The sequence below is a fragment of the Dorea sp. AM10-31 genome (genome assembly GCF_003435815.1).
Lineage (GTDB): Bacteria > Bacillota > Clostridia > Lachnospirales > Lachnospiraceae > Dorea_D > Dorea_D hominis.
In genome coordinates this window covers 461,372-519,042 of the sequence record NZ_QTUV01000002.1, presented here as the reverse complement: position 1 = coordinate 519,042, position 57,671 = coordinate 461,372, and the positions used below count along the sequence as shown (strand labels likewise).

48 protein-coding genes, 4 tRNA genes and 1 riboswitch (2 of these 53 running past the window's edge) are annotated in these 57,671 nt (G+C 41.7%); of the genes, 47 read left to right on the top strand and 5 right to left on the bottom strand.

Annotated elements, in window-relative coordinates:
* The 15 genes from DW125_RS05625 to DW125_RS05555 all read left to right on the top strand — a co-directional run.
* Positions 1-484 carry the 3' portion of a TIGR01906 family membrane protein gene (locus tag DW125_RS05625; RefSeq protein WP_117537350.1) on the top strand. 290 nt of this gene lie to the left of the window's left edge, so only the last 484 of its 774 coding nucleotides appear in the window; its start codon lies beyond the left edge, outside the window; it ends in the stop codon at positions 482-484.
* A gap of 160 nt (positions 485-644) precedes the next feature.
* On the top strand, positions 645-4,412 hold the full coding sequence (locus DW125_RS05620; protein ID WP_117537349.1) for a phosphoribosylformylglycinamidine synthase: 3,768 nt from the start codon (positions 645-647) through the stop codon (positions 4,410-4,412).
* 265 nt (positions 4,413-4,677) lie between these two features.
* On the top strand, positions 4,678-6,012 hold the full coding sequence (gdhA, locus tag DW125_RS05615) for an NADP-specific glutamate dehydrogenase (protein ID WP_021861366.1): 1,335 nt from the start codon (positions 4,678-4,680) through the stop codon (positions 6,010-6,012).
* 281 nt (positions 6,013-6,293) lie between these two features.
* The gene (locus DW125_RS14000) at positions 6,294-6,908 is read left to right on the top strand and encodes a PBECR4 domain-containing protein (protein WP_021861365.1); all 615 of its coding nucleotides are present in this window, start codon (positions 6,294-6,296) and stop codon (positions 6,906-6,908) included.
* A gap of 46 nt (positions 6,909-6,954) precedes the next feature.
* The gene (locus DW125_RS05605; RefSeq protein ID WP_117537348.1) at positions 6,955-7,533 is read left to right on the top strand and encodes an RNA polymerase sigma factor; all 579 of its coding nucleotides are present in this window, start codon (positions 6,955-6,957) and stop codon (positions 7,531-7,533) included.
* Positions 7,511-8,299 carry a DUF4367 domain-containing protein gene (locus DW125_RS05600; protein WP_158549891.1) on the top strand — a complete coding sequence of 263 codons (789 nt, stop codon included), beginning with the start codon at positions 7,511-7,513 and terminating at the stop codon, positions 8,297-8,299. Before DW125_RS05605 ends, DW125_RS05600 begins: the two co-directional genes overlap by 23 nt.
* Positions 8,300-8,364: 65 nt before the next feature.
* Positions 8,365-8,778, top strand: a complete 414-nt coding sequence (locus tag DW125_RS05595) for a hypothetical protein (RefSeq protein ID WP_117537346.1) — start codon at positions 8,365-8,367, stop codon at positions 8,776-8,778.
* A 15-nt stretch (positions 8,779-8,793) separates the two neighbouring features.
* A complete protein-coding gene (locus tag DW125_RS05590; protein ID WP_117537345.1) occupies positions 8,794-15,912 on the top strand; it encodes a DNRLRE domain-containing protein in 7,119 nt (2,372 codons plus the stop codon).
* Between the two features lie 15 nt (positions 15,913-15,927).
* Positions 15,928-17,235 carry a hypothetical protein gene (locus tag DW125_RS05585; protein WP_117537344.1) on the top strand — a complete coding sequence of 436 codons (1,308 nt, stop codon included), beginning with the start codon at positions 15,928-15,930 and terminating at the stop codon, positions 17,233-17,235.
* Positions 17,236-17,417: 182 nt separating this feature from the next.
* On the top strand, positions 17,418-17,987 hold the full coding sequence (locus tag DW125_RS05580; RefSeq protein WP_117537343.1) for a hypothetical protein: 570 nt from the start codon (positions 17,418-17,420) through the stop codon (positions 17,985-17,987).
* Complete coding sequence (locus tag DW125_RS05575) at positions 17,987-18,379, top strand: (deoxy)nucleoside triphosphate pyrophosphohydrolase (protein ID WP_242992896.1); 393 nt, start codon at positions 17,987-17,989, stop codon at positions 18,377-18,379. The genes DW125_RS05580 and DW125_RS05575 overlap by 1 nt, the downstream gene beginning before the upstream one ends.
* Positions 18,376-19,131 (top strand): phospholipase D-like domain-containing protein, encoded by a 756-nt coding sequence (locus DW125_RS05570; protein WP_117537341.1) that lies wholly within the window; start codon positions 18,376-18,378, stop codon positions 19,129-19,131. The genes DW125_RS05575 and DW125_RS05570 overlap by 4 nt, the downstream gene beginning before the upstream one ends.
* A gap of 468 nt (positions 19,132-19,599) precedes the next feature.
* Positions 19,600-19,875, top strand: a complete 276-nt coding sequence (locus DW125_RS05565) for a hypothetical protein (protein WP_147323693.1) — start codon at positions 19,600-19,602, stop codon at positions 19,873-19,875.
* A gap of 140 nt (positions 19,876-20,015) precedes the next feature.
* Positions 20,016-20,231 carry an ankyrin repeat domain-containing protein gene (locus DW125_RS05560; protein WP_158549890.1) on the top strand — a complete coding sequence of 72 codons (216 nt, stop codon included), beginning with the start codon at positions 20,016-20,018 and terminating at the stop codon, positions 20,229-20,231.
* Positions 20,232-20,269: 38 nt separating this feature from the next.
* On the top strand, positions 20,270-20,602 hold the full coding sequence (locus DW125_RS05555) for a hypothetical protein (protein WP_117537338.1): 333 nt from the start codon (positions 20,270-20,272) through the stop codon (positions 20,600-20,602).
* 348 nt (positions 20,603-20,950) lie between these two features.
* On the opposite strand, the gene DW125_RS05550 is transcribed toward DW125_RS05555, so the two are convergent.
* From DW125_RS05550 to DW125_RS05540, 3 genes are all read right to left on the bottom strand, one after another.
* Positions 20,951-21,024, bottom strand: a tRNA-Met gene (locus DW125_RS05550).
* 73 nt (positions 21,025-21,097) lie between these two features.
* Positions 21,098-21,171 (bottom strand) — tRNA-Met (locus tag DW125_RS05545).
* A gap of 23 nt (positions 21,172-21,194) precedes the next feature.
* Positions 21,195-21,267 (bottom strand) — tRNA-Val (locus DW125_RS05540).
* Positions 21,268-21,473: 206 nt separating this feature from the next.
* On the opposite strand from DW125_RS05540, the gene DW125_RS05535 reads away from it, so the two are divergent.
* The 3 genes from DW125_RS05535 (at position 21,474) to DW125_RS05525 (ending at position 23,536) form a co-directional block, all read left to right on the top strand.
* Positions 21,474-21,860: a hypothetical protein gene (locus DW125_RS05535; protein ID WP_117537337.1), complete on the top strand. Its 387-nt coding sequence runs from the start codon at positions 21,474-21,476 to the stop codon at positions 21,858-21,860.
* 30 nt (positions 21,861-21,890) lie between these two features.
* Complete coding sequence (gene ispF, locus DW125_RS05530; protein WP_021860731.1) at positions 21,891-22,439, top strand: 2-C-methyl-D-erythritol 2,4-cyclodiphosphate synthase; 549 nt, start codon at positions 21,891-21,893, stop codon at positions 22,437-22,439.
* Between the two features lie 86 nt (positions 22,440-22,525).
* Positions 22,526-23,536 (top strand): GNAT family N-acetyltransferase, encoded by a 1,011-nt coding sequence (locus tag DW125_RS05525; RefSeq protein WP_117537336.1) that lies wholly within the window; start codon positions 22,526-22,528, stop codon positions 23,534-23,536.
* Positions 23,537-23,565: 29 nt separating this feature from the next.
* On the opposite strand, the gene DW125_RS05520 is transcribed toward DW125_RS05525, so the two are convergent.
* Positions 23,566-24,654, bottom strand: a complete 1,089-nt coding sequence (locus DW125_RS05520; RefSeq protein ID WP_117537335.1) for a pyridoxal phosphate-dependent aminotransferase — start codon at positions 24,652-24,654, stop codon at positions 23,566-23,568.
* Positions 24,655-24,782: 128 nt separating this feature from the next.
* Here DW125_RS05520 and DW125_RS05515 point away from each other — a divergent pair, with 128 nt between their 5' ends.
* The 23 genes from DW125_RS05515 (at position 24,783) to DW125_RS05410 (ending at position 51,887) form a co-directional block, all read left to right on the top strand.
* Entirely contained in the window at positions 24,783-28,073 is a 3,291-nt protein-coding gene (locus DW125_RS05515) for a DUF5717 family protein (RefSeq protein WP_117537334.1), read from the top strand.
* Between the two features lie 18 nt (positions 28,074-28,091).
* Positions 28,092-29,375, top strand: coding sequence for a DUF5716 family protein (locus DW125_RS05510; protein ID WP_021860727.1), 1,284 nt, complete (start codon positions 28,092-28,094; stop codon positions 29,373-29,375).
* Positions 29,350-30,120 (top strand): hypothetical protein, encoded by a 771-nt coding sequence (locus DW125_RS05505; RefSeq protein ID WP_117537333.1) that lies wholly within the window; start codon positions 29,350-29,352, stop codon positions 30,118-30,120. Before DW125_RS05510 ends, DW125_RS05505 begins: the two co-directional genes overlap by 26 nt.
* Positions 30,121-30,233: 113 nt before the next feature.
* Positions 30,234-31,055 carry an amino acid ABC transporter substrate-binding protein gene (locus DW125_RS05500; protein ID WP_117537332.1) on the top strand — a complete coding sequence of 274 codons (822 nt, stop codon included), beginning with the start codon at positions 30,234-30,236 and terminating at the stop codon, positions 31,053-31,055.
* A 75-nt stretch (positions 31,056-31,130) separates the two neighbouring features.
* A complete protein-coding gene (locus tag DW125_RS05495) occupies positions 31,131-31,781 on the top strand; it encodes an amino acid ABC transporter permease (RefSeq protein ID WP_117537331.1) in 651 nt (216 codons plus the stop codon).
* Between the two features lie 11 nt (positions 31,782-31,792).
* Positions 31,793-32,479: an amino acid ABC transporter ATP-binding protein gene (locus tag DW125_RS05490; RefSeq protein WP_117537330.1), complete on the top strand. Its 687-nt coding sequence runs from the start codon at positions 31,793-31,795 to the stop codon at positions 32,477-32,479.
* A gap of 81 nt (positions 32,480-32,560) precedes the next feature.
* Positions 32,561-33,988, top strand: a complete 1,428-nt coding sequence (gene purF, locus DW125_RS05485; protein WP_021860722.1) for an amidophosphoribosyltransferase — start codon at positions 32,561-32,563, stop codon at positions 33,986-33,988.
* 47 nt (positions 33,989-34,035) lie between these two features.
* The gene (purB, locus tag DW125_RS05480) at positions 34,036-35,469 is read left to right on the top strand and encodes an adenylosuccinate lyase (RefSeq protein WP_021860721.1); all 1,434 of its coding nucleotides are present in this window, start codon (positions 34,036-34,038) and stop codon (positions 35,467-35,469) included.
* Between the two features lie 317 nt (positions 35,470-35,786).
* Positions 35,787-37,151 carry an alanine/glycine:cation symporter family protein gene (locus DW125_RS05475; RefSeq protein ID WP_021860720.1) on the top strand — a complete coding sequence of 455 codons (1,365 nt, stop codon included), beginning with the start codon at positions 35,787-35,789 and terminating at the stop codon, positions 37,149-37,151.
* A gap of 262 nt (positions 37,152-37,413) precedes the next feature.
* A riboswitch (glycine riboswitch) is annotated at positions 37,414-37,526 on the top strand.
* A 188-nt stretch (positions 37,527-37,714) separates the two neighbouring features.
* Positions 37,715-38,101, top strand: a complete 387-nt coding sequence (locus tag DW125_RS05470) for a GrdX family protein (RefSeq protein WP_021860719.1) — start codon at positions 37,715-37,717, stop codon at positions 38,099-38,101.
* Positions 38,102-38,168: 67 nt separating this feature from the next.
* Positions 38,169-39,449 carry a glycine/sarcosine/betaine reductase component B subunit gene (locus DW125_RS05465; protein ID WP_021860718.1) on the top strand — a complete coding sequence of 427 codons (1,281 nt, stop codon included), beginning with the start codon at positions 38,169-38,171 and terminating at the stop codon, positions 39,447-39,449.
* A 20-nt stretch (positions 39,450-39,469) separates the two neighbouring features.
* The gene (gene grdB, locus DW125_RS05460; RefSeq protein ID WP_117537329.1) at positions 39,470-40,780 is read left to right on the top strand and encodes a glycine reductase complex selenoprotein B; all 1,311 of its coding nucleotides are present in this window, start codon (positions 39,470-39,472) and stop codon (positions 40,778-40,780) included.
* A gap of 40 nt (positions 40,781-40,820) precedes the next feature.
* Positions 40,821-41,765, top strand: coding sequence for a thioredoxin-disulfide reductase (gene trxB / locus DW125_RS05455; RefSeq protein ID WP_021860715.1), 945 nt, complete (start codon positions 40,821-40,823; stop codon positions 41,763-41,765).
* Between the two features lie 48 nt (positions 41,766-41,813).
* A complete protein-coding gene (gene trxA / locus DW125_RS05450; RefSeq protein WP_021860714.1) occupies positions 41,814-42,131 on the top strand; it encodes a thioredoxin TrxA in 318 nt (105 codons plus the stop codon).
* A 77-nt stretch (positions 42,132-42,208) separates the two neighbouring features.
* The gene (gene grdA, locus DW125_RS05445) at positions 42,209-42,679 is read left to right on the top strand and encodes a glycine/sarcosine/betaine reductase complex selenoprotein A (protein ID WP_117537328.1); all 471 of its coding nucleotides are present in this window, start codon (positions 42,209-42,211) and stop codon (positions 42,677-42,679) included.
* 133 nt (positions 42,680-42,812) lie between these two features.
* Positions 42,813-44,351 carry a glycine/sarcosine/betaine reductase complex component C subunit beta gene (grdC, locus tag DW125_RS05440; RefSeq protein ID WP_021860711.1) on the top strand — a complete coding sequence of 513 codons (1,539 nt, stop codon included), beginning with the start codon at positions 42,813-42,815 and terminating at the stop codon, positions 44,349-44,351.
* A gap of 14 nt (positions 44,352-44,365) precedes the next feature.
* Complete coding sequence (gene grdD / locus DW125_RS05435; RefSeq protein ID WP_021860710.1) at positions 44,366-45,520, top strand: glycine/sarcosine/betaine reductase complex component C subunit alpha; 1,155 nt, start codon at positions 44,366-44,368, stop codon at positions 45,518-45,520.
* A 130-nt stretch (positions 45,521-45,650) separates the two neighbouring features.
* Entirely contained in the window at positions 45,651-45,797 is a 147-nt protein-coding gene (locus DW125_RS13995; RefSeq protein ID WP_158549889.1) for a hypothetical protein, read from the top strand.
* An 18-nt stretch (positions 45,798-45,815) separates the two neighbouring features.
* Positions 45,816-46,796 (top strand): InlB B-repeat-containing protein, encoded by a 981-nt coding sequence (locus DW125_RS05430; protein WP_117537327.1) that lies wholly within the window; start codon positions 45,816-45,818, stop codon positions 46,794-46,796.
* A gap of 54 nt (positions 46,797-46,850) precedes the next feature.
* A complete protein-coding gene (locus DW125_RS05425) occupies positions 46,851-48,080 on the top strand; it encodes a GNAT family N-acetyltransferase (RefSeq protein WP_021860708.1) in 1,230 nt (409 codons plus the stop codon).
* Entirely contained in the window at positions 48,077-48,562 is a 486-nt protein-coding gene (locus tag DW125_RS05420) for a threonine/serine exporter family protein (protein ID WP_021860707.1), read from the top strand. The genes DW125_RS05425 and DW125_RS05420 overlap by 4 nt, the downstream gene beginning before the upstream one ends.
* Positions 48,563-48,585: 23 nt before the next feature.
* Entirely contained in the window at positions 48,586-50,046 is a 1,461-nt protein-coding gene (gene gltX / locus DW125_RS05415; RefSeq protein ID WP_021860706.1) for a glutamate--tRNA ligase, read from the top strand.
* 8 nt (positions 50,047-50,054) lie between these two features.
* Entirely contained in the window at positions 50,055-51,887 is a 1,833-nt protein-coding gene (locus DW125_RS05410; RefSeq protein ID WP_021860705.1) for an ATP-dependent helicase, read from the top strand.
* On the opposite strand, the gene DW125_RS05405 is transcribed toward DW125_RS05410, so the two are convergent.
* Positions 51,882-52,181 (bottom strand): DUF1292 domain-containing protein, encoded by a 300-nt coding sequence (locus tag DW125_RS05405; protein WP_021860704.1) that lies wholly within the window; start codon positions 52,179-52,181, stop codon positions 51,882-51,884. The genes DW125_RS05410 and DW125_RS05405 overlap by 6 nt on opposite strands.
* Positions 52,182-52,309: 128 nt before the next feature.
* Between DW125_RS05405 and DW125_RS05400 the strand changes: the two genes are divergently transcribed.
* The 6 genes from DW125_RS05400 to dnaG all read left to right on the top strand — a co-directional run.
* Positions 52,310-53,311 (top strand): sugar ABC transporter substrate-binding protein, encoded by a 1,002-nt coding sequence (locus DW125_RS05400; protein ID WP_021860703.1) that lies wholly within the window; start codon positions 52,310-52,312, stop codon positions 53,309-53,311.
* 29 nt (positions 53,312-53,340) lie between these two features.
* Positions 53,341-54,993, top strand: a complete 1,653-nt coding sequence (locus DW125_RS05395; RefSeq protein ID WP_021860702.1) for an alpha-amylase family glycosyl hydrolase — start codon at positions 53,341-53,343, stop codon at positions 54,991-54,993.
* 107 nt (positions 54,994-55,100) lie between these two features.
* Positions 55,101-55,655 (top strand): DUF5662 family protein, encoded by a 555-nt coding sequence (locus DW125_RS05390; RefSeq protein ID WP_021860701.1) that lies wholly within the window; start codon positions 55,101-55,103, stop codon positions 55,653-55,655.
* A 136-nt stretch (positions 55,656-55,791) separates the two neighbouring features.
* A tRNA-Leu gene (locus DW125_RS05385) sits at positions 55,792-55,876 on the top strand.
* Positions 55,877-56,083: 207 nt separating this feature from the next.
* The gene (locus DW125_RS05380; RefSeq protein ID WP_021860700.1) at positions 56,084-57,091 is read left to right on the top strand and encodes a deoxyguanosinetriphosphate triphosphohydrolase; all 1,008 of its coding nucleotides are present in this window, start codon (positions 56,084-56,086) and stop codon (positions 57,089-57,091) included.
* Between the two features lie 72 nt (positions 57,092-57,163).
* On the top strand, positions 57,164-57,671 hold the beginning of the coding sequence (gene dnaG / locus DW125_RS05375) for a DNA primase (RefSeq protein ID WP_021860699.1). 1,262 nt of this gene lie beyond the right edge of the window; the window shows 508 of its 1,770 coding nt (coding positions 1-508); the start codon lies at positions 57,164-57,166; its stop codon lies beyond the right edge, outside the window.

Below are 57,671 nucleotides of genomic sequence, written 5' to 3'. Positions count from 1 at the left end.
GGAACATATGGCAGATGTACAGGTACTCTTTCATAAAGGAAGAATCGTACGGAGATTTGCCACAGCAGTAGCAGCGTTTTTGCTTGCAGTATTATATGTATGTAAGAAATATCTGAAAATAAAAGATCGGCAGACAGCAGGGGTACAGGCAAAACAGTGGCGGTTGCGTACAATCCTTTTTCGAGGATATACGACAGCACTTGGAATCTTTGTGGCAATCGTAGCAGTAATCGCCGCCGCATGTGTCAGAGATTTCTCGGCGACATTTACCTTATTTCACGAATTGATTTTTACAAATAAACTGTGGCTGTTTGATGCGGGGACGGATTATATGATCCGGATGCTGCCGGAAGGGTTCTTCTCGGACATGGCATTTCGGATCCTGCTTACATTTGGCGTGGCTGTGATCATATTGTGGGCTATGCTATTTATATGGAACTGTATGTGCAACCGGAAAAGGTCGTATATGGCTAAGAACAGATAAGTTGTAAAATAAGATATAGCCACACATATTACATAGATTATAAGATAGATTAATAAGATATACTAATAAAAATATTTATGTATATTAATTTTATTAATAAAATAAAATGTGTTACAATGTAACTAATGACTAGTAAAAGAGTACAAATGGAGGAAATTGTATGAGTAGTGTAAGACGAGTTTACGTGGAGAAAAAGCCTGAATTTGCAGTACAGGCAAAGGATCTTAAGCATGAGATCAAGAATTATCTTGGAATCCGTGATATCAAAGAAGTCCGGATTCTGATTCGTTATGACGTGGAGAATATTTCCGATGATACATTTGAAAAAGCATGCAATGGTATCTTTTCCGAACCACCGGTAGATATCTTATATCATAATGCATTCCCGGAGACAGAGAATGCAAAAGTATTTTCCGTAGAGTTCCTGCCGGGACAGTTCGACCAGAGAGCAGACTCTGCAGTACAGTGTATCCAGTTTATCAAAGAGGATGAGCAGCCGGTGATCAAGACAGCGACAACTTACGTAATTGTTGGCGCCGAGGGCGCGATCTCCGAGGAAGAGTTCGAGGCAGTAAAAGCACACTGCATCAACCCGGTAGATTCCAGAGAAGCACAGGAGCAGATTCCGGAGACACTCGTTACAAAATTCGAAGAGCCGGCAGATGTGAAGATCTTTGACGGATTCAAAGATATGGCAGAAGCCGAACTGAAAGAATTATATGCGTCCCTTGGACTTGCCATGACATTCAAGGATTTCCAGCATATTCAGAATTATTTCAAAAAGGAAGAGGACAGAGATCCATCCATGACAGAGATCCGTGTTCTGGACACCTATTGGTCCGATCACTGCCGTCATACAACATTCTCTACCGAGCTTACAGATGTGAAGTTCGAGGACGGAGACTATAAGGCACCACTGGAAGAGACATACAGACAGTATCTTGCAGACCACAGTGAGATTTTCAAAGGCAGAGAAGATAAATTCGTATGCCTGATGGATCTTGCGCTGATGGCAATGCGTAAACTGAAAAAAGAAGGCAAGCTTGAAGATCAGGAAGAATCTGACGAGATCAACGCATGCAGTATCGTAGTACCGATCAAAGTGGACGGTGTAGAAGAAGAGTGGCTCGTAAACTTTAAAAACGAGACACACAACCACCCGACAGAGATCGAGCCATTCGGTGGAGCTGCGACCTGCCTTGGAGGAGCTATCCGTGATCCACTGTCAGGACGTACTTATGTATATCAGGCAATGCGTGTAACCGGAGCAGCAGATCCGACCGTATCTGTCAAAGATACGATGAAAGGAAAGCTGCCGCAGAAGAAACTGGTTCGTGAAGCAGCACATGGATACAGCTCTTACGGAAACCAGATCGGACTTGCAACCGGAGCAGTCAAAGAGATCTATCATCCGAACTACGTTGCAAAACGTATGGAGATCGGAGCCGTTCTCGGAGCAGCACCGAGACGTGCCGTTATCCGTGAAACATCTGATCCGGGAGATATCATCATTCTCCTCGGCGGACGTACCGGACGTGACGGATGCGGTGGAGCAACCGGATCATCCAAAGTACATACCGAAGAGTCCATCGAGACATGCGGTGCAGAAGTACAGAAAGGTAACGCACCGACAGAGCGTAAGATCCAGCGTATGTTCCGCAGAGAAGAAGTAAGTAAATTAATCAAGAAATGTAACGACTTCGGTGCAGGTGGTGTATCCGTTGCCATCGGAGAACTTGCAGACGGACTGCAGATCGATCTGGATAAAGTGCCGAAGAAATATGCCGGACTTGACGGAACAGAGATCGCTATTTCCGAGTCCCAGGAGCGTATGGCTGTTGTCGTAGATCCAAAAGATGTCGATACATTTATGAACTATGCAGCAGAAGAAAACTTAGAGGCAACAAAGGTAGCTGTAGTAACAGAAGAGCCGAGACTGGTACTTTCCTGGAGAGGAAAAGAGATCGTCAACTTATCCCGTGCCTTCCTTGATACAAACGGAGCGCATCAGGAGACAACGGTTACTGTAGAGATCCCAAGCCGCAAAGATACGATTCTTACAAGAGAAGAAGTAAAAGATGTCAAAGCAAAATGGTTAGAGACATTAAAAGACCTGAACGTATGCTCACAGAAAGGTCTTGTAGAGATGTTCGACGGTTCTATCGGAGCAGCTTCCGTATTCATGCCGCACGGTGGAAAATACCAGCTGACAGAGACACAGGCAATGGTTGCAAAACTTCCGGTACTGACAGGAGACTGCGATACCGTTACGATGATGAGTTACGGATTTGATCCATATCTGTCTACATGGAGCCCATACCACGGAGCTATTTACGCAGTGACAGAGTCTGTTGCGAAGATTGTGGCAGCAGGTGGAGATTACAGCAAGATCCGTTTCACATTCCAGGAGTATTTCCGCAGAATGACAGAAGATCCGACCAGATGGAGTCAGCCGTTCGCAGCACTGCTCGGTGCTTACAATGCACAGCTCGGATTCGGACTTCCATCTATCGGAGGAAAAGACAGTATGTCCGGAACATTTGAAGATATCGATGTACCGCCGACACTGGTTTCCTTCGCAGTAGATGTGGCAACAGAAAAAGACATCATCACACCGGAATTAAAAGCAGCAGGAAATAAACTCGTATGGATGCAGATTCCGACAGATGAATACGACGTACCGGAATATGCAAAAGTAATGGATGCTTACGGTAAATTCACAGACGACATCAGAAGCGGCAAGATCGTATCTGCTTACGCATTAGACAGACACGGAATCGTATCCGCAGTCAGCAAGATGGCATTCGGTAACCGTATGGGTGTTACCATCTGCGACAGCGTAGATGCAAAAGACCTGTTTGCACCGGCATTTGGTGATATTATCGCAGAAGTACCGGCAGATAAAGTAGACACACTGACAATCCCGTACACGGTGATCGGTGAAGTAAATGCAGATGCTGTATTCGCATACAAAGAGGTGAAACTGACAGAAGCAGATGCAGAAGCAGCATGGAAAGAGCCACTGGAGAAAGTATTCCCAACCAACTCCGGAGCAGAAGGACAGGAAGAAGCAGTGAAGAGTGATGTATACAAAGCATCCGATATCCACATCTGCACACACAAGATTGCACAGCCGACTGTATTTATCCCGGTATTCCCTGGAACAAACTGCGAGTTTGACAGCGCGAAAGCATTTGAGCGTGCAGGAGCGAAGACGATTGTCAAAGTCTTCCGCAACCAGAATGCAGCCGACATCGTAGATTCTGTAGATGTATTTGAAAAAGCAATCGCACAGTCCCAGATCATCATGTTCCCGGGTGGATTCAGTGCAGGAGATGAGCCGGACGGTTCCGCTAAATTCTTCGCAACTGCTTTCCAGAATGCGAAGATGAAAGAAGCAGTAGAGAAGCTGTTAAATGAAAGAGACGGACTGGTACTCGGTGTGTGCAATGGATTCCAGGCACTTGTCAAACTGGGACTGGTTCCGAACGGAGCAGTTACCGGACAGAATACAGATGCACCGACACTGACTTACAATACGATCGGACGTCATATCTCCAAGATGGTGTATACAAAAGTTGTATCCAACAAATCCCCATGGCTTGCACAGGCAGAGCTTGGAGGTGTATACACGAACCCGGCATCCCACGGAGAGGGACGATTCGTAGCAAATGAAGAGTGGCTTAAGAAACTCTTTGCAAACGGACAGGTAGCAACACAGTACTGTGATCCGGAAGGAAATGTTACGATGAATGAAGAATGGAATGTCAACGGTTCTTACTGCGCGATCGAAGGTATCACAAGTCCGGACGGACGTGTATTCGGTAAGATGGCACATTCCGAGAGACGTGACAGAAGTGTAGCTATGAATATTTACGGAGAACAGGATCTGAAGATCTTCGAATCCGGTGTTGCATACTTTAAATAAAAGTGAAACTTAGAGCGCAATCTGTTTCACTAAAAGCGAAAAAGAATCAACTAAAATGAAATAAAATCAATATTTTTGCAAGTAGTACAAATAAATGTTGCAAAAAACTGCAAAATTTGTAAAAAAAATACTTGCCATATGCACTCTTTTCCTTTACAATGATAAAGGACAAAGACGTCAGAGAAAAACGGGTGGATTTGTCCATCCGTTTTCTTTTTAAAAGGATGTTTTTTTGAGACAGAAAGATTTAGGAGGTAACAAGGTTATGTCATATGTTGATGAAGTACTGGAAAGAGTAGTAGCTAAGAACCCTGCTGAACCAGAATTCCACCAGGCAGTAAAAGAAGTATTAGAATCATTGAGAGTGGTAGTTGAGGCGAATGAAGAGAAGTTCAGAAAAGACGCCTTACTGGAGAGACTTGTAGAACCAGAGAGACAGTTTAAGTTCCGCGTACCGTGGGTAGACGACAAAGGACAGGTACAGGTGAATACAGGATACCGTGTACAGTTCAACAGTGCAATCGGACCATACAAAGGAGGCTTACGTCTTCACCCATCTGTAAATCTTGGAATCATCAAGTTCCTCGGATTTGAGCAGATCTTCAAGAACTCCCTAACAGGACTCCCGATCGGCGGAGGTAAAGGTGGTTCTGATTTCGATCCGAAGGGCAAATCAGACAGAGAAGTTATGGCATTCTGCCAGAGCTTTATGACAGAACTTTGCAAATATATTGGAGCAGACACAGATGTTCCTGCCGGAGATATCGGAACAGGAGCAAGAGAGATCGGTTACATGTTCGGACAGTACAAGAGAATCCGCGGACTGTATGAAGGCGTTCTTACAGGTAAGGGATTAAGCTATGGCGGATCTTTAGCAAGAACAGAAGCTACAGGATATGGTCTTCTTTATTTAACAGAAGAACTTCTGAAGATTAACGGAAAAGACTTAAAGGGAATGACAGCAGCAGTATCCGGATCCGGTAACGTAGCAATCTACGCAACAGAGAAAGCACAGCAGCTTGGAGCAAAAGTTGTAACAGTCAGCGATTCTACAGGATGGGTATACGATCCGGAAGGAATCGATGTAGCTGCATTAAAAGAGATCAAAGAAGTAAACCGTGCAAGACTGACAGAGTATAAGAAATATCGTCCGAACTCAGAATATCATGAAGGACGCGGCGTGTGGTCAGTAAAAGTTGACCTGGCTCTTCCTTGCGCAACACAGAACGAATTACATCTGGAAGATGCAAAACAGTTAGTAGCTAACGGATGCGTAGCTGTATGCGAAGGTGCGAACATGCCTACTACATACGAAGCAACACAGTATCTGCAGGAGAACGGAGTGATCTTCGCACCTGGTAAAGCTGCCAACGCCGGTGGAGTTGCAACATCTGCATTGGAGATGTCACAGAACAGCGAGAGATTAAGCTGGACATTTGAAGAAGTAGATGCCAAATTAAAAGACATCATGGTAAATATCTGCCATAACATGGACGAAGCTGCAAAACGTTACGGAATGGAAGGTAACTATGTAGCAGGCGCTAACATCGCAGGATTTGAGAAGGTTGTAGACGCTATGACCGCTCAGGGAATCGTGTAAGAGAAAAAAGTTTAAAATTAGTCATATACTTGACATTAAAATTATTGATTCGTATAATAATATTGTAAAGACAGATGCGTCTGTCTGGGTGAGCTGACACCTTAAAAATCTGACATTTTAGCCAGTTCGTTGGCTGGCAGGTTGGAGAGCAACAGAAAAACTCTACAGTTAAACCGCACATAGTGGGGCGGAACGTTGGCAGACAACAGTAAAATCAGCAATATCAGAATTAGAAAAGGTTGTCCGAGAGGGCAACCTTTTTTGTATAGTGGGGAATACAAATGAAAAAATATGATAAAAAATCAGCAATAAAAATTATTGTACATGCAGCAAAAGAATATGAAGAAAAATTGAATAATAAGCACTTTTTGATTGTTTATCAGAAAAAATCACTTACTAAAACAGTAGAAATCGGTTTTCGTGATATGAACTTTTTACATTTAACAGGAGTAAAGACTAAGTTATCTGCACAACAATTTTATGCGGCATGTTTGGAGTCTAAATTAGCAGAAAGAGATTTTGAAATTGATAATAAAGGGAAGGTGCAACAGAAATTAATGGTATTACCATGTCTTTCTAAGCTTATGTCTCATCATTGTCTAGTTGGAGAATTTATTAATAGTGGGGTATATATTCGGGCAGATTATTTTGTTGGTGATACAAAAGCGATATTAAGTGTTGGTTTTCGTAATGGAAATCGTGTGGATTATCCAGTAACATTATACAATGAAGATGTAAAACGATTGTCTAACCCAACAAATAAAGTTCTTGCAATTTTTTCAAAAAGCTATAAAGAGAAATGTTATAATAAATGTACATACCTTTCAAAAGGGCAAGAGATTGGTAAGTTGAAGTTAGAAGAAGATATAAGAAAAAGAATTGAAATTGTAAGATAGCGACATTGCATGCAAGCGGTATGATCACGAGGGGGAAGAGAAGCGCATGCTACAAGTATACTTAAACCTGCTTGATACGCAGGAAGACAAAGAAAAATTTGAACAATTATATGCTCTGTACAGCAAAAAGATGTACAAAGTTGCATATCAGATCCTGCACAACAGACACGACGCAGAAGACGCAGTACACGACAGTATTATTGCTATCATAGATAATTTAGAAAAAATTAAGAAAATAAACTGTCACGAAACATGGAGTTACATTGTTACTATAGTTAAGAGCAGAGCATTTAACATCTATCAAAGAAAAGGAAAACGTTCTGAACGGGAAGCCCGGGAGCAGGACTACAGGAATTATCCATGTGAACAGCAGGAAAGTCCGGAAGACGCATATCTTTATAAAGATGTAACGACCATATTGCAGGAGCTGATTCTGGAACTGCCTTATCCAAAGCGGCAGATCCTTTATCTACACTATTATATGGATATGACGTTCGTAGAGATAGCAAAGATCGTGGAGTTATCCGAAGAAAATGTGCGCCAGATCGCTGCCCGTTCCAGACAAAAACTGGAAAAACAATTGCGCGAAAGGGGAATCACAGATGGAAATGAACAGAATCAGTGACGAACTGTTACGAGAAGCAGTGAAGCAGGCATGCGAGCGGGAAGGTGCTTATTATGAAGAATTTACAAAAGATGCGAAGCATCATTTCTCAATTCGTCATCAGATACGCATGCGGCGATTATACAGGAAGATGAAGAGAAAAAAGGCAGAAGAACCTGTGGACAGATATAGGGTATATACATATCCAATAACGGAAACGGATAATCGGAGGCAATTCGTATCAACACGCGTACCACGTCTTCGCCCGAGGTTATTTTTGATAGTCGTTCTTCTGATGGTCGGTATGAGTATGACAGTATTTGCAATAGAGCCGATTCGTGAAGGTATCTACCAACTGATTGAAAAATGTTTTTCGGATCATACAGACATCAGCTTTGAGAAAGTGCAAAGCGAGATCAAGGGACAGGAAGAAGAAATCAAAGAATTTAAGCCACAGAAGCTGGAGTATGTGCCGGAGGGGTATGTGTTGGAGAATGAGGAGACGGATGAAACATTTTTAATGTATTCGGCTGATTATGTAAATGAAGAGGATTATTCACTTTTCTATGAACAGACAGCAATACAATTTTTTAATCCAACTATTTCATCAAATGGAGAAAGAATGGAAAAAATAGATGTAAAGAATAAACAAGGATATTGGATTAAGGATACGGGAGGCTGGAATCATCTGATATATGTTAACGATGGATATGTATATTATCTTTCTGGACATGAAAATATTGATAATCTCATAAGTATTTTAGAAAAAAATAAAAAAATTAAATAAAAAGTGTCACGAAGTACCTCTTTCGATTGTTACTTATAGTAAAAGCAGAAAGGAGGTACTTTTTTATGTACCAAAGAATGAAAATGTTACTCGGAGGATTAATTTTGAGCACGGGATTGGTGGTGGCTACGCCAGTGTCCTATGCAGCAGAAACGCAAGTGAATGGAAAGGAGGATATAGAGCTTGCGTATGTAAATGTATCGAAATGCGATTGTAATTTATCGATATCGGGAAAAGAAGCTACATGTAAAAGCAGTGTAAACAGTAAAAGTTCACAATCTATTAAAGTTACAATGAAATTACAAAAGTATTTATCTGGGGAATGGAAGACATTAAAAGAATGGACTGGTTCAACAACTGGTAAAACATATAGCTTGAGTAAAAACTACACAATTGCAACTGGAACATATCGTGTAAGGACAACTTTCAAAGTTGGAAATGAAACAGTTACTAAAAACAGTAGTTCTGTAAAAAGATAAAGAGGTAAAAAGCTTATGAAAAAAAGCAAAAAGCGAAAAGAAAAATATTATTCAAATTGGAAACGAATCACAGCAACTACATTAATAGCGGCACTATCCGTCACCTCCGTATCACTGGAATCACTGGCTGCTGAACCGGCACAGACAGCGGAGAATCCGTCACAGACCGAAGCAGCTTCCGGTGCGGATGACAGTGTAGAACGCCCAAAAGAATTAAAAGGTGTGACAGAAGAGGATGCTGTGAAGAAAGAGAATACCGAGACTTCCACCACGTTCCAGATCGGGAATGGTAAGAAAGTATCCGTATTCTATCAGGAACCGGTGCGGTATAAAGATGAGTCGGGGAAGCTCATTGATTATGACCCGTCACTGGTAAAAGTGGACAGTGCGAAGAGTGAGAACAAGGAAAGTCTGAAGGGCTATGCATACGAGAACGAAGAAGGGGATGCCAAACAGTACTTTCCGGAGAAGCTGTCGGATACGACGCCACTTTTGATGGAAAAGGACGGCTACAGTGTTGCGCTCAGTCCGGACATGAAAAGCAAAGCTGTTGAAGTAGAGAAGGAGGACTTCACGAACGGATATGAAGAGACGGAAGAAGTTCCGCTGACAGCAGCTTATGACACCTCGGAACCGGTCACTTATGCATATACTTCCGGTGAGTCCGGGATCAAGGAAGAGATTCGGCTTGCCAAGTGTCCGAAAGAAAATACGTTTTCTTATACATTGAAATTAAAAGGCTTGAAGCTTAGAAAAAATCCGGTGGATGAAGGGCTGACTCTCTACGATAAAGAAAGCGACGAGATTGTTGGTTCGGTCGGTGCTCCGAATATGAACGATGCCATTGGGAAGGCATACAGCGAAGAACTGACAACCAAAGTAGAGGAAGCAGGGGAAGACACCTATTGTGTAACAGTGACCGCAGACTGGTCTTATCTGAAAGACAAAGACCGTCAGTATCCGGTTGTGATCGATCCGACGATCAAGTGGACAGGCAACACGGATCTTGGGGACGTGTATATCTTAAGCGGTTCTACCTATAAAGATTACAACTTTTACACCAGTGGTGTAACGGTGATGAATGCAGGAAAAGCATCCAAAGGAATCTACCGGACCTACCTTGCTTTCAAAGATATGAAATCCAAGATCAAAGGCAACTATGTAGACAGTGCCATCTTGACAATGTATGAGACCGGGAACAGTACGAAAGGGCAGACGGTACAGGCATACCGGGTAAAAGAAGCATGGGAGCGTTCCAAGGTGACCTGGAACAAACGTCCGGGATACAATACTTTATACAGCACGGTGAAGACAACTGGAAAAGCAAAGACCGCCAGAACGTTAGATTTGACTTCTTTTGCCAGAGGGCTTGCCAATGATTCGATTGTCAATTACGGCGTGATGTTAAAAGGCGCGGATGAGACCGGAAAGTATGCGGAGTTTGTAGGTTCCAGAAACAGCACGACCAGTCTCCGCCCGAAAATGGTTGTTACTTATTATGATAAACCGACCAAGGCAACTTCCGTATCCGTAACACCGTCTTATGTAAAACCGGGAACAGCGATCAAAGCAAACTGGGCAGGGATCACGTCCAAAGGATTATCCTATGTCCAGTACAAGATTGTAACATTGAATCCAACAACTCTGGAAGATGTCAGTGAATTAGTTCCGTATTCTTCCAGTACCAAACTGGGAACCAGCGGAAGCGGCTCGGCAACGATCGCAGCGAGTACCGGCTGGAAAGAAGGCAGCTATAAGATCGGTATCCGTGGTGTAGACAAAGGAAACCTTGCAGGACCTGGAGCAGGTGCAAGATTTGTGATCGATGGAACGGCGCCGACAATGAATAAAATAGTACTGACACCGGCGACAACAAAAGAAGAACCGACCGATGTGCAGAATCCGACGATCCAGTGGTCAGGTGTATCTGATGCAAACCTCAAACAGATGGAATACAAGATCGACGATGGCGCATGGAAGAAGCTGGGAACCGGAACCAGTGGAAGTGTGGAACTTCCGGCAGGCACGATCACCGGAAATGGACAGCATAAGATCGCTGTCCGTGCAGTGGACAAAGCAGGCAATGTCAAAGAAGAAGTGCTGGACTATTATTATAAAGATAATACAGCCGGATTTGACGGTTATCTTCCGAAAGACGGAACCCTCACCCTGCGGAAAGACTATGGCAAGAACCTGATCTCCTGGGAGACCGATAAAGTGTTAAATGACACGGTGTATTACCGGATCTACAGAGGAACAGAAAAGGGCTTTACACCGGATGAAGAAAACATGGTCTGTAAGAAAGTGTTCAAAGGTTACTGGATCGATCTGGAAAGTGCAAAGGATGAGAAATGGTATTATAAAGTAGAAGCTGTCCGTGCAGATTCCTCCGGTGAGATCGAAGAGCAGGAACTGATTGATACTGTCTTAAGCGGAACAGGAACCGCGCCGGAAGAGTTTGAAAAACATACCGGAAGCCAGGACTATCTGGGATACCAGAGTTTCCAGACACCGACCGGAAACGGAACCGTGGAAGACCAGAGCGGAAATCTTACTTACAGTCAGGAAGATGCAACACTTCCGGCAAGTCAGTTGACATTTGAAATGGCGAGAACTTATAACAGCCAGTCGCTTCTTACTGGAATGTTAGGAACCGGATGGAGTGATACCCTGCATAAAGAACTGATTAAAGGTGAAGATGGCACGATGTACTATCTGGACAGTGACGGAAGCATCTATCATTTCGAGAAGAGTGGGGATACTTATGTCTGTAAAGAAACGAAAGATCTGACATTGAATGATGGAAGTGTAAAAACACCTTCCGGTGATACCGCAGCCAGTGTAAAGAGTACCCAGATTGGGGAGATGAGTTACTCTTATAAAGAAACAATCGCAGAAGAAAATATCGTAAAGAACCGCAAACATGCCTATACGATCAAAGACAAGAAGGGCGTCCTCTACCGTTTCAATAAAGAAGGACAACTGGTAGCGGCGCTTGATCCGGATGGCACGTTCCTTCTCTATGAGTATTCTGCAGATGGAAGACTGAAACGGGTATCTTCGGATGCGTTAAAGACAATGGAACTGAGTTACCAGAAAGATTCCGGACTTCTGGAAGAGATCACACTTCCAGACGGAACAAAACTCTGCTATACTTACAGTAATGGAAGATTAACGGAAATGAGCCATTGCGGTAAGGATGGCAAAGCACTGGTTTCTTATGCTTATGGCTATGACAGCGATCACCTGAATAGTGTGACGGATGGCAAGGTGCAGAAATATACGATCACTTATAATGGTGAAAAAGTATCCGCAGTAACTTACCCGAACGGAGAGAAAGAAAACTGGGGATATGCAGGTGGAAAGACAACCATAACAAAGAAAGCTTCTGACGGGACAGAAGTCCGCACGAACAGCCGGGAGTATGACACAAAGAGCGGAAAAGTCACAAAAGAGACCGAAGCCGATGGAAGCGTAACAACGTATACTTATGGCTATGCAAAGAATCCATATCTTGTGACAAAGACAACGAAGCAGATGGGATACGAAGAACTGAACAACGGAAAAGTCGAGTGGAAGACGAAAGAGTCTGCTACTGAGACCAACTATGATGAACAGGAAAATATCATCAGTGAGATGGAAGAAGACGGAACGAAAACAGAGTACACCTATGACACGACCAGTGAGTGGACAGAAGACCAGCCGAAGACAGAAGTTGTGACCAAAGGGGAAACCGTCATCAGCAAGGAAAGTTATACCTACAATAAGACCGGAAACCTGAAGAAAGAAGAGGAAAGTGGCGATCCTTCCAATAAGAGCATAACAGAGAATACTTACGATGGAGATGGAAATGTCTTAGAATCCACAACTACAGTAGCCGGGATTGAGACCTCCAAAACGACCTCCAAGTACGACCTTTCCGGAAATGCAACGGAATCTGCAACCACCAGTGGAGACGTAGAAAGCCAGGAAAAGAATACTTACGACGTCATGGGGCGCGTGACAAAGAAGGCAGATCCGGATACCGGAGAAGTAACCGAATATACCTATGATGAACTGGGAAGACAGATCAAGTCTGTCAGCACTCTGAATGGAAAAAGCCAGACGACGATATCCTCTTATGATGCCAACGGAACGGTTGTTTCCGAGACTGGAACCGATGGAGTAAAGACAGATTATGTATATGATTCCCTGAACCGTGTGGTAAAGAGAACGGTTACAAAGGGTACATCCCTTACTTACACTACAGCCTATTCTTATGGGGATGTTACGGTACAGGATGGCAGAGGAACCAGAACGGTTAAGAACGCATCGATCCAGAAGGAAAGCTATCCAAGTGGAACAACAGCATCCGAGACGTATACCGATGCTTCCGGTAATGTGGTAAGAGAGAAAGCAAACGGTCTGTATACGGATTACACTTATGATGCCTCCGGCAATCAGGTCGTTGCATATGAGAATGGAACCGGTGCGGACGCAGCAGAAGGAAAAGTGACACTTGCACTCTATGATGAAGAGGGCAGAAACTTTGCAACCATCGTGAATCCGGGTGTATCCGGGGAAGCCTATCAGGTCAGTGAGGACAGTCTGGTTACCAAACAGTCTTATGACACAAAAGGAAATGTCGCAAAAGAAACCGATGCTATGGGAACAGCAACCGCATATTCCTATGATGCTTCTGACCGTGTGACAGAAGTGACACAGAACGCAGGCAAAGATGGCGCTGTTGTAACCAAAGCCTCCTATGAAACGGACACAGAGAACCAGAAGAATAAGACAACCGTTACCGATGCAGGCGGAAGAAAGAGTATCGAAGTCACGGATGCGGCAGGTCTCATAAAGAGCAGTCAGGATCAGGGCGAGAAGGAAGACGAAAGCATTGCAACCGCTTACAGCTATGACAGCCGTGGAAACCAGACAAAGGTTACTTATGAAAATGGAGACTACCGGGAAGATACTTATGATGCAAGAAATCTGAAGACCGTATCGAAATACTATCAGGCAGACGGAACCCAGACATTGCAGACAAACTATCAGTATGACGACCAGTACCGTCTTACAAAGATGACGGATGCGAAGAAGTCTGGCAGTGAGAGGAAAGCATACCGCTATACATATACCGGTTATGATGGATTTGGAAGAACTGCTTGGACAGCAGAAGTCTCACAGGAAGCAGAGCCGACTGATGCACAGATCGCAAAACACAAGATCTCTTACAGCTATGATACGGAAGATAAGATCACGGAAGTTACTTATGCGCTGGCAGAAGACGGAAGAGTGGAAAGCCTGCACTATGCGTATGACAAGAACCAGTATCTGATCGCTATCAAAGCAAAGATCAAAGGCAGTGACGAGGAAAAACTGATCCGCAAATACCGCTATAACGAACGAGGAAAACTGTTTACGATCGTTGACTTTACTGATTATAGAGATAAGAACGAAAGCTATGTGGCAAGGTTCTATGAGTATGATGCATTGGACCGTGTATCTTCTATGACCTATAAGAGTGGATCGACTGTTCTGGAAGCCTATACTTATTCTTACGATAAGAATAACAACATCGTGAAGAAGACCGAGAAGAACAGTACCGCCAAAGAGGAAAAAGACCATACCGATAAGACGACAGAATACACGTACAATGCACTGAGAAGACTGGTGAAGAGTGTTGCGACTGACCATAAGAAGAATGAGGAAAAGACCACCACGACTTACAGCTACGATTCCGCAGGAAACCGTACAAAGAAAGTCAAAGGTGAAGAAGAGACGGCGTATACCTACAATGGTCTGAACCAGCTCCTAAAGGCAAAGACAACCAAAGGCGATACCGTAAAGAATGACATTTCTTATGAGTACGATGTCAACGGAAACCAGATCAAAGAGACCGATAAAGAGACAGGAGATAGCGTAGAGAATACTTATGATGTAGAAAACCGCTTAAGTACGGCAACTGTAACGAAGAAGAAGAGCGGTACATCCGGCGACGAGACGGTCAGCCTGACACAGGAAAACCTGTACAATGGAGACGGACAGCGCATCCAGAAGAAGGAAGCCGGAGAAGTCACAAACTACTTCTACGAAGACGGCATGGTATCCTATACAACCGGAGCAGACACCGGAGAGAAACGGATCCAGAACCTGTCCGGACTGGAAGACAACGTGATCTATGCAGAACAGAAAGTAACCGGAAAAGACGGAACAGCATCCGCTTACCAGGACTTCCTGTATACGAAAGATATCCAGGGCAGCACTTCCAGCATCCTGAACAAGGATACAAAAGGCGAACTTTCCTACGAGTATGATGACTTCGGAGAGACCAGTATCCACGGAAGCAGTGCTTTAAAAAATGAAATCTGCTACACAGGCGGCATCTACGATGAAAACACCGGACTCTATTACCTGAATGCAAGATACTACGATCCGGAGAATGGAAGATTCCTGACAGAAGATACCTACCGGGGAGAAGTAAATGATCCAGACACCTTACATCTGTATGCATACTGCAAGAATAATCCGATCAATTATGTAGATCCGAGTGGACATAAGTGGTTGGGATTTTCTGAAATAAGAAAAAAATCTATAGATGGGGATGGAAAAGCGATTGCTGCTATAACAAATTATAGGGGGAATTGCCGAGCAGATAAAGGAAAAAAATATAAAGCTAATACAAAGGGATATATAAATTACCAACCAAAATTGGGACATGTAAAATTTAGATCTACAAATGTTAAAAGAAATGGATGCGGTATTATTGCAGTACATAATACATTAATTACAAAAAATAAGGCTCAAAACTTTTTGAAATTAGTGACAGAATTTGATTACTATATGATATCATTGGGAATTTTGGGAATTAGGGACAGTACTGTTAATGCAGGACTAAAGCACTATATATCAACAAAAAAATGTGGTACAGTTAAAAAATTTGATAAAGCACTAAAAAAAGGAAAAACCGGGGTTATATTATATAAACATCCGACAGATTCGCATTATGTGTCTATTGAAAGAATTAATAGTAAAAAAATTGTTGCTTATAATGTGTTTAGTAATCAATATCAAACAGTACCAGCTAAAAGTACTGAAGATTTCTTAAAGAAAAATGGGTTTAAATATAAAAATGGATTTGCAGCAACATAAACTAGGTGGTGTCTTATGAATTATGAAAGAATGATATTATTTTTTATAGGTGTTTTATATATTATCTTAAGCATATTTGCATTGATACGCTATATAAAGAAAAAAGGAAAAGAAAATTGGAAAATTTGGGCAGTATTCTTTGTGACTAATATTATTGCAATTAATTTAATTGTAAAAAGTCTGTCTGGCTTTACGATGACACAAATCAGTGAAAAAGCAGTTTCAGGAGAACTAGGTATAGAAGTAGATATTCTGGAAAATGAAGGTACGGAGTTAGCGGCATTTGATGGAAAGAATCATTATTATCGTGAAGGTAAAAAGATATTTTCTCTGGAAGATAAGAAACACATTGTGACTGTGCCAAATGAGTGCCGTAATTTTTCCGTGTCTGAAAAATATGTATACTGCGCAGTAGCCGACGGAGTGCTGCAATATGACAAAGCGGGAAAACTTCTTCAGAAAAGGAAAATCAGTCAGGGTATATCGGAGATATGGCTTTATACAGGACAGAAGAATCTGTATTGCTATGTGAAAGATTTAAAAGGAATACGGTATGTGTATAGTTTTGATCTGGACGATGTGGCAAGACCGGGCAAAATGTCTTCGGAAATTTTAGATCAGACAACAGACTATTCGGCAGATGGGAATAAGATGTTAGAAGAATACCGGGCAGTGGAATTACCGGATTTATGGCTTATTGTTGACCGGTCGGACAGCAAAGTGCAATGGATGGACAAAGAGAAAGCGTTGAACATAACCGGTAAAATCGCTGGAGTTGCATTTGTAGACAAACATGAAAAACGGCTTGTATTAACAGAGAATATGGTAGTTAATTATGATGGCAAAGATTTATATGTCCGTGATGATTTGCTGAAAATATCCGGAGAAAACAAATGGAAAGATTATGCAAATTGTATTACGGACAAGTACAGCATCGTGTCGGCAGATGTAAAGAAAAATACTGCCCTTGTGAGATTTATATCTTATGGAGATGATGGACGTGGCGTGAACCGAACAGGTTCTTTAGCAGAATTTGAAGGCAGTGGATTTGCCGGGATTGATTTATCAACAGGAAAGATTTCACATAAAGTAATCAAAGACAAAGAGCAGGTGCTTGCAGTATCAGATAACTATTATTCGACATTTTGCAAAGGAACTGTAAAACGTTATCAGGTGAAAGATGATAAATGTATCAAAGAAAGCAAAGTGAACGGCTATAAGCGGAATGAAGAATATACGGTACAGACTTGTGGAAATATTGTCTTTGTGTTTGTGCGGCAGCAAAATGGAGATATGAAGCTGTTAGATGCGATAGAGATTTGATTTACAGAACTGTACGATAGTTAAAGAGAAACAGCAGGGCAATTTCTGAATATATGAAACAGAATTTCCCTGCTGTTTCTAAAAACTTTAATATTATATGTCACGAAAGGGAACTATTGTTTGTTACTGCATATGTGGGATTAATTATTCGGACGTGGTTGGATGAGAAATGATACCAGACAATGGGAAGACTGATGAAGAGTGTTGTGACTGACCATAAGAAGAATGAGGAAAAGACCACCACGACTTACAGCTACGATTCCGCAGGAAACCGCACAAAGAAAGTCAAAGGTGAAGAGGAGACAGCGTACACCTACAATGGTCTGAACCAGCTCTTAAGGGTAAAAACAACGAAAGGCGATACCGTAAAGAATGACATTTCTTATGAGTATGACGTCAATGGAAACCAGATCAAAGAGACCGATAAGGAGACGGGAGACAGCGTAGAGAATACTTATGATGTAGAAAACCGCTTAAGTACTGCAACTGTAACGAAGAAGAGCGGTACATCCGGCAACGAGACGGTCAGCCTGACACAGGAAAACCTGTACAATGGAGACGGACAGCGCATCCAGAAGAAAGAAGCCGGAGAAGTGACGAACTACTTCTACGAGGACGGCATGGTATCCTACACAACCGGAGCAGACACCGGAGAGAAGCTGATTCAGAACCTGTCCGGGCTGGAAGACAATGTGATCTATGCAGAACGGAAAGTAACCGGAACAGCATCCGCTTACCAGGACTTAGAGTAGTGGCAGCAGTTATCTGTGATTCCATACAGGAAAAGAGTAAGATATTTGCTACAGCTAGAGGATATGGGGAGTTCAAAGGACAACGGGAATTTCCTGGTGGAAAGATAGAAGAAGGAGAAACGCCAGAGCAGGCGCTCAAACGTGAAATAAGGGAAGAATTAGATACAGATATCGAAGTGTATGATTTGATAGACACCATTGAATACGATTATCCGAACTTCCATCTTTCTATGGATTGTTTTTGGTGTGAGACAATAACCGGAGAGCTGGTACTGAAGGAAGCAGAAGCTGCTAAGTGGTTAAGGAAAGATGAGCTGGATTCAGTTCAATGGTTGCCAGCAGATTTGGCGTTGATTGAAAAAATAGGTATGAGAATGGAGGAAGGTGAATGACAGAAAAACAGTATAAAAAATTACTGATAGATACAATTCAGATAGAGGACAATGAAGATAAAGATAAAATTATCGAGTTGTTAAAAATTTCGACGATTTCTTTTCAGGAAGAATATGAGTTTACATATCATCTTCCGGATCACAGAAAAGAGCACATAATTATTAGTATTATTCCTGAAAAATTGCAAGAAATAAAAAAATATAAGGATTATATTGATAGTAAATGTAGAGAGATTTATCCGCCGAATGACGATTATGAGTATTGGGGCATCTTTTTTCGACCAGGTATTTTGAATACGGAATATGAAGATGTGAGCCAAGAAATTTTGTTTGAAGATATACAAAAAAGAATTGTAGAAGAAATTAGGGATGCAAAATTTTTGATCTGGATAGTGATGGCTTGGTTTACGAATCCGGTAATATACCACGAATTGCTAAAAAAGAAGCAGAAGGGGCTGGATATAAAAATTATTATTGATGATAACGAGGTAAATGATAGTGCTCCATTTAAATTGGAAGATGACTTTGAAACATATCGTGTGGATATAGAATCCAGATATAAAAATATTATGCATAGAAAGTTCTGTGTAATTGATTTGGATGTAGCAATGCATGGAACGTTTAATTTTACAAACGCAGCAAATTATAATAAAGAAAATTGGGACATAGATCATAATAGAGATACCGCGAGAAAATTTGCAGAGGAGTTTGTGAAAATGAGGAAAATAGCAAATTCAAAATTGGATTTTTAAGATAGATACCCCTTTGAAATTGAACTAGGAGTAAAATAATAGTTGAACACTTATGTGCGAAAGTGGTGCTACGCAGCATAAATACTGAATTTTATATTTTACTTTTGCCAAAAAGATAGGGTAATACCCCACAGAATACCAAATGCGGTATAGTTGCGCACATTTAATGCAGAATATAGTGTTTCTGCGGGGGATGAATTATAGTAAGGCAATGTTTACCGCTATATTTATAGTAAGCAGTTTTTGGGAGGAAGATACAGATATGAAAAAAGAATGTATAAATAACGCACGATGGTTTCTGATTTTTGATAAAATATTTGAAATTATTTGTTGTTTTTTGTTATAGTAACACTTTATGTGTCAATGAATTATATAACCGACATTACACTGGAAGAACAAATCTTCTTGTATGTTTTTATTGCAGCAGTGCTAAGTGTCATAGTGTGTGTTGGACGAATGCATGCGCGTATGATTTATCAAATTAAAATTGAGGATAATGAAATAATATGCTATTGCGGTTGCAAGACAAAAGGAAGAAAATTTGAAAAAGATAATTTAGAGAGTATGGTAGAGACATCGGATAAATACATATTAAAATTTTGCAATGGGAAAAAATTATGGGCAAATAAAAAATATTTCCGACCGGTAATAATAAAAGATAACAAAAGCCATAAAGGTATTTATCCAACAGATTTTGCAGGAGTGAAAGTTGAAAATAAAAAAACAAGGGGAATTATAAAATAAAATTCTTCTATTTCGACCAAAATTAAGAAATTCTTTCGGATTTTTTAAGCTTTTCTGTAACAAAACAAGAGCAACAAACGTTATTATATATATAACATCATTTTATGCAAAGTGGGGAAAGATATGCAAAAGAGAAGAATATGAAAGTGTTGACAGAGATTTCGCCGGATGATGATGCCGAGTCAGCAGTAAAACATACCGTTCTGCATGTGGCGGCAGAGTGCACAAGCGAAGATATTGCAAAGTATCTGGTGAAGCACGGAGCGGATGTGAACAAGAAGGACGGTGATGGGAATACGGCATATGACATTGCGAAGAAAAATCAGTTTTTTTCAGATGTTGATTTTTTGAAGTAGGGTGTTTGGGGTGAACACAAAGGAAGTTGAATGAAGTAATGAAAGGAAAAAAGAAATGGATATGTATAATAGTTGGAATAATATTTATATTCTATTTGATTTTAATTATATTTTTTAATATTTTTCCTATTTATTTAAATTCTGCGGTTATGAAAAGTGATTATGCAGAATCAGTGAGTGATGATAAAGTGTGGAAAATATATTTAATTCCAGATTCATTAGGATTTGTGCGAGGCTACATAATTCCAAAAGAAAATCATATGCCAAAAGAGATTACAGTTTTAACAAAAGAATATGGTTCATTTGATAAAGCAACTACAAAAATGTATATAGCTGATGATTTAGAAACGCCAGCAGAAAAAATATATTAAAAGGGAAAAAAGTATATGATTTTATAGAAGCGGAAAGCGGTGCGGAAGAAAAAACGGAAATACCTATTATCATCAAATGGACCAATAAATCAAATCAGCTAATAGAATCAAAAGCTACTATCAAATATGATAAGTGGAATGCATATGGATGGTTTACAACACTTAAAGTGAAACTGGGCCTGGACGTGTTTTAGTGTATTAGTATAATGCAAATGAGACAGCAGGGTAATTTCTGAATATATGAAACTCATGATCCGAAAGAAGCAGACTAGAATAAAAAGATAAATAAATGGAATATATTCCGGATATGAATTGAAAAAAGACTTGCAATTGCAAGTCTTTTTAAAGTAGCGGGAACTGGATTTGAACCAGCGACACCACGGGTATGAACCGTGTGCTCTAGCCAACTGAGCTATCCCGCCATGAAAATATTGCCCGTAAGTACTGTTAATATTACGGATGTAAAAAGACTTGCAAGAACAAGTCTTTTTAAAATAGCGGGAACTGGATTTGAACCAGCGACACCACGGGTATGAACCGTGTGCTCTAGCCAACTGAGCTATCCCGCCATAAAGAAATATTTTTATAAGTATGGGACCAATAGGGCTCGAACCTATGACCCTCTGCTTGTAAGGCAGATGCTCTCCCAGCTGAGCTATGATCCCATATTTACCCGGTTCTCTCAAACCGACTTCGTTATTATACAATCAAAAGTGAGGAAATGTCAACACTTTTTTTGCAAAAAATTGTAAGTATGTGATATAATATGCTCAGATGTGCGAAAAACAGCCGATTTATGCGAATTATAAGAAGTTTTATAGAAGTTATAAAATCGGCAGACACTAATAAAACACAGGCAGGAGGACATGAAATGACAAAAGGTCGCGTATTTTTTCGAATTATTGTAGGGGGATATCTTGGATATCTGGGAATTGATCTGATAAAGAAGACGATGACAAACAGGCCAGAGAATGCAACGCTTTATCTGGTACTGGGTGTGGCATTTGCGGTACTTGGAATCGTATGGTGTGCGAAGGCAGTCGTGATGGCAGTGAAGCATGAGTATGTGGAAAATGACGGAGAAGAGCTGGACCGCGAGGAATTATTAGAGAGCGATGTGGATGAAGACGGTAAACTGAACCGGGACAAGTTGTTAGGCAATACAGATACACAGAAGAGTGATGAACCGGTGGAAGCAGATCACAGTGAAGCCAAAAAACAGGAAGAGAATACAGATCACAATAATGTTACAGAATAAGAAATATATTCTGGGAAAGGAAATAACAGTATGAGAGTTGGAATGGGATATGATGTTCATAAACTGACAGAGAACCGCAAACTGATTCTTGGAGGAGTAGAGATCCCTTATGAGAAGGGGCTTCTGGGACATTCGGATGCGGATGTGCTGCTGCATGCGATTATGGATGCACTTCTGGGAGCGGCAGCTCTTGGTGATATCGGAAAACATTTCCCGGATACAGATCCGGCATATAAAGGAGCGTCCAGTATTGAACTCCTGAAACATGTTGGAAAGCTGATCGACGAGAAATTATATGTCATCGGTAACATTGATGCAACCATTATTGCGCAGAGACCGAAGATGGCACCTCATATTGAGCAGATGCGTAAAAATGTGGCAGAAGCACTTCACATTGATGTAGATCAGGTAAATATTAAAGCAACTACAGAAGAAGGACTTGGATTTACCGGAACAGGTGAAGGAATCTCCTCACAGGCTATCGCATCACTGGATACGATTGCTAATTACAGTTACCAGGTCGGTCCGCAGACTGGCGGCTGCGCAGGATGTGGTGGCTGCCCGAATGTGGGAAAGTAAAGGCGGGCAGGAACAAGATGCAAGTATTATAGTTGAGTTGGGAAATTACTATATTATTATATGAAATATAAAGGACTGGAAGAAGAATGGAGATTCGTAAGTTAAGTCAGGAAGAGCATAACAAAGTGCGTCCATTGTATGAGGAAGTATTTACGGAGGACAGCAAAGGATTTGTGGATTATTATTTTTCAGAAAAAACGAGAGATAATGATATATATGTAGTGGAAGAAGATGGTGAGATCTGCGCAATGCTGCATCTGAATCCATATACGTTAATGGTAAATGGTGTGGAAAAACAGGCGCATTACATCGTTGCAGTAGCGACAAGAAAAGAGTATCGCGGACGTGGGTTTATGGCGGCGCTGTTAAGGAGGGCACTTCAGGATATGTATGCATCAGGAGAGAATTTTACATTCCTGATGCCGGCAGCAGAAGCAATCTATACACCACATGATTTCCGGACGGTTTATGAACAGAAACGCAGAGTATATAATTTAGCGGATGCGGCGAAGAAAGAAGCGGCAGGCATTTGTATTCGCCCGCTTACGGAAGAAGATTGCGATACACTTGCCGAGTGGGCAAATGAAAAGCTTGCGGCAGATAAAGATGTATATGTGAAACGTGACGGCGCATACTACCTAAGGTTAATGCGGGAATGTGACAGTGACGGTGGAAAACTGATGCTGTTTCAGAATGAAACGGGGATTGAGGATTGCAGGATCTGGTTCCCGGATGAGGATGAAGATGAGACCCCGAAGATTATGACAAGGATTGTTGATGTACGCCGGATGTTGATGTCGCTCAGATTGCAGGAACTGTTATGCGTATGTTTTACAGTAACCGATTCTGCCATTGAAGAGAATAACCGCACACTGGTGCTCACCGGAACAGAGATTTCCGGGGCAATGCTGATGGATGGCAAACCGGAAAATTCCGAAGGGGAGATCCCGATTGCGGCACTTACAAGCTTTGTATTTGGTGCAAAGACAGTGGAAGAACTTTGTGAGGAAGATGGCGTCCATATGACCGAAAGAATGAAAGAGGAAATGAAAAAAATCATCCCTCTTTCCCAAATATACTTAAATGAAGTTGTATAATGCTTAACCGGAAAATAAAAGAAAAGTACTTAAATCTGGTTTAATATATCAAGAAGACGTCGGTTATCGGCAGGATTCATGATACAGAAACGGAAAAATTCACCGGCTAATGATTCAAAAGAGGAGCAATCCCGGATCATGAGCCGGTTTTTGATTGCTTTTTCAAATACATCAAAGGAAGTAACGCCCTCTTTCAAAATCTCAACAAGAATAAAGTTTGCATAGGCTTTGTATGGTTTGAAGTTCGGATTTTTCTTGAGTTCATCAAACATGTATGTGCGTTCGGAACAGATCAGTTCGCGGGTTTTCTTATAATAATCAGTATCGGAAAACATGCGCTCACCGGCATATGCGGCAATACTGTTCAGACTCCATGGATTCTGGTAGAGAAGCAGATCTTTTAAGAAAGCCTCATTGCTTGTCATACCATATCCGAAACGAAGCCCCGGGGCGGCATAGAATTTGGAGACGCCGCGGATGATCATGAAATTATCGTATTTTGGAATAAGACTGACTGCGCTGACTGCTTCAATATCCGGTGCAAATTCTACATAAGTTTCATCGATCATAACAAAGATTCCGTATTCCCGGCAGGCTGCGAGGATACGTTCCATCTCACTTGTTGTGAGCGCAGAAGAAGTCGGGTTATTCGGATTGCAGATGATCGCAAGCTGATAGTCTGTTTTTAACGTCGTTATAAAGTCATCAATATCTAATTGGAAATCCTGTTCCTTTTTCAGATTATAAAAATCCATGGAACCACCATTTAAAGATAATTCTCTGGCATATTCAGAATAAGTAGGTCCAAGTACCAGTGCCTTTTTCGGGGTGCGTGTGGAAATAAGAAGTGAGATCAGCTCTGTCGATCCGTTTCCTATAACAATATGATCGGCAGATACACCGGTGTATTTGCTGATTGCTTTTTTCAGAGATCTATAATCACGGTCCGGGTAACGTGTGATCACATCCAGATGCGAAGCCAGATCTTTCTTTAACTGCTCGGACAATCCAAGCGGGTTTACATTTGCACCGAAAGAGACGATTTCTTCTTTCGGAATATGATAATAGGCTTCGATCTGCTCCAGATCGCTTCCGTGAAATTCAGGTTTTTTATCCATATCTATGTTCCTTTCCGGGGTTATCCTTAGATTTTATTCTTACAGCATTGCAATTACCAAACAAACAATGCTATAATTCATTATAGTATGTTTTTTACAAAAAGCAACGAAAGATGCAGGTGTAAGTCTTGAAAAATAAGATACAAAGATTTTCTAAAGGAGACTTCAGCGTAGAACAGCCGGAAGTTGTGTTCGAAGAGACGAATCTGGTCATGATTATCGGCGAGGGAGAAGTATATAGAGGGAGTTTCTTAATAAAAAGTAATAATGACAGAAAGATACGGGGAATATTATATCCGTCTTCTTTTCGTATCCATTTTAAAGATCAGGGATTTGACGGAGTCACATCTAGGATTGAATTTACTTATGATGGGAAGGGATTAAAACCGGGACATGTAGAACGCGGTAAGATCACGGTCGTATGTTCCGGAGGTGAATATGAGCTTGCTTTTACAGCGATCATCGAAAAGCCATATGTTATGACAACTTATGGTAAAGTACAGAGTACAGATGATTTCAGGAAGCTTGCGATCAAGGATTTCTCGGAAGCAGGAAGACTGTTCCGCTCCAGAGAATTTTACGAGATTGTCAAATATGAGAATGAGCGGACGTTTTATCTCTATGATAATATGCGAAAATGGTCGCTCGGCGAACAGGCAATGGAAGAGTTCCTTGTCGGTATTAAGCAGAAGGAATGTATTTTCCTGACGCTGCAGGGAGAAGGAATGCTCTTTGAAGATATCAAAGAACCGAATAAAGGAACGATTACGATCGTAAAGAACACATGGGGCTTCATGCCGATCCATATTGAGACAGAAGGAGCGTTTTTACGTGTTACCAAGCCGGATCTGACAACAGAAGATTTTGTCGGAAACAGTTATGAGATGGAATATCTGGTACGTCCGGAATATTTGCATGGCGGAAGAAATTATGGAACAATCCGGTTCATTACTCCGTATGAGGCATTGTCCTACGAGATTGAAGTATTACAGAATCAGGAATATGATGAGGAACATTATGTACCGGAACTGTTATATGCGCAGTCTTTAAAAGAATATATCGGTTATATGGCAGGACGCATCGAGCTGGATACATGGGTGGAGAATGCGATTGAAAATGTTGCCGCTATCCGCAGAATTAAGCCGATGAGTGAGATTTACCAGCTTCTGCAGGCACATGTTTATATTATTGGTAAGAAGTTTGAAGAAGCAAAATGGATTTTGGAGAATTATAACTATAACCGTTTCGCAATCGGAAAGGATCCGATCACAAACTGTTATTACCTGTTCCTGACGGCGCTGATCCGTGAGAATGACAGCCATATGGAGCGTGTACTGGATGAGATTGGCAAGACCTATATGCGCCATCAGGATTCCTGGCTGCTTCTCTATATGATTTTACAGATAGACGGAAGATACAAGAATCCATACAAGAGACTGGAAGTGCTGGAACAGCAGTTTGAGTTTGAAACACATGGTGTTATGTTCTATCTGGAAGCTTATTTGTGCTATCAGGCGAAGCCGACACTTCTGAAAAAGCTTGGCAAATTTGAATTACAGGTGTTGAATTTTGCAACCAAATATCGGCTGATGACGAAGGAACTGGCATTATATGTGGCGAATTTTGCAAGTCAGCATAAGTCCTACAGTGATTTGTTATTCCGCATTTTAGAGCGGATTTATAAGGTTTATAAAGATCCGATGATACTCAATACGATCTGTATCCTTCTGATCAAGGGAAATAAGAATCAGAAAAAATATTTTCACTGGTATCAGGAAGCAGTAGATTCCGAGCTTAAGATTGCCCAGTTATATGAGTATTATATGAATACTTTGGATCCATCCAGTGTAAACGGACCGCTTCCGAAGTCTGTTTTCCTGTATTTTATGCATGGAAATACACTCGGATACGAGAAGGCTGCATTTCTTTACGCTAATCTTCTGACTTATGAAGCAGACAGTGAAGAACTGTATGAAGGATACAAAGAGCAGATGAAGACATTTGCGATGGATCAGCTCAGAAAGCGACATATCACAGAATATCTTCGTATTTTATATAAGCATTTCTGTACTGAAGATATGGATTCCGAGCATATGGAAGCAATGCGCGATGTCTGCTACGCATATTCGATCTCAACGAAAGTGCCACATATGAACTGCGTGCTTGTCATTGAGAAGAATGGAGAGATCAGACAACGTGTCCCATATACCGAAGATGAGCCGGTGATTGTCTATCTGTATGACAAAGAAGCAAGGATCATCTGGGAGTCGATAGAGGGACGTTATTATACGGATTCTATTCCATATGAGACAAAGCGTCTGTTCTATGAACCGAGATTTCTGGAAATCTGCAAGAAATATGGTGCATCTGTCGGCAAATGGAAAGACAGCGAGGAGAAAGAGACTCCGACTTTTGAAAATATTTATGTTAAAGGCTTAAGCTATTTTGAAGATAAAGATGTGTTCTGCATTTGCAGCAGAAGAATCCGGGAAGAGAATTACGAAGAAGATGATTTCCTGACGTATCTGTGTTTTGAGATGTTCCGCAGACATCAGTATGACAAAGCAACGCTGACTTATCTGGCAAATTATTACTGTGGTGCAACTGCAGATATGAAGCGGCTCTGGAAAGTGCTGCGGGAATATCAGGTTGCATCCGGCAAGATCAGTGAACGGATCATTACGCAGATGTTATTTTCAGAAGATATGTTTGATGAGGAAGCTATTTTTGAAGATTATTATCTGTCTGATAATGTATATTTTCGACTGAAACAGGCATACCTGACGTATGCGTCAAGAGAGTATGTAATAAATGGCAGAGATACGAAATCCAGTGTTTTTGAGATCATTGCTAACGAGTGTGAGAAGAAGGAAACGCTGCCGGATATCTGCAAGATTGCGCTACTTAAGTACTATGCCGGCAGAAAATATCCGGATGAACTGGAAGAAGTTCTGCACAGAGAACTTCGGAGACTGACGGAAAAGCAGCTGATCTTTCCGTTCTATATGAAGTACCGGGCGCAGTGGCTGACAGAGCTTCAGTTGTATGATCGTACTATGTTGGCATACCGTGCGGAGCCGGGACATAAGGTGAAGCTGTTTTACAAGATCCGCAAAGGTGGGAAAGAGACACTTGGATATAAGACGGAGAATCTGCTCCCGGCATATGAGAATATTTATGTAAAACAGTTCGTGTTGTATGAAGATGAAGAACTGCATTATTATTTCCAGGATACAATTGGAAATGAAATCACAACAACGGAGAAGAAAGTGCTGACGAATGCGCATACAGTGAAGACCGGCAAATACGGAAAACTGAATGCAATGCTTTCTATGTCCCCTGCGAACCAGAGAAAAGCGATCATGGATTTTGAAGAGGAAGAGAAGATGGCAGACAGTCTTTTTAGGATGTATGAATAACAGAGAGGAAGAAATAACGTGAGAAGAGGCAGTATTATTGGCTATGATCTGAATGAAAATACCTGTCAGATCAGTTATTACGATGAGAAAAGCGACGAACCGCAGACGTTTGAGTATGCACAGGGACAGTCGCTGATCCCTCTGAAATTAGGTTATATAAAAGAACAATGGGTATATGGAAAGGAAGCAGAACTGCTGGAACAGAAGAATCCGTCCTGCGTGGTGTCAGATCTGTTCGGCAAAGCAGTGCAGCGTAAGAAAGTGCGGATTGGAAGTAAAGTCCACGATGCAGTCTGGCTTCTGGCAAAATTCGTAGGACTTACACTGGAGGATTTTGAAGATATCCGGTTTATTACATTTTCTACGCCATATACGAATATTGATATGTCTAAGATGCTCAAAGGAATCGGCAGGCATCTTGGCGTAGACAAGGAGAATATTTACGTGCAGGATTACAAAGAAGGATTCTGCCACTATATGTTTTATCAGCCAAAAGAGTTGTGGCAGTATGAATCAGCGATGTTTTTCTGCGATGGACAGACGATCAGAGCGTATATGCTCCGGAGGATGAATGTGGCAAATGGTCAGAACCGTGATATGTTTGTGACGGTAGATGAAGTCGCAAGTGCGCAGATCCAGGAGATGGAAGCGATTTACCCTGTGCTGAATAGGGAAAAAGCGAAGAGCGCGGATGAAAGTTTCCGGCTGTTTATCCAGAATGTGTTTGAGAAAAAGGTCGTATCGTCTGTGTACCTGACCGGGGCGGCATTTGAAAATAAATGGTATCCGAATTCATTGAAAGTGCTCTGCAACGGAAGACGTGCATTTGTGGGTGATAATCTGTACAGTAAAGGTGCCTGCTACACTTCCATGCGAAAATATCGCAATTATAATGAAGGACCGGTATATCTGGATGACACACGCATGACAGAACAGATCAGTCTGCGTATGCGCATTGGTGGCAAAGAAGGATGGTATCCGGTCGTTGCTTGGGGAACACACTGGTATGAAGCAGATGGACAATGGGAGGTAATCCTGGAAGATACATCTGATATTGAGATTCATGTGGAGACTCTTGCCGGAGATGAACTCCAGGTAGAAAAAGTATCTCTGGATGGTCTGAAAGAGCGGAGAGATTATTCGCTCCGCCTGCGGATCGAAGTGATGTTTCTGGATGAAAGAACCTGTAAGATGACATTCAAGGATGTTGGCTTTGGAGAATTTTTTGAAGCTTCGGATTTTCAGGTGGAAAAGGTTATACATTTAGGAGGAATCAATGGGCAGTTTAATTCTATGTCATAAAAAACATGCCAGACAACCATATGTGATTGCCAGAGGCCATATCAGGATCTATACATTAGAGGAGCTGTGTTATTTCATCTGTAATAATCTCTATCTGATCGACTATACACTGATCAACAGACAGCTGTGTGAGTGGATCAGGACGGAGCTGCAGATGTATGAGCTTGCAGATGCGCTGCAGGAAGAGCTGGATAACCATTGCACGGAAGAAGATTTTATTCTTAAGATATTGCAGCAGTCAACAATGTATGCATCTTCGGAGATTATAAAGATACAGAGTATTCTGGAAAAGCTGCAGGATCAGAGAGAAGTGGAGAGATTCAAGCTGAAAGCGGACAGCCTGATGAAAAACGGAGAATACGCAGATGCGATTCTTGTTTACCGGACGATCATTGATGGTAAGCGGGATGATTCGGTAGGAAAGCCGTTTTATGCAAAAGTGTATGGTTGTCTGGGAAGTGCATACGGCAGACTTTTTTTGTATGAGGAAGCGGCACAGGCGTATGAAGAATCTTACAAACTGCAGGAGAACGAAGATGTGTTAAAAGCGTATCTTTACTGCAACTATCATGCGCTTCCGGAGGAAGAGTATACAAAGATGTTGTCAGGCAATTCCAGATATCTTGGTATTGATGCGGAATTAAAAGAAAAAAGAGCAGATATCCGTGCCGATATTGAGATTGGCGAAGAAGGAAAAGAAATTGAATACCGAAAACGCCGATATCGTGGGATTGACAAGAAATAAAGAATATGATACTATAACAGAGCAATTTAGCGTGGTAAAGTAATCAATTGATGAATTGATAAAACAACGCAGTATGCAAAGCAGACATACCATGAATACAGGAGGATGAAGTTATGAAAAAAAGACTGGCAATGGTGCTTGCAGTGACGCTACTTGCAATGACAGTGTTCGTAGGCTGTGGAAGCAAGGATAATAGCTCTGACAAAAGTAGTAAGAAAGAATATACCGAGAAGAAGTCCGGTGACAAATTTACCGTAGGATTTGACCAGGATTTCCCACCGATGGGATTTGTTGGTGACGATGGCGAATATACAGGATTCGATCTGGAACTGGCACAGGAAGTGTGCAAGAGACAGGGATGGAAGTATGTCGCAAAACCAATCGCATGGGATTCTAAAGATGCAGAATTAAAATCCGGTGGAATTGACTGTATCTGGAACGGATTTACCATGGATGGAAGAGAAGATAAGTATACATGGTCCAAACCATATCTTAACAATGAGCAGGTATTTGTAGTCAGAAAAGATTCTGGTATCAAATCCGAAAAAGATCTGGAAGGAAAAGTCGTAGACGTTCAGACAGATTCTTCTGCACAGGCTGCGTTAAAAGAAAAGGCAGATCTGTCTTCAACTTTTGGCAATCTGGAAGTTGTAGCAGATTATAATACAGGACTTATGAATCTGGAATCCGGATCCGCAGATGCAGTTGCTATGGATACAGTTGTAGCTGCTTACCAGATTGAGAAGAGAAAAGCTGATTTTACAATCCTGGATTATGAGATTGCAGCAGAGGAATACGGAGTAGGATTTGCCAAAGGAAATAAAGCAGTTCGTGATCAGGTAGAGAGCACATTGGAAGAGATGGCAAAAGACGGAACGATGGCTAAGATTTCCCAAAAGTGGTTTAAGAAAGATATTACGATCATTGGTAAATAATTAAAATAATTATAAAATAATCAAAAGGGGCTGTCTTTACAGACGGTCCATTTTTCTAGGAGAGGAGACATTCCTATGACAGTATCAATTATGTTATCGAAGCTGGGGGAAGGAATGGTAGTCACATTAATGCTTTTTGCAGTGACACTGTTGTTTTCATTACCGCTTGGGCTTCTGGTTTCGTTTGGACGTATGGCAAAAAATGTAGTTATCCGTACTATTTTTAAGGCATACATATCGATCATGCGTGGAACGCCGCTCATGTTACAGCTTATGGTAATTTATTTCGGCCCATATTATATATTCGGCATCACAAACAGTCCAAGCTGGAAGAACAGTGCAGTAGCAATCGGATTTGTGTTAAACTATGCGGCATATTTTGCCGAAATCTACAGAGGTGGCATTGAATCCATGCCGAAAGGACAGTATGAAGCTGCACAGATATTAGGATACAGCAAGGCACAGACATTTATGCGCATTATTCTTCCGCAGGTAATCAAGATCATCCTTCCATCTATTACGAATGAGACGATTACACTTGTGAAGGATACATCCCTTGCATTTACAATCGGAATTATGGAGATGTTTACAATCTCTAAAGCACTGGCTGCATCACAGACGACGATGCTTCCATATGTATTTGCGGGAATTTTCTATTATGTATTTAACCTGATTGTGGCATTTTTGCTTGAGCTTCTGGAAAAGAAACTGAATTATTATAGATAGGAGGAGATGTCATGAGCTTATTGGAAATTAATCATATGAAAAAAGGTTTCGGAGAAGTGGAAGTTCTAAAAGACATTTCCATGAAAGTAGAAGAAGGAGAAGTGTTTGGTATTATTGGACCGTCCGGTTCGGGAAAATCCACACTGCTGCGTTGTGCAACGGGATTGGAGACACCGGATTCCGGCGAGATCCATTATAATGGTACATTCGGTCTTGTTTTCCAGAACTTTAATTTGTTCCCTCATTTTTCAGTTCTGAAAAATATTGTGGATGCGCCACTTCGTGTGCAGAAAAGAAACAAAGAAGAAGTATACAAAGAGGCACGGGAACTTCTTAAAAAGATGGGACTTGCTGATAAGGAAAACGCATATCCGTTCCAGCTGTCGGGAGGACAGCAGCAGCGTGTATCTATCGCAAGAGCACTTGCAATGAAACCGGATATTCTCTTCTTTGATGAACCTACATCAGCACTTGATCCGGAGCTGACAGGTGAGATATTGAAAGTTATCAAAGACCTTGCGGCAGAGCATATGACGATGGTGATTGTTACACATGAGATGAATTTTGCAAAGAATGTATCCAACCATATCATATTTATGGACGGCGGTGTGATCGCACTCCAGGGAACGCCGGAAGAAGTATTTGGCTCGGACAACGAGCGTATGAAAGAGTTCTTAGGAAAGTTTGCCGAAAATTAAATGTATTGATTTTCGGCAGACCTTGTATTATACTAATCGAGTAATGGAGTAAATTGAAAACGAATAAGGAGTCTTGCATTCATGGGTGAATTGGAAAAAATGACAACAGGTTTGAGCGAGGAATGCGGAGTGTTTGGAGCCTATGATATGGACGGAGGCGATGTTGCCCCATCTGTATATTATGGGCTTTTTGCGTTACAGCACAGAGGACAGGAAAGCTGCGGTATTGCTGTGACAGATACATATGGTGAACGCAAAGTGCATTCAAAAAAGGGACTGGGACTTGTAAATGAAGTGTTTGATGAAGAAGCGTTACAGACACTGCACGGTAATCTGGGCGTTGGACATGTCAGGTATTCAACAGCCGGAGGAACGAGAGCAGAGAATGCGATGCCGCTTGTACTGAAATATGTCAAAGGTACACTGGTAATTGCGCATAACGGTAATCTAACGAATGCGATCGAGCTGAGAAGAGAACTGGAGTATACCGGAGCTATTTTTCAGACAACGATTGATTCGGAAGTGATCGCTTATCACATTGCGCGTGAAAGATTGAATGTTTCCTGCGCAGAAGATGCAGTAAAAAATGCGATGAAGAAGATCAAAGGTGCCTATGCGTTGGTCGTGAGTTCACCGCGTAAACTGATCGGAGCGAGAGATCCATTTGGATTGAAACCACTGTGTATCGGTAAGAGAGACAATACATATTTTCTTGCATCAGAGAGTTGTGCAATTGCTGCTGTAGATGCAGAGTTTGTACGTGATGTGGAGCCGGGAGAGATCGTAACAATTACGAAGAATGGTATTACTTCTGATAAGTCTATGGCAATTTCGCCTGAGAAGCAGGCAAGATGTATTTTTGAATATATTTATTTCGCGCGTATGGACAGTACGATCGATAATGTGAATGTTTATCATGCACGTATCCTTGCCGGAAAGGCACTGGCAGAGTCCTATCCGGTAGAGGCAGATCTGGTTGTTGGTGTGCCGGATTCCGGTCTGGTGGCTGCAAAAGGCTATTCTGAACAGTCAGGAATCCCTTATGGAATGGCATTTCATAAGAACAGCTATGTCGGAAGAACATTTATTAAGCCGAAACAGAGCCAGAGAGAGAGTAGTGTAAAGATCAAGCTGAATGTAATTGAAGAAGTTGTAAAAGGCAAGAGAATTGTTATGGTAGATGATTCGATTGTTCGCGGAACAACAAGTGCGAATATTATTAAGATGTTGAAGAAAGCAGGGGCAAAAGAAGTGCATGTAAGAATCAGCTCGCCGCCGTTTTTGCATCCATGTTATTTCGGTACAGATGTTCCGTCAGATGATCAGCTCATTGCACATTCACATACGACAGAACAGATTCGGGAGATGATCGGAGCCGATTCTCTTGGATATATGGAAGTTGAGAAGTTGAAAGATATGGTTGGGGATTTAAGTTACTGTGATGCCTGTTTTACAGGCAATTATCCGATGAAAGTGCCGGGCAGAGATGTATCCCTTGCCTTTGAGTAGAAGATATAAATTATTTAAATATAATTCAGAATAAGGAGAAAAAAACGATGACAAACGACAGATATCAGAGCCCACTTTCAGAAAGATATGCCAGCAAAGAGATGCAGTATATTTTCTCGCCGGACAAGAAGTTCCGCACATGGAGAAAACTGTGGATCGCACTTGCAGAGACAGAGAAAGAGCTGGGACTTCCAATCACCCAGGAACAGATTGATGAATTAAAAGCGCATGCAGAAGACATTAATTATGATGTCGCAAAGGAACGTGAAAAGGTAGTGCGTCATGACGTAATGTCTCATGTATATGCATATGGAAAACAGTGCCCGAAGGCAAAAGGAATCATTCATCTTGGAGCAACATCCTGTTATGTAGGAGATAATACAGATATTATCCTGATGTCCGAGGCACTGGATATTGTGAAGAAAAAACTGGTAAATGTAATTGCAGAACTTGCCAAATTTGCGGATGAGCATAAGAATCTGCCGACGCTTGCATTTACACATTTCCAGCCGGCGCAGCCGACAACGGTTGGAAAACGTGCAACTTTGTGGATGCAGGAATTTATGATGGACTTGGAAGATCTGGAGTATGTAAAAGGAAGCTTGAAGATGCTTGGCTCAAAGGGTACTACCGGTACACAGGCAAGTTTCCAGGAACTGTTTGATGGAGATCAGGAGACGATTGATAAGATCGATCCAATGATCGCACAGAAGATGGGATTTGAGGCATGTTATCCGGTTTCAGGACAGACTTACTCCAGAAAAGTAGATACAAGAGTAATTAATGTACTGGCAGGAATTGCTGCGAGTGCACACAAATTCAGCAATGACATCCGTCTGCTTCAGCACTTAAAAGAAGTAGAAGAACCATTTGAAAAGACACAGATCGGATCATCCGCAATGGCTTACAAGCGTAATCCGATGAGAAGCGAGAGAATTGCATCTTTATCCAGATATGTGATAGTAGATGCGCTGAATCCGGCAATCACATCTGCAACGCAGTGGTTTGAGAGAACGCTGGATGATTCCGCAAATAAACGTCTGAGTGTGCCGGAAGGATTCCTTGCAATTGATGGTATTCTGGATCTCTGCCTGAATGTTGTAGATGGACTGGTTGTATATCCGAAAGTAATCGAGAAACGTCTGATGTCAGAGCTTCCATTTATGGCAACAGAGAATATTATGATGGATGCTGTAAAAGCAGGCGGTGACCGTCAGGAGTTACATGAAAGAATCCGTGAGCTTTCTATGGAAGCAGGACGCAATGTAAAAGAAAAAGGGCTGGACAATAATCTTCTGGAACTGATTGCAGCAGATCCGGCATTCAATCTGAGTGTTGATGAACTGAAGAAGACAATGGATCCGTCCAAATATGTTGGACGCGCACCGGTTCAGGTAGACAATTATCTGAACAATGTTGTACGCCCAATGCTTGAAGAGAATAAAGAAATTCTTGGAATGACAGCGGAAATTAACGTGTAAAATATATGGAATATATAAAGAATATCTATAGATGAAACGAATAGATAGAAGTTACAAACGTGCAATAGTAATTGTGACGAAAAAATCTTTAATGATGAAAATAACTTGACAAAAAAACGGTGTAAGCGAACGAGTTTACGCCGTTTTTTGTATGTAAAATAATAAGCGCGATTGCACACAATGTATAAAATACACAAAGAAAATATAGAAGGTTTTGTACATATTGCGCTGTATATAGATAAGTGTTATGATAGGTGTAATGAATAAGTTCGTATAAATATACGGAAAATCTATACAAAGAAAAGGGGGATGTAACAATGAAAACATTAAACGATCTTGTTCTGACAATTCAGCACTATCTGTCTGATTATGTGTTGATCATCGCACTTCTCGGAGGTGGAATCTGGTTCACATTTAAGCTTGGTTTTATTCAAGTACGTGGATTTGGAGAAGGAATGCGCCGGACTTTTGGCGGCCTGTTCAGTAAAAAAGGCAATGCTGACAAAGATGGAATGTCATCATTCCAGGCACTGGCAACAGCAATTGCAGCTCAGGTAGGAACCGGTAATATCGCCGGAGCGGCGACCGCTCTTGCAATCGGAGGACCGGGAGCTATTTTTTGGATGTGGATCGCAGCATTCCTGGGAATGGCAACGATCTTTGGCGAGGCTGTACTTGCACAGAAGTATAAGCAGGTAGGAGTTGACGGAGAGATCACAGGAGGACCTGTATATTATATCCGTGCAGCATTTAAAGGAACGTTTGGAAAAGTACTTGCCGGAATTTTTGCAGTATTGATCATCCTGGCGCTTGGATTTATGGGTAATGCAGTACAGTCCAATTCCATCGCAGCAGCCTTCCATACAGCATTTGGTGTGCCACAGGCAGCAGTTGGTGTTGTAGTTGCACTGATCGCGTTATTTGTATTCGTAGGTGGTATGCAGCGTATCGCAAAAGTAACAGAGACGCTCGTACCGATCATGGCAGCTTTCTATATTCTTGGTGCGCTGATTGTTATTATTTATAATTATAAGAATATTCCATATGCATTCCAGGCAATTGTCGTTGGAGCATTTAATCCGTCAGCAGTATCCGGTGGTGCTGTGGGTGCGACATTAAAACTTGCGCTTACAAAAGGTGTTGCAAGAGGATTGTTCTCTAATGAGGCTGGTATGGGTTCTACCCCACATGCGCATGCAGTTGCAAAAGTAGATCATCCGGTCGAGCAGGGATTTGTTGCAATGATCGGTGTATTTATCGATACGTTTATCGTACTAAACCTGACAGCATTTGTAATTATTACAACGAAGTCTATTCCAAGTGGTAAGACAGGTGCAGAGTTAAGCCAGTATGCATTCTCTACATTGTATGGAAAAGGCGGAGATATCTTTATCGCGATTTGTATGTTCTTCTTCGCATTTTCAACAATTATTGGCTGGTATTTCTTTGGACAGGCAAATATTAAGTATCTGTTTGGACCAAAAGCTGTAAAAGTATATTCCGTATTAGTTGCTGTGTGCGTAGTGCTTGGATCACTTGCACAGGTAGATCTCGTATGGAATATGGCAGACTGCTTCAACTCCATGATGGTAATTCCGAACTTTATCGGTCTGATTGTTCTGAGCGGTACGATTAAGAAGTTGCATGATGATTACTATCAGAACTTTAAAAAGAATAAATAGATATTATCTATAAGTGGATGAAATGCAGGACAATCATAAATGTTGTTTTTTATAGACGTTTTAATAAATATTATAAAATCGACTAATAAATATAACAAAAATCAGGAATGGAAATTGTGCATACTCACTAAAATAATATTAATTAGTATAATGGGTTGCAAAAAAAGTTACAATAAGTTATTATAGATACAGGCAATAAATAATATAAAAAATGTCTATGAAAATTGTGTAATGATTTTCTATGAAAAGAATATTCGTGGGATGATGTTTTCCAAGAGAGAGTTGAACGGATCAGCCGCCGAAGAGGCAAGCCGGACATACATGGTGGGTATGCAAAAAGGTGAAACTTTCAGGCAAAAGGACTGGAAAATGTACCACATTCTGAATCTTGTGCTGTGTGATAAAGCTTATCGATGATTTCAATTTATCAGGGCAAAAGACAGGAAGGACGCCGTAGATATAATTGTATATCTGGACGTCCTTTTTTATTTGGAATACCGATGACTTTTATTGTATTTATCGATTGCCGAGGCAACAGGCCGGAAAGGAGGATACGGTTCAGGATGAACAGGGGGAAATATATAGTCTTGACCAATAATCCACTGGTCTTCGATAAGCTTGAGAAGACACACGAAGTAATATATCTGGAAACTACTTATGAAGGGCTTCTCCGGGAAGTCAGAGACAGAATACATGACGGACATTTACTTCTGACGCATCCGTTATCCGGAAGCGTGAAGCCAAATGAGACACCATACAAATCGGTTTTGATTTCAGCTGGAAAGGAGGAAGTGGACAGAAGGTCGCTTACGATTATAGAAAATGCAATCGATGCATGCCATAAATTCCAAGATAAGACTGGACGATATGGAGAAAGCGTACTGGAAGATTTTCAGTTGATTGACTGGACTCTGCTGGAAAGCGGCCTGGCATCAGCAGATGCCTGGTAAGTCATTGAGTGAGGTTGTCGAGCGTTGCAGCTTAAACAATATAATTTTTTTAAGGAGGGAACTTAAAGTGAGATTAGAAATGGGACACATTTACATCAAGGATATTCAGTTTGCATCTGAGTCAAAGATTGAAGACGGAATCCTTTATGTATCCGAAGAAGCCGTTAAGGCAGTAGCTCTTGAGGACGAAAAGATTAAGAGCGTATCATTTGACATTGCAAAACCGGGTGAGTCTGTAAGAATCACACCTGTTAAAGATGTTATCGAACCTAGAGTTAAAGTTGAAGGAAGAGGAGGAATCTTCCCGGGAGTTATCTCTAAAGTAGACACAGTTGGAGAAGGAAAGACTTACGCATTAAAAGGAATGGCTGTTGTTACAGCTGGTAAGATCGTGGGATTCCAGGAAGGTATCATTGATATGACAGGTCCTGGAGCAGATTACACACCATTCTCCAAGACATTAAACCTGGTTATGGTATGTGAGCCAATTGACAATATCAAACAGCATGAATACGAAAAAGCAGTTCGTTTCGCTGGATTCAGAGTTGCAACTTACATTGGTGAGTTAGCACGTGATCTGACACCGGATGAGACAAAAGTTTACGAGACATGCACAATCAAAGAAGGAATGGAAAAATATCCGGACCTGCCGAGAGTTGCATATGTACAGATGCTTCAGAGCCAGGGACTTCTTCATGACACATATGTATATGGTGTAGATGCTAAGAAAATCGTTCCTACAATTTTAAGCCCTACAGAGATCATGGACGGAGCAATTGTTTCCGGTAACTGTGTATCTGCATGTGATAAGAACCCTACATATGTTCATCTGAACAACCCGGTTGTACATGACTTATTTGAACAGCACGGAAAAACATTAAACTTTGTTTGCCAGATTATCACAAACGAGAACGTATATCTTGCTGATAAACAGCGTTCTTCTGACTGGACAGCAAAACTTTGCAAGATGTTAGACCTGGATGGAGTTATTGTATCTCAGGAAGGATTCGGTAACCCGGATACAGACCTTATCATGAATTGTAAGAAGATTGAAGCAGAAGGCGTTAAGACTGTAATCATCACAGACGAGTATGCCGGACGTGATGGAAAATCTCAGTCACTTGCTGATGCTGATCAGGCTGCTGATGCAGTAGTAACAGGCGGAAATGCAAACCAGGTAGTTATCCTGCCGAAACTTGACAAAGTAATTGGAACTCTTGACTATGTAACAAAGATTGCTGGTGCAAGTGAAGAGACACTGCGCGAGGACGGATCTCTTGAAGTTGAGCTTCAGGTTCTGACAGGCGCAACAAACGAAACTGGTTTCAATAAACTGAGTGCAAGATAAGGAATGGAGGATATAGAATAATGGCTAAATTAAAAGTTGTTCATTACATCAATCAGTTCTTTGCACAGATTGGTGGAGAAGAAAAAGCAGATTACCCGGTTGAACTGCGTGTTGGCGAAGTTGTTGGACCAGGTATGGCATTAACACAGAATTTTAAAGATGAAGCAGAGATCATTGCAACAATCGTATGTGGTGACTCTTATTTCAACGAGAATCTTGAAAAAGCAAAAGCAGAGATTCTTGAGATGGTTAAAGAACAGGCTCCGGACATCTTTATTGCAGGACCGGCTTTCAACGCTGGACGTTACGGAGTTGCCTGCGGTACTATCGCAGCAGCAGTTCAGGAAGAACTTGGTATTCCTTCCCTGACTGGTATGTATGTAGAGAACCCAGGTGCTGATATGTTTAAAAACCAGGTATACATGGTCTCTACAAAGAACAGTGCAGCAGGTATGAGAGACGCTGTTAAGAAGATGGCTCCTCTGGCTGTTAAACTTGGAAAAGGTGAGAAAATCGGTTCTTCTGCAGAAGAAGGATATATGCCGAACGGTATTCGTGTAAACTTCTTTGAAAAAGAAAGAGGATCTCAGAGAGCTGTTAAGATGCTCATTAAGAAACTGGCTGGAAAACCTTTCGAGACAGAGTTCCCAATGCCAGACTTCGACAGAGTTGATCCGAATCCGGCTGTAAAAGACCTTGCACATGCTAAGATCGCATTAGTTACTTCCGGTGGTATCGTTCCGAAGGGAAATCCGGATCACATCGAAAGTTCAAGTGCTTCCCACTATGGTGAGTATGATATTACAGGTGTTACGGATCTGACAGAAGACACATATGAGACAGCTCATGGTGGATACGATCCAGTATACGCAAATGAAGACGCTGACCGTGTACTTCCGGTTGATGTTCTTCGTGATATGGAAAAAGAAGGAATTATCGGTGAGTTACATCACTTATTCTATACTACAACAGGAAATGGTACTGCTGTTGCATCTGCAAAAGCATTTGCTGATGAATTCTCTAAGAAACTGGTAGCTGATGGGGTAGATGCAGTAATCCTCACATCTACTTGAGGTACCTGTACACGTTGCGGTGCAACGATGGTAAAAGAAATTGAGAGAGCAGGAATTCCGGTAGTACATATCTGTACAGTAACACCAATTTCCATGACAGTTGGTGCTAACAGAATCGTTCCGGCTATCGCAATCCCTCATCCACTTGGAAATCCGGCACTGGATAAAGATGAGGAAAAAGAACTTCGTCGTAAGATCGTAGAGAAAGCTCTGAAAGCTCTTACAACAGAGGTTGACGGACAGACTATTTTCGAGTAGAGTATGAGAATACTATTAATGAAAAGGAGACGTAACAGACATGGATAAGATTTATGATGTTATCGTTCTTGGTGCAGGACCTGCCGGATTAGCGGCAGGACTGTATGCAGGAAGAAGTCGTCTTTCTGTACTGATTCTTGAAAAAGGACAGGACGGAGGACAGATTGCAATCACAGATGAGATCGAGAACTATCCGGGACAGATCGTAGAAGGTGAGTCCGGACCGTCCCTGATCGCAAGAATGACAGAACAGGCAGCTAAATTCGGAGCTGAGCGTGTATCTGACACAATTACAGAAGTATCTCTTGAGGGAGATGTAAAAGTGTTAAAGAGCTCAAAAGCAGAATACAAAGCAAGACATGTCATCCTCGCTACAGGAGCTCATGCAAGACCAATCGGATGCAAAGGGGAAGCAGAGTTCACAGGAAAAGGTGTTTCTTACTGTGCAACATGCGATGCAAACTTCTTTGAGGATTTCGAGGTATACGTAGTTGGTGGAGGAGACTCTGCAGTAGAAGAAGCTATGTATCTGACAAAATTTGCAAGAAAAGTTACAATCATTCACAGACGTGACGAACTTCGTGCTGCAAAATCCATTCAGGAAAAGGCTTTCAAGAACCCAAAACTGCACTTTATGTGGGATACAGTTGTAGAAGAAGTCGGTGGAGATGATATTCTCCAGTGGATGAAAGTGAAAAATGTGAAAACTGGTGAAGTTACAACAGTGGAAGCAGATGAAGAAGACGGAATGTTTGGTGTGTTCGGATTTATCGGAACAGTACCGAATACAAAACCGTTTGAAGGAATTATCGACATGGATGAGCGTGGATACATCAAGACAGATGCAGACATGCATACAAACATCCCGGGTGTATATGCAGCAGGTGATGTTCGCGTGAAGAGCCTGAGGCAGGTAGTAACTGCAGCAGCTGACGGAGCAATCGCAGCCGTTCAGGTTGAGAGAAGTATGTCAGATTATTTCTAAAACCTTTTTAATTCGTCAAATTTTGTATTTAATAAGGAGAGATAAGCAATGTTAGAAGTAGATAAGAAAACATTTGAAGAAGAAGTATTAAAAGCAGAAGGATATGTATTTGTAGACTTTTTCGGTGATGGATGTGTTCCATGCCAGGCTCTGATGCCAAAAGTACATGAATATGCAGATACATATGGTGACAAGATGAAATTCACATGCCTGAATACAACAAAGGCACGTCGTCTTGCAATCTCTCAGAAAATCTTAGGTCTGCCGGTTATGGCAATTTACAAAGACGGAGAGAAAGTAGAAGAGCTGGTAAAAGATGATTGTACACCAGAGTCTATCGAAGAGTTGATTAAGAAATACATCTAATCTGGATGTTGTTTCTATAATCATAGATATTTGATCAAGTTGTTAGTATACAATACAAGAAAGGAGAAAGAGTAATTATGGCTATTTTAGAAGGCAAAAAAGCAATAATTATCGGAGACCGTGATGGAATTCCGGGACCGGCTATCGCAGAATGCGTAAAAACAGCTGGTGCTGAAGTAATTTTCTCATCAACGGAATGTTTCGTCTGAACAAGCGCAGGCGCAATGGATCTGGAAAACCAGAAGAGAGTAAAAGAGTTCGCAGAGGAGTATGGTGCAGAGAACTTAGTAGTAGTTCTTGGTGCAGCAGAAGGCGAAGCTGCAGGTCTTGCAGCTGAGACTGTAATGTTAGGCGATCCTACTTTCGCAGGTCCATTGACAGGAGTCCAGCTTGGACTTACGACTTATCACGTATGTGAGCCAGAGATCAAAAAGGAATTTGACGAAGCAGTTTATGATGAACAGGTAAGCATGATGGAAATGGTTCTTGACGTAGACGACATCGTAGATGAGATGAATGCTATCAGAGAGCAGGCAGCAGAAAACTAATCATTTTTTGTTAAAGATCATGTTGTGTTTAGAGGGCGAACCCGGTGCGATCCCCGCATAAGGGGAGCCCTCTTTTTGTCTTGATTGTATACGACAAAGTAAAAGTTTACGTAAAAGGAAAGGTGGAAAACCAATGAACAGTGTAATTAAGGGAGCAAGCTATGTATTAGCACACACTCCAGATATGGTTTTATATAATGGAACAACTCAGACAACAGAAAGAATTGTTAACCCGGAATCAGAGTATCTGAAAGAGGTACCGAAGCACTTACGTTCTTATGAGGATGTTGTAGCTTACTGGCCGAACCAGACATACATCGGAAATGCTCATCCGGATCAGTTAGCTGAGATTGAGTTCCCATACTTCGACAAGAAGATGGAAGGCGCAGAGCGTTATGGAAAATATGGTGAGATCATGCCGGAAGAAGAGTTCCTTCTTTTAGTTCAGGCTTGTGATATGTTTGAAGTAGTAAGACTGGAGAAAGCATTCGTAGCAGCACACAAAGATGCATTTGCAGCTGACCCGGTTATCACTGAAGATATTGTAGCTCTGTTACATGAAGGTGTAGAGATCGATGAGATCGAAGCACTGATTAAAGACGATCACGCAGAGCCTCTTTACTTCGAAGACAAATTAGTTGGATGTGTAAAACCAGCTCATGATATCGATGTAAACTTATCTTCTCACGTTATGCATGAAAACTTAATGAGTAAAGCATCTAGTGTTTTAGCACTGCTTTACGGAGTTAAAAATGCAGGAATTGAAAAATCTGACGTAGAGTATGTTATCGATTGTGCTGAGGAAGCATGTGGAGATATGAACCAGAGAGGTGGAGGAAACTTCGCTAAAGCAGCAGCTGAGATTGCCGGACTGTCTAACGCTACAGGATCTGACGCAAGAGGATTCTGTGCAGCACCGACACACGCACTGATCGAAGCAGCAGCACTCGTTAAATCCGGAGCATACAAATGCGTAGCTGTTACAGCAGGTGGATGTACAGCTAAATTAGGAATGAACGGAAAAGACCATGTGAAAAAAGAACTTCCGATCTTAGAGGACTGCCTGGGCGGATTCTGTGTGATCATCGCAGAGAACGACGGAGTAAACCCGGAGATCGATCTGAACATGTTAGGACGCCACACAGTAGGAACTGGATCTGCACCGCAGAACGTAATCGGAAGCCTGGTAGCTGATCCGCTTGACAGAGCAGGAATGAAGATCACAGATATCGATAAATTCTCACCGGAGATGCAGAACCCGGATATCACAAAACCGGCAGGAGCAGGAGATGTACCGCTTGCAAACTATAAGATGATCGCTGCTCTGGCAGTAAAGAGAGGCGAGCTTGACAGAAAAGAGCTGGCAGCATTTACAAAAGATCACGGACTGACCGGATGGGCACCGACACAGGGACATATCCCGTCAGGAGTACCATTTGTAGGATTTGCACGTGAAGATATCTTAGAAGGAAAGATCAAAAATGCCATGATCATCGGAAAAGGAAGTCTGTTCCTTGGACGTATGACAAACTTATTCGATGGAGTATCTTTCGTAATTCACGGAAATACAGCAGCTGAAGAAGAAGCAGCATCCGGAGTATCAGAGGAAGAAGTAAAAGGCTTAATCGCAAAAGCAATGAAAGATTTTGCAGCGACCCTGATGGCAGAATAAGGGGGTACATTATAATGGCAGATAAAATTGAAAAAATGATCGCAGAGACCTTCCTTGAGATGGCGCAGGGACTGGAAACAGGAAGCTTTGGTAAAAGACCGAAGATCGCGCTTACAGGAATGGGATCTGAGCATGGCGAAGAGAATGCGATGGAAGCAGCGCTCATGGCTGCAAAAGAAGGGATTGATGTTTATTACATTGGATCTCTGGAAGCAGAAGGCGTTACAACCGTCAAAGTGGCAGATGATGAGGAAGGCCACAAAAAGATGGAAGAAATGCTGGCAAACAAGGAAGTAGACGGAGCAGTTACCATGCATTTCCCATTCCCGATCGGAGTATCCACAGTCGGACGTGCGATCACACCATCCAAGGGAAAAGAAATGTTCGTGGCAAATACAACCGGAACATCTAGTGCAGACCGTATCGAAGGAATGATCAAGAATACGATTTACGGAATCATTGCAGCAAAAGCATGTGGAAAAGTAAATCCTACAGTTGGAATCCTGAATGTAGACGGTGCACGCCAGACAGAAAAAGCATTAAAAGAATTAAAAGAAAACGGATATGACATTACATTTGCAGAGTCAGCAAGAGCAGACGGTGGATGTGTCATGAGAGGAAATGACGTACTGCAGGGAACTCCGGATATCATGGTAACAGATTCCCTTACAGGAAATATCCTGATTAAGATGCTGTCTTCATACACAACGGGAGGAAGCTATGAGGCAACAGGTTACGGATATGGACCTGGAATCGGAGAAGGATATGACCAGTTAGTCATGATCGTATCAAGAGCAAGTGGAGCACCGCTTATCGCAGGAGCTATCCGCTATGCAGCACAGCTTGTAAGAAGCAAAGTATTTGAAATCGCAAAAGCAGAGTTTGCAGCAGCAAACAAAGCTGGATTAAAAGCGATTCTTGAGGCAAGAAAGGCAGCGAACAAACCGGCAGCGGCTGAAGAAGATGTAAAAGAGCCACCGAAGGAGATCGTTACAAGCCAGATCGCAGGAATCGAAGTTATGGATCTTGAGGATGCAGTTAAAGTCCTGTGGAAACTCAATATTTATGCAGAGAGCGGAATGGGATGTACCGGACCGATCATCCGTGTATCGGATGCAAATCTTGCAAAAGCTGAAGAAGAATTAAAGAAAGCCGGATATATTAATTAGTCTGATGATAAAAAAGTCATAGTCTGACCGGGTGGCGTTTTGACAATGTGTCAAGACGCCACTTTCTTTTATTTGTGAGTCAATTTATAATGAACTTATAAGAGAAAGAACCGGAAAGGCTGGTGGCATTATGGAACTCGTATTAAAGAAATTAAATCAGGGATTGGAAGTGGAAGGAATATGTGCATTCCGCAGTAAGATGACAACAAGAAATACTGTGACCGGAATATTTGTTCTGGTAAGTCTGGCACTCTTATATCTGGGCGTGACAACCTGAAAGGGAAAAGGAGAAGGATTGCCGGATGGGGCCGCCATGCACCAGGCGGTGATAGAAGAAACACATACAGGACCGGCAGGAGCGAACCTATTTGCAGGAACAGCAGGAGCGAACCTATTTGCAGGAACAGCAGGAGCGAAAGTTAATTTTAAAGATATGTCTGAACATAGAAAAGCAGCTATGGGAATGACAGTGTCTGGAAAGACAGATGTAAAATCAGCACTTAAAACAAAAGCATCAGTTGCAAAATCGACCGCTGCAAAAGCACCAGTTGCGAGATCATCAGTTGCGAGATCAGCAACCAGAGTTTCAAAGCCTGCTATGAAAAAGTCTGTGAAGAGATCGTATGCAGCAACAGTTAGCGAATCTGAAAATGAGACAAAGGCGGCAACTGTCAAAGAATCTGTGAAGACGGCTCTTTCGGATTCTTCGGTGGCAGAAGATACAAAGAAAAAGCTGGAGACGGAAGTTCCATGGAGTGTGACACTTGATGCTAACGGTGGTATTCCGGCAATTCGTGAGTATTCTTTTGCAGAAAAGACATTTTCAGAAAAGGATTTTGAAGTACCGACAAGACCTGGAAAAGTATTTACCGGATGGTATGAAGATGTAGGATGTACAAAGCCATTTTCAGGAGTAATAGATGTGAAAAATATCCGTTTGTATGCCGGCTGGAAAGAATTTGATGGATTTGTATGTGATGCAAATGGTTACGTAACAGCATGTACCAATGCAGATACGATGCTGAGAGACGGATTTCTTGTGCTTCCAACATCTGCTTCATGCACAGGGATTGCGGCAAGTGCATTTGATGGAGTGGAAGATCGGATCATGGAAGTATATATTCCGGCGAACATTCATTATATCGCAGACGGAATTTTTGACAGACTTCCAAATCTTCTTTATATAGAAGCAGCGTCCGGAAATCCTTATTATTACAGTGAAGAAGGTGTATTGTACAGAACAACTGGAGAAATTGTTGCAACACCGCGAGGTTGATATTTGGAAAATGTGGTGATATAATGTGTTGGATTAGGTACATAGGAGCTACGCATGAGAATTCAACAAGTAAAAGACAACAAAATCCAATATCTTGATTTATTACAGTTTGCGGATCCGAACGAAGAAGCTTTGGAAAAAAAACTGGATACAATGGATCTGTTTCTGTTAAAGGAAGACGGAGTGATCAAAACGATCTGTGCTGTCAGATTCCGGAAAAACCGGAAGTGCGAGATTTTGAGCATTGTAACCATGGAAGAAGCGCGTGGATGTGGCTACGGTAAATATATGGTTCATTATATTTGTGAGCATTACAGTGACCGGTGTGACGAATTGTATGTGGGAATCGGAAATTGCAGAAAACTGCTTGGCTTTTTTGAAAAATGTGGATTTTCTAATTCTCATATTTTAGCAGGATATTTTCTGAAAAAATACAAAGAACCTGTTTATGATGATGGTATTCCGCTTACAGATATGGTATATTTTAAGAAGCGGCTAGAAGCAGAGATTGATATAAAAAAAGTCGTGGATGTGGCACTGGAAGCAGGAAGGATCCTTTTGAAGAATGGTGGCGAGATCTTCCGTGTAGAAGAGACGATGACGCGGATATGCAACCGTTTTCATATTGATCAGGTAGATATATTTACTCTGAGTCATGCCATCTTTGTTACGGCGAAGAGCGGAGAAGAGGAAGTGTACACAAAGGTGAAGAATGTACCTTTATCGGGAACACATCTGGGGATTGTTGCGGAAGTAAATTCGCTTTCCAGAGCGATATCAGCCGGGAGGATGTCACTGGAAGAGGCGCAGAAACGATTAAAAGAGATCGACAAAATTGAGCCGATACATCCGGGTGTACAGATCATAGGTGCCGGATTTGCAAGTGGATGTCTTGGATATCTTCTTGGAGCGACGGCGAGAGAAAGCGTTGTTGCGTTCTTTATTGGCTGTATCCTCTATTGCTGGGTACTGCTGGCGAGAAGATATCATATGTCTAAGATTATCAGTAATATTGCAGGTGGCGTGATCATTACCGGGCTGGCGCTTGCAGCGAGAGAGGTGCCATGGCTTGCACCGGTGCAGTTAAATGGTATGATCATTGGTGCGCTTATGCCTTTGGTTCCGGGAATGGCATTTGTCAATTCAATCCGCGAGATTGCAGACAGTGATTTTCTGTCGGGAACAGTCAGAATGATTGATACATTATTAGTATTTGTGTATATTGCGATCGGCGTCGGACTGACTCTTAGCATTTATCACACGTTAGGAGGAATTGTCGGATGATAGTAGAACTGATTGCCAATGGAGTCTGTGCATTTGCAGGAGCGGTTGCGTTTGCAGTATTATTTAGTGTACCGAGACATTTTTACATCGGATGTGGAATTACAGGTGCAGCAGGCTGGTGTGTGTATTTGATACTGGAAGAATATGCAGGACTTTCGGCTGCAATTGCTTCTTTTTGTGGTACACTGGTAGTGGTATTATTATCACGTATGCTGACCGTGCGGATGAAATGCCCAATCACAATATTCCTTGTATCCGGAGTGATTCCGATGGTGCCGGGTGCCGGGATTTATTATACAACTTATTATCTGGTTATGAATCAGTTGGGAATGGCAGCATCAAAAGGCCTGGAAGCAGTCAAGGTTTCGTTTGGAATAGTCCTTGGAATTGCCATTGTATTATCCATTCCGAGAGATGTGTTCCAGAAAGGCTACTGGAAGCAGCTGAAATATCACAGAAAAAAGAAAAATATTTTAAATTAATATATAGTTAGGAGATAAGAATCATGAGTAAAGTAAGAACAAGATTTGCCCCAAGTCCGACAGGAAGAATGCATGTCGGGAATTTAAGAACAGCATTGTATGCATATCTGATTGCAAAACATGAGGATGGAGATTTTATTCTTCGTATTGAAGATACAGACCAGGAGCGTTTCGTTGACGGAGCGCTGGAGATCATCTACCATACACTGGAAGAGACAGGACTCGTTCATGATGAAGGCCCGGACAAAGATGGTGGAGTTGGACCATATGTACAGAGCGAGAGAAACAAATCCGGACTGTATCTGAAATATGCCAAACAGCTGATTGAGCAGGGAGATGCTTATTATTGTTTCTGCGATAAGGAACGTCTGGAATCACTGAAAAGCAAAGTAGACGGAGAGGGAAGTGCAGAGATTGTTGTCTATGATAAACACTGCCTGGGACTGAGCAAAGAAGAAGTACAGGCAAATCTGGATGCAGGTAAGCCTTACGTTATCCGTTTTAATATGCCGACAGAAGGAACAACAACTTTCAAAGATGACATTTATGGAGATATTACGGTTCCGAATAATGAGCTGGAGGATCTGATCCTTATCAAATCTGACGGATATCCGACTTACAATTTTGCGAATGTTATTGATGACCATCTGATGGGAATTACACACGTTGTACGTGGAAATGAATATTTATCTTCTGCACCGAAGTACAACAAGATCTATGAAGCATTTGGATGGGAGATTCCGACTTATGTGCACTGTCCGCTGATCACAGACGAGACACATAAGAAACTGAGTAAGAGATGCGGACATTCTTCTTATGAAGATCTGATCGATCAGGGATTTGTGAAAGAAGCAGTTGTAAATTATGTTGCACTTCTTGGATGGTGCCCATCTGATAATCGGGAGATTTTCTCACTGGAAGAACTTGTGAAAGCATTTGACTACCGTCATATGAGCAAGTCTCCGGCTGTATTTGATATTGTGAAATTAAAATGGATGAACGGAGAATATCTGAAAGCCATGGACGAAGACAAATTCTTTGAAATGGCAAAACCGTATATTCAGGAAGTTATTACAAAAGATTATGATTTGAAGAAAATTGCCGGATTAGTTAAGACAAGAATTGAGATTTTCCCGGATATCAAGGATCAGATTGATTTCTTTGAAGAACTTCCGGAATATGACACAGCAATGTACTGTCATAAGAAGATGAAAACAAACGAAGAAAATTCTCTGGAAGTATTAAAAGAAGTACTTCCGCTCCTGGAAGAGCAGTATGATTTCAGCAATGATGCTTTATTTGCTCTTCTGAAGAAATATGTTGATGAAAAAGGTGTCAAGACTGGTTTCGTTATGTGGCCGATCCGTACTGCGGTATCCGGAAAACAGAGCACACCTGGCGGTGCTACAGAGATTATGGAGATTCTTGGCAAAGAAGAATCTGTAGCCAGAATTAAAAAAGGTATTGAATTATTAAGCAAATAGAGGTATATATGCAATTAAATCATGCTCAGAAAGAGGCGGTCGCCCATAAGGAAGGACCTTGTATGGTTCTTGCCGGTCCCGGTTCAGGGAAAACTCTTACCATTGCAAAAAGAATTGAATATCTGATTATGAATTATAAGGTAAGACCAGAAGAAATTCTGGTCCTTACCTTTACAAAGTATGCGGCAAAGTCAATGAAACAGCGGTTTGCCAAAGTTATGAAACAGCAGGCGTCTGCGGTGACATTTGGAACATTTCACGGTGTTTATTACGGGATTTTAAAGTGGGCTTACAAACTTACTTCCGCGAATCTTCTGACGGAAGAAGAACGAAAAAATCTGCTTACAGGGATCGTTTCGAAGACGGACTGGGGTGAGGATGAAGAGTTGCTCCGGGAAGAAGATTTTCTTAAGAATCTGTCGGAGGAGATTGGAAATGTGAAGAATCACCGCTACAATATAGAAACATATGAAGCAAAGCAATATGGCGAAAATCGTTTTCGGGATATTTATACTGCTTATGAGAAGGAAAAGAAGCGTCTTCATAAGCTGGATTTTGAAGATATGCTGCTGGAGTGCAGCCTCCTGTTTGAGAGCAGACCGGATATACTGGCAAAATGGCAAAAACGTTTCCCGCATATTCTGGTGGATGAATTTCAGGATATTAACCGGGTACAGTATGATGTCCTGCGGATGCTGGCGGGCGAAAACGCCAATCTGTTTGTAGTGGGGGATGATGACCAGTCTATTTACGGATTCCGCGGAGCGAGTCCGGGAATTATGCAGCAGTTTATGAAAGATTATCCGCAGGCAAAGCAAATCCTGCTGGATGTGAATTACCGTTCAACAGCACATATTGTGAATGGAGCACTGCGTGTGATCACAAATAATAAAAATCGTTTTTTGAAGAAAATCAAGGCAGAACAGAAAGCAGATCTGACAGTTCATGTACAGGAAGTGAGAGATCCGTTTGAAGAAAGCAGGTATATTCTGGACCGGATAAGGGAAACTTTAAAAAGTGGGATACAGTATGAAGAAATTGCGGTTTTATACCGCACTGCTGCTGAGGCAAGAGTGATGGCGGAAACATTGATGGAGCATCAGATACCGTTTCAGATGAAAGAACATTTATATAATATATATGAACATTTTATCGGACAGGATATCAAAAGCTATCTGCACCTGGCAGAAGGAATTGTCACAAGGAAAGACCTTTTAAGGATTGCAAACCGCCCGAACCGCTACATCAGCCGGGACAGCATGCGCAGTGACAGGGCAGATTATGAAAGTCTGAGGAAATATTACCAGAATAAAAAATGGATGCAGGATCGCATTGATCAACTGGAATGGGATATGAAGATGATTGCAGGAAAAAGTCCGTATGCAGTGATCCAGTATATACGAAAAAGAGTCGGTTATGATGCATTTCTGAAAGAATATGCCGCTTATCGCAGACTGTGTACAGAAGAACTGTTTGAGGTGCTCGATGAGATTCAGGAGAGAGCAAAAGCGTATGCGACAATTCCAGAGTGGTTTGCGCACATTGAACAATATGAAGAAAATTTATGGGAAAACAGCAGAAAAACGCAAAAAGAAGGCATTTGTATGCTGACAATGCACGGGGCGAAAGGATTGGAATATGATACCGTATTTATCCTTGGCGCAAATGAGGGCAGCATGCCATACAGGCGGGCTGTCATGCAGGATGAGACGGAAGAGGAGAGGCGCTTGTTCTATGTGGCGATGACACGGGCAAAACGCCAGCTTGTCATCAGTTATGTAAAAGAAAAAAACGGAAAAGACTGCAGTCCTTCCCGTTTTGTAAAAGAGCTCTTCTTATAATTCTTCAAATTCCTGCTCATCCATCCACTCGTCAAATGCATCGGCAGCGATGTCGTATTCGTCATCGTCTTCGATATTGCCAAGTGTCGGCTCGCCGTCTACTTCTTCGTAGCGGTAGAGATAAACATCACCGTCTTCACTCTCACCTTCTTCATTCAGAGGAAGCAGCGCAATATACTCTCTTCCGTTTGCTGAATATGTAGTTAAAACTGCGCAGTCGATTTCTTCATCGTCTTCCATTGTAAGAGTTACTGTGATCTGCTCTTCATCTGTGTTCATATTCTGTTCACTCATAATATAATTCTCCTTTTTCTAAGATAACTTAACTCTATCAAAGGAACAGGCAAAAAGCAAGGATGTAGTAGCCAAATTAAGAAAAATGTTGTAAAATAAATCTGCGTGTACATAAGGAGGAAAACAGCATGTTAAGAAAAAAAATATCACTGCTTCTGGCAGTCCTGTTAGTCTGCATGTTAGGAATGACTGCATGCAAAAAAGATGTAGGAACACCGGAAGATAATGCAACAGCCGAAGAAGATACAGACGAAAATGCAGATCAGGAAAAGTACTTAATCGGATTTTCCGTGATCGATATGGAGAACCCGTATTTTATTACATTGGAAAGTGCGACGAGAGAAGTTGTGGAAGCAGATGATTCTACTCTGATCACAAAAGATCCAGGCGGGAATGCGGACAAACAGGCAAAGCAGATTGATGAGATGATCAAGGATGGTATCAATGCCATTATTTTAAGCCCGGTAGACTGGGAGAAGATCACACCATCTCTTAAGAAACTTAAGGATGCCGGTGTGAAGATCATTAATGTAGATACGCAGGTAAAAGAGATGTCCTATGTGGATGCCTATGTAGGCTCTGATAATAAGAATGCAGGATATATCTGCGGAGAAGATCTGATCAAAAAGAGTCCGGACGGAGGAACCGTTGCAATTCTGGAATGCCCGACACAGAATTCCATGAATGAACGTATCACCGGATTTGAAGAGGCGATCTCCAAAGCAGAAAAAGGGTTTGAAGTAGTAGACAGAGCAGATACAAAAGGAAAATTTAACAAAGCATTGAAGGCAGCAGAGAAGATGTTGAAGAAATACCCGAATCTGACTGCGATCATGTGTGGCAATGACCAGCTTGCGGTTGCGGCAAAGACAGCAGTGAATGTTGTCGGTAATGATAAAGTACTGATTTACGGTGTGGATGGATCACCGGATATTAAGAAAGAATTAAAGAAAAGAGAGAACCAGATTGTAGGAACAGCAGCACAGTCACCGATTAATATAGGAAAGAAAGCTGCAGAGACAGCAGACAATATTCTGGATGGAAACGATTATGAGAAGGAAGTCTATGAAGAAGTCTTTATGATCAATAAAGATAATGTAGATATGTACGGCACAGATGGTTGGCAATAGAGTACAGAAAGGGAAAAAGGACACAAAGAATGAAGAATACACAAGGGCAGCAGTTACCGATGGGGGTTACGGTACAGGAAGATGGAGTCAGTTTTTCCGTTGCAGCGAAGAAGGGGAAGGCATGTTGCCTTCTCCTGTATCATGCAGGGGAAAAAGAACCATGTGCCAGATATCCGATGCGGCAAAGTGAAGGTGCGGTATATACAGTAAAGGTGACGGATATCCAGTCAGGTGCATATGCCTATGAGTATCTGATGGATGAAGAAGTTGTGACTGATCCGTACACAAAAGCATTTACAAAAGAGAATAAGAGTCAGGTCCTGATCCCAGAATATGACTGGGAGGATGACAGATATCCGGCTTATGCATATAAGGATGTTATTGCGTACAGCCTTCACGTGCGTGGATTTACACAGGATAGTTATTCAAAGGTTGCACACAGAGGAACCTTTGAAGGCGTCATAGAAAAGCTTCCTTATCTGAAAGACCTGGGGATCAACCAGATTCAGTGTATGCCGGTTTATTCATTTCTGGAAGGAAAAAGAAAGCCAAATTACTGGGGATATGGACCTGGGTATTTCTTTGCACCGAAGAACAGCTATTCTGCTATATCTGACGGTGTGCGTTCGTTGAAAAACATGGTGAAAGCATGTCATGAAGCGGAGATTGAAGTCGTGCTGGAAATGCCCTTTTGTCCGGAGACGCCGATCTATCAGGTGCTGGACTGCCTGCGCTATTACAGGCAGGAATATCATATAGACGGATATATCCTGAATCCGGCAGCAGTATCAACCAGAGCAGCGTATGAAGATCCGTATTTACAGGACTGCAAGCTGATGGTTCATCATACGGAATTTCAGAATGTGATGCGCCGTTTCTTAAAAGGAGACGAGGGTATGGTGGAAGCAGTGACTTACTGGCTACGTCACCTGTCGGAGAAAGAAGGAAACTTCAATTATATTGCGTCACATAATGGCTTCACGCTTATGGATCTTGTATCCTATGAAGGAAAACACAATGAAGCGAACGGAGAAAATAACCAGGATGGACCGGATTATAATTACAGCTGGAACTGCGGAGCAGAAGGCCCATCAAGGAAGAAAGCGGTTGTAAACTTAAGGAGAGGACAGCTGTATAATGCGCTGTTTCTTGTATTTCTGGCACAGGGGACACCGTGTCTGCTGGCGGGGGATGAGTTTGGCAATTCACAGAAAGGAAATAACAATGTCTATTGTCAGGACAATCCAACAGGCTGGGTAAATTGGAAAAAGCTGACGACGAATCAGGAACTGCATGATTTCGTGCGGGATCTGATCGCATTCCGCAAACGTTATAAAGTATTCCATCCGGCGCAGGAGATGAGCGGAACAGATACGACTAGATGCGGAGTTCCGGATGTATCCTACCACGGAGAATATGCATGGAGAATAGAGAAGGAAGTCGCAAGTAGACAGCTGGGCGTATATTACAGTGGAACATCGCTTGAAGCAGAGGACTGCTATGTCGCTTATAATATGCACTGGATCCGTCATACATTTGCTCTGCCATCTCTTCCGAAAAATAAAAAATGGTATCTTGCCGCTTCCACAAAAGACGGTATAAAAGCTGAAATGATCTGTTTGGGTGGACAGAAATCTATCGAAATTGAAGAAAGAACAATAGTTGTCCTGGTTGCAAAATAAGAAAACAGGGATACTCTCTTGAAAGTTATTGAAAAAAAGTGCATAATAAATATAAAGTATGTGAAAGAAATGACAAAGAATAAATGAAGAGGAATGGAGATATAAGTATGAAGGCGTTAAAACATCTGCAAACGATCAATCACCACAAACTATTGGTTATGAAACATTGTTTTAAAGTTGGATTATACAAGCAAGGGCTGCTTCACGATCTGTCCAAATATTCTCCGACAGAATTTCTGGTCGGCTGTAGGTATTATCAGGGAACAAGAAGCCCGAATAATGCAGAACGTGAAGCAACCGGATATTCTACAGCGTGGCTGCATCACAAAGGTCGTAATAAGCATCATTATGAATACTGGATTGATTACAGTATAGTTCCGGGAGAGGGGATTGTAGGACAGAAGATGCCGGTAAAGTATGTGTATGAGATGTTTATGGACCGGATCGCAGCATCCAAAACTTATCTGGGTGATAAGTATACAGACAAAGAGCCGCTTCAGTATTATGAGAAAGGTGCGGCGAAGCTTGGCAAGATGATCCATCCGGAGACAGCGGCACTTATACATAAGCTTTTGAAGATGTTGGCAGAAAAAGGTGAGCGTGCAACATTCAAGTATGTAAGAGAGCAGGTCAGAGAATTGAAACGCCAGCATATGATATAGGAAAATGTCACGATTGAAAAAAGATTTAAAAAAATTAAAAAAGTTTAAAAAATATGTTGACATTTGGGTTGGGCTATAGTATTATAATCTACGGACAGAGCGAGAGAGATAAATAAAAATAAGCTCAACGTCCTATGCGGAAGTGTCGGAACTGGCAGACGAGCAAGACTAAGGATCTTGTAAGCATTGCGCTTGTGTGGGTTCAAGTCCCATCTTCCGCATTTTTTATTTGTGGTGGGAATCCTTGATTTTTTCAAGGGTTCCCGCTCTTTTTTTGAATAGGATTATTTTAATGGTTCCTGTGATTCCCGCCTTAATTTAGAGTTGCTGTTCATTGACGGACAAAATCTAATTTTTTATAATAAAAGTAATATAGCATTGAAATATGTTGTTGTAAATATGCGGGAAGAGTCAAGGAGGGTACTGTTATGACGATCAGAGAGCAGCTCGAAGAGCGTGAATTAGAATATTTAAGTTCTTATGCAGCGAAAAGTATTGCATCACGAGGAAGAAAAAGACCGGAACCACAGTGTGATCTCAGACCGGTATTTCAAAGAGACAGAGACCGAATCTTACATTGTAAAGCATTCCGCAGGTTAAAACAGAAGACGCAGGTCTTTCTTTATCCGAAGGGGGATCATTACCGGACAAGACTTACACATACATTGGAAGTATCGCAGAATGCAAGAACAATCGCGAAAGCGTTGAGACTGAACGAAGATCTGGTGGAGGCAATCGCATTGGGACATGATCTGGGGCATACACCGTTCGGACACGCAGGGGAACGTGCGCTTGCCAGTGTCAGTCCATCTGGATTCAGTCATAATATACAGAGTGTGCGTGTAGTAGAATATCTGGAAAAACAGGGACAGGGACTGAATCTGACCTGGGAAGTAGTTGATGGAATTGAAAATCATAAGACTAGTGGAAATCCGCATACGCTGGAAGGACAGATCGTGAGATTGTCGGATAAAATTGCGTACGTCAATCACGATATTGATGATGCGATCCGTGGAGGAATCCTGAGGATAGAAGATATTCCGAAGCGTTATACGGATATTCTCGGAATGACGACAAGAGAAAGGCTGAATACGATGGTGCATGATGTGATCATATCCAGTATGGATCGTGATAAGATCGTGATGTCACCGGAGATCCAGGATGCGATGAGCGGACTCAGAGAATTTTTGTTTGAACGTGTTTATACAAATCAGGATGCAAAAGGTGAGGAAGGAAAAGCCATTCATATGATCACCAGTCTGTATCAGTATTATATGGAACATCTGGAGGCAATGCCAGAAGAATTTCTGACCATTCTGGAAGAACGAGGTGAGCCGGAAGAAATGATCGTGTGTGATTATATTGCCGGAATGACGGATAACTATGCCGTAAAGAAGTTTCAGGAATATTTTATCCCAGAATCTTGGAAATATTAAAAGGAAATCAAAGTTCTTTGTTGAATATTTAGCATGAGGGTATTTTTAAGACAAAGAAAAAGGGCGGAGTATATGTATTATTCTGATGAGATTATAGAGGAAGTCAGATCCCGCAATGACATTGTGGATGTGATTTCCAGCTATGTGAAATTACAAAAAAAGGGCAGCTCTTATTTCGGTCTGTGTCCTTTTCACAATGAGAAGTCTCCATCATTTTCAGTAAGCCGCGGGAAGCAGATGTATTATTGCTTTGGCTGTGGTGCAGGTGGGAATGTATTTACATTTTTGATGGAGTATGAAAATTATACTTTTCAGGAAGCACTGAAATATCTGGCTGACAAGGCCGGGGTAGAACTTCCGCAAACGGAATATTCTGCACAGGCGAAGGAGAGAGCTGATCTGAAGGCAATTCTGCTTGAGATCAATAAGATCGCAGCACAGTATTTTTACGTACAGCTTAAGAGTTCAAAAGGAGAAGCCGGACTTTCTTATTTAAAGAGGCGGGAACTGTCGGATGATACGATTAAGGCTTTTGGACTGGGATATTCCAATAAGTATAGCGACGATTTGTATCGTTACC

Coding starts and splice junctions, on each gene's coding strand:
- ispF (WP_021860731.1), top strand. CDS start 21,891: ATGAGAGTTGGAATGGGATATGATGTTCATAAACTGACAGAGAACCGC.
- DW125_RS05500 (WP_117537332.1), top strand. CDS start 30,234: ATGAAAAAAAGACTGGCAATGGTGCTTGCAGTGACGCTACTTGCAATG.
- trxA (WP_021860714.1), top strand. CDS start 41,814: ATGTTAGAAGTAGATAAGAAAACATTTGAAGAAGAAGTATTAAAAGCA.
- DW125_RS05565 (WP_147323693.1), top strand. CDS start 19,600: ATGATTTATCAAATTAAAATTGAGGATAATGAAATAATATGCTATTGC.
- DW125_RS05390 (WP_021860701.1), top strand. CDS start 55,101: ATGAAGGCGTTAAAACATCTGCAAACGATCAATCACCACAAACTATTG.
- DW125_RS05405 (WP_021860704.1), bottom strand. CDS start 52,181: ATGAGTGAACAGAATATGAACACAGATGAAGAGCAGATCACAGTAACT.
- trxB (WP_021860715.1), top strand. CDS start 40,821: ATGGATAAGATTTATGATGTTATCGTTCTTGGTGCAGGACCTGCCGGA.
- DW125_RS14000 (WP_021861365.1), top strand. CDS start 6,294: ATGAAAAAATATGATAAAAAATCAGCAATAAAAATTATTGTACATGCA.
- DW125_RS05495 (WP_117537331.1), top strand. CDS start 31,131: ATGACAGTATCAATTATGTTATCGAAGCTGGGGGAAGGAATGGTAGTC.
- grdC (WP_021860711.1), top strand. CDS start 42,813: ATGAACAGTGTAATTAAGGGAGCAAGCTATGTATTAGCACACACTCCA.
- DW125_RS05505 (WP_117537333.1), top strand. CDS start 29,350: ATGGGCAGTTTAATTCTATGTCATAAAAAACATGCCAGACAACCATAT.
- DW125_RS05380 (WP_021860700.1), top strand. CDS start 56,084: ATGACGATCAGAGAGCAGCTCGAAGAGCGTGAATTAGAATATTTAAGT.
- DW125_RS05410 (WP_021860705.1), top strand. CDS start 50,055: ATGCAATTAAATCATGCTCAGAAAGAGGCGGTCGCCCATAAGGAAGGA.
- DW125_RS05490 (WP_117537330.1), top strand. CDS start 31,793: ATGAGCTTATTGGAAATTAATCATATGAAAAAAGGTTTCGGAGAAGTG.
- DW125_RS05555 (WP_117537338.1), top strand. CDS start 20,270: ATGAAAGGAAAAAAGAAATGGATATGTATAATAGTTGGAATAATATTT.
- DW125_RS05535 (WP_117537337.1), top strand. CDS start 21,474: ATGACAAAAGGTCGCGTATTTTTTCGAATTATTGTAGGGGGATATCTT.
- DW125_RS05420 (WP_021860707.1), top strand. CDS start 48,077: ATGATAGTAGAACTGATTGCCAATGGAGTCTGTGCATTTGCAGGAGCG.
- DW125_RS05600 (WP_158549891.1), top strand. CDS start 7,511: ATGGAAATGAACAGAATCAGTGACGAACTGTTACGAGAAGCAGTGAAG.
- DW125_RS05620 (WP_117537349.1), top strand. CDS start 645: ATGAGTAGTGTAAGACGAGTTTACGTGGAGAAAAAGCCTGAATTTGCA.
- purB (WP_021860721.1), top strand. CDS start 34,036: ATGACAAACGACAGATATCAGAGCCCACTTTCAGAAAGATATGCCAGC.
- purF (WP_021860722.1), top strand. CDS start 32,561: ATGGGTGAATTGGAAAAAATGACAACAGGTTTGAGCGAGGAATGCGGA.
- grdD (WP_021860710.1), top strand. CDS start 44,366: ATGGCAGATAAAATTGAAAAAATGATCGCAGAGACCTTCCTTGAGATG.
- DW125_RS05525 (WP_117537336.1), top strand. CDS start 22,526: ATGGAGATTCGTAAGTTAAGTCAGGAAGAGCATAACAAAGTGCGTCCA.
- DW125_RS05580 (WP_117537343.1), top strand. CDS start 17,418: ATGGGAAGACTGATGAAGAGTGTTGTGACTGACCATAAGAAGAATGAG.
- DW125_RS05475 (WP_021860720.1), top strand. CDS start 35,787: ATGAAAACATTAAACGATCTTGTTCTGACAATTCAGCACTATCTGTCT.
- DW125_RS05400 (WP_021860703.1), top strand. CDS start 52,310: ATGTTAAGAAAAAAAATATCACTGCTTCTGGCAGTCCTGTTAGTCTGC.
- DW125_RS05425 (WP_021860708.1), top strand. CDS start 46,851: ATGAGAATTCAACAAGTAAAAGACAACAAAATCCAATATCTTGATTTA.
- DW125_RS05605 (WP_117537348.1), top strand. CDS start 6,955: ATGCTACAAGTATACTTAAACCTGCTTGATACGCAGGAAGACAAAGAA.
- DW125_RS05395 (WP_021860702.1), top strand. CDS start 53,341: ATGAAGAATACACAAGGGCAGCAGTTACCGATGGGGGTTACGGTACAG.
- DW125_RS05595 (WP_117537346.1), top strand. CDS start 8,365: ATGTACCAAAGAATGAAAATGTTACTCGGAGGATTAATTTTGAGCACG.
- gltX (WP_021860706.1), top strand. CDS start 48,586: ATGAGTAAAGTAAGAACAAGATTTGCCCCAAGTCCGACAGGAAGAATG.
- DW125_RS05560 (WP_158549890.1), top strand. CDS start 20,016: ATGAAAGTGTTGACAGAGATTTCGCCGGATGATGATGCCGAGTCAGCA.
- DW125_RS05470 (WP_021860719.1), top strand. CDS start 37,715: ATGAACAGGGGGAAATATATAGTCTTGACCAATAATCCACTGGTCTTC.
- gdhA (WP_021861366.1), top strand. CDS start 4,678: ATGTCATATGTTGATGAAGTACTGGAAAGAGTAGTAGCTAAGAACCCT.
- DW125_RS13995 (WP_158549889.1), top strand. CDS start 45,651: ATGGAACTCGTATTAAAGAAATTAAATCAGGGATTGGAAGTGGAAGGA.
- DW125_RS05585 (WP_117537344.1), top strand. CDS start 15,928: ATGAATTATGAAAGAATGATATTATTTTTTATAGGTGTTTTATATATT.
- DW125_RS05570 (WP_117537341.1), top strand. CDS start 18,376: ATGACAGAAAAACAGTATAAAAAATTACTGATAGATACAATTCAGATA.
- DW125_RS05590 (WP_117537345.1), top strand. CDS start 8,794: ATGAAAAAAAGCAAAAAGCGAAAAGAAAAATATTATTCAAATTGGAAA.
- DW125_RS05520 (WP_117537335.1), bottom strand. CDS start 24,654: ATGGATAAAAAACCTGAATTTCACGGAAGCGATCTGGAGCAGATCGAA.